This is a genomic window from Paraburkholderia ginsengiterrae (genome assembly GCF_001645125.1).
GTDB lineage: Bacteria > Pseudomonadota > Gammaproteobacteria > Burkholderiales > Burkholderiaceae > Paraburkholderia > Paraburkholderia ginsengiterrae.
In genome coordinates, this window is sequence record NZ_LXKA01000393.1 from 170,438 (window position 1) to 221,171 (window position 50,734).

A 50,734-nucleotide genomic window follows, 5' to 3' on the forward strand; every position below is an offset into this window, starting at 1 on the left:
AGCAAGGGGGCGTCCTGGCACAACACCGCGGCCAGCGCCACGCGCTGACGCTCGCCGCCCGAGAGCGAGAGCACATCGCGTGCGGCGAATGCGGCAAGACCCAGCAGGTTCAGCGCGGCCATGGCCGCCTCGCGGTCAGCCTCGCGCTCCCAGCCCCAGCCGGTCAGGTGTGGGAAGCGGTTCAGCAGCACGATATCGAGCACACTCGCGCTGAACGCGTCAGGCGCGCTTTGCGGCATCAGCGCGCGCCGTTGCGCGAGAGGCAGCGGCGGCCAGTCGGCCACGCGCACGCCGTCGAGTTCGACATGGCCCGCCGCGGGCCGCAGCAGACCCGCGAGCGTGGACAGCAGCGTGGTCTTGCCCGCGCCGTTCGGACCGGCAACGCACCAGATCTCGCCGCTATAGAACGTATGCGTGAATGCCTCGAGCAAAGTGCGCGTACCGGCCCGCAAGGTCAGATCTTGCGCGCTGAGCACGGATGGGGAGGCGTCGTGAGCTTGCATCATCTGCGGCGGCGCAACAGCATCCACAGAAACACTGGCACGCCGATGATCGAGGTGATCACGCCAACCGGCAACTGGCCCGGCGCGATCACGGTGCGCGCGATCAGGTCCGCGCCCATCACCGCGACGCCACCGCCGAGCGCGGCGCCCGGCAGCAGCATGCGCTGATCGTTGCCGAACGCGAGCCGCAGCATATGCGGCACGACCAGCCCGACAAAGCCGATGGTGCCCGCCGTCGTCACCGCCGCGGCCGCCGCCAGCGAGGCCGCCAGATACACCCGCAAGCGCAGCGGCATCACCGCGACGCCCAACGCCTGCGCGGCCGCGTCGCCACGCAGCAGCACATTCAGACGCGGCGCGGCGGGCACGATCGCCACCAGCACGATGACGAGCGTGGCGAGCGCCACCCATGGCATCGCGCCGCCGTTGAGGTCACCGGTCAGCCAGAACAGCATGCCGCGCAGACGATTGTCAGGCGCGAGGTTGAGCAGCAAGGTAATCAATGCCCCCCAACCCGCGGCGATCACCGCGCCGGTCAGCAGCAAACGGGGCGACGTGTCCTGCGGTTCGCCGCGCCACAACTCCCGGCGCGCGAGGCCGAGCACCAGCAGGATCGAAACGAATGCGCCGGCAAACGCGCTGGCGTCGACGATCCACCATGCGCAGCCGGCGATCATCGCGACGAGCGCGAAGGTCGCCGCCCCGCCTGATACGCCCAAAACATAGGGCTCGGCTAACGGATTGCGCAACAGCACTTGCAGCAGCGCGCCCGCCAACGCGAGCAATGCGCCGCATGCGAAACCGGCCAACGCACGCGGCAAACGCAGCGTGCGGACGATCTCGCCGGCCAGATCGGCGGAGCCGACAGGCGAACCATGCGACGGCATCAGCGCGGCCAGCACATGCATGGGTGCGAGCGCAACGCTGCCGAGCGCGAGCGATGCCATCAGCACCGCCAGCGCAATCACAGCGAGCGCGCACCAGATCGCGGCCGCACGCTTCGCGCTCATCACGCGCAGCGTTGCGGCAGGCATCGGACCCGAATGGCGATTCATCCGTGCGCTCTCAACGCAGCGTATCCGTCACTGCTGCTGCCAGCCGAGCGTGAGATACGCACCGCGCCGCGGCGAGTTATACGAGTAGGCCGTTTCATAGTCCTTGTTCAACAGATTCTGGATTTGCGCCGCCACGTACCATGCCTTCGTGAAGTTGTAGCGCGCCGACAGATTCACGACGCCGTAGCCGCCCAGCTTGCCGCTGCTATCGTTACTCGGGCCGCTCACGATCCACTCGCCGCCCACGCGCCACCCCGCGATACTACGATTCACCGTCAGCGAGCCGAAGCGCCGCGCACGCCGCACGAGGTCGACATCGTTGTCGAGGTCGACGGGGTTTTGCAGCGTGACGGACGCACGCACGTCCGTCTTGCCGACATGGCCGCTCCACGATCCTTCGAGCCCCTGCACTTTCGCACGGCCCACGTTCTCAGCCAGGTAGATGCCGGGCGACACCTGCGGATAGTCGATCAGATCCGAATAGCGCGTCTGGAATGCGGTGACACGCATCACGCCGAGCGCAGTCGATGCGTACTGCAGCGCCGCTTCAATCGAGTGGCTGCGCTCCGGCTGGATCGATGGATTGCCGCTGATTGGATAGTACAGATCGTCGAAGCTCGGTGCGCGAAACGAATCCGAATAGCTTGCGGTCACCTTCCAATTCCCGGTGATATCGAAACCGTAGCCGAGATAGTAACTGTTTGCTCCGCCAAAATCGGAATACTGGTCGCGCCGCACGTTGGCCTGAATCTGGTTGCGCCCAAAGCGCCCCGTATAGCCGATAAAGCCCGAATCCACATGCCGGTCCGGCGCCGCGAACGTATCCGAGTCGAGGCTCTGATCGAGATGCTCGTAGCCTGCCTGCAGCTTCTGCTGCGCGGCCAGCGCGAAATCGTTCTGCCACGTGTACTGGCGATTGTCGGTGTCGAAGCGGCCGTTATACACGCCGTTGGTATTCGACACGCTGCGGTCATCGCCCTCGGCGACGACGAAGTGGGTCGTCCACCAGTCGGTCAGCTTGCCGTTCGCGAACGCGGAGACCTGTCGCACTTTGCTGTACAGATTGTTCAAATCGGTCGGCGCGCCATAGGCGTTGTCGTAGCTGTCGTTGCCGTTCGACTGGAAATAGCTGACGCCGGCGTCCCACTTGTCGTTGAACTTGTGGCGCAACGAGGCCGTGATGCTCTCGTTCAGATAGCCGTTTGCATTCGGATTGGCGTTGGGCGCCTCGAGGGGATTGAGCGACGAGAAGCCGTCGTCCTTCGAACGCGCGAGCGAAATGCTGAAGGTCGTGTTGCCGTCTTTATCCAGTGCACCGTTCACGCCCGCCTGCTGCGTCTGCGTGTGATAGCTGCCGTAGCCCACCGAAAAATTGAAACGCGGCGGATGGTCGCCGCCGTCTTTCGTGAACACCTGCACCACGCCACCGATCGCACCCGACCCGTATAACGCGGACACGTTGCCGTTCACCACCTCGACGTGATCGATCTGGTCGAGCGGAATCTGCGCGAGTTGCGACGAACCCAGGCTCACCGAATCGACGCGCACGCCGTCGATCAGCACCAGCGATTGCGTCGACGACGCCCCCCGCAAGAACAGGCTCGTGGTTGAACCCGGGCCACCGGTGCGCGAAATCTGCGCGCCTGGCGCGAGTTGCAGCAGGCCGGGCAAGTCGGTCGCGGTGGTGTCGGCGATATCCTGCTGATCGAACAGCGAAGTCTGCGGGATCGTATCGGCAAGTGCTTGCGGCCCGCGATCCGCGGTAACGACAACGGGCGACAATACCGTGGGCGATGGACTCGCGGTCGAGGCGTTCGCCGCCGGCGTAGATGGCGATGAAGACGAAGCGGCCTGCGCATGCGCGACGCTCGGCAGGCTCGCGAAGGCGAGTAACGCCGCGCGAGCGATAGGGGACAACATGGGATGAGATTCCTGTGGATAGCGTGCGCAGCCCGCTTCCCCGCAGGCCGATGCGTAACGAGGCGCCCGCGTATTTAACATTGTCGCGCGGGACAGTCCTCTCCCTCTGGCCGGTATCCGGGCTGGCGATGCATCGATCCCGCCTTCCCACGCGTAACGCGCAGTGGCACACTCGCGTGTTGAACCTCGAACACACGATCAGGATCGACCTGCATGATGAATGCGGTCGCTTACCGTTGCGGGGGCAGCACAGGTTGGCGCGTTCAGGTGAACGGCGCGCCCTGCTTCCCGTTTAACTGCGTGCGCCGTTGAAAAACGCACGCGAGCACCAGAGTGCGGCCAGTTTAGGAGCGGCCTCGGGGTCCGTCAAGAATGCCGGGGCCATAGGCAATATGTTCTGTTGCACGCGGCTTATCGTCCGACGCATGAGTACTTTTTCATCAAAGGTTCGATAAAAGGCGGCATAAAGCGATGTTGTTACGTCTCGAAACGAGACAATTATCGGAACCTGCAGCAATCCGCGCTAAAATGCGATGTCTTTAGAGGACGCAGCACATGCTCACCGAACTCGAAACACTTTCACAGAATATCGGCAAGCTGATCGCGATCAGCCAGCGCCACAATGACGCGCGTCTCGCGCTCGAAGAGCAACTCGCCCAGGCGCGCGCCGAAGCCGAAGCCACGCGCACGGAACTTGCAATGCTGCGCGAGGAGCGTGATGCGCTGCAAGCGGAACGCGACGCACTGTCCGCGAAAATCGACGACGCACAGGTGCGCCTGAATGCGATTATCGAAAAGCTGCCGCGTGCCCGCGCGCACAGCGAGCCGGATAACCAGCTCGATCTGCTCGAACCGGCTCAGCACGAAGCCGAAGCCGAGAGCGACGCGACCCGCCACGGAGAAAATGCATGACCACCAAGCAGATCGAAGTATCGATTCTCGGCGTGCCCTATCGCCTCGCCTGCTCGCCTGAAACCGAAGGTGCGCTGCTCGAAGCGGTTGCACGTGTCGACGCCGAGATGTCGAAGATCCGCAACAACAGCAACGTGCGCGGCACGGATCGCATTGCCGTCATGGCTGCGCTGTCGCTGGCATCGGAACTGCTTAAGCTGCAAACGAGCGTGCGACACGGAGAAGCATTTCCCGCTGAGGAAATCCGGCGTACAATGCACCAAATGAACGAGCAACTGGGTACTGTGATTCAGCAGTACAGCATGCAGTAAAGTAGCCAGTAGCGGCATTGCAGTGTCTCAAGCAGCCGGTCCTGAGATCGGTTGCGGATTCAAACGGAATGTGTGAGCATTGGCTGGCAAACGTTTGAGTCCAATAGGTTTAGCATCATCGGTTTAGCTTCCCTGCCTGGTTCGCCAAGGTCATATATTCCTTGAACCAATGCCATGTGCACGGTTGCGGAAATTTGTAGCACGGGTGTGCGCGTCACTCTGTCTGATGTACCCGAAGTGTTGCTAACTGCGACCAATTCTGAACCCCCGGTTCAGGATGCCGGCCTAGCGGCTAAGGCGGGGACCTTATCTAGAACGGCATCGGACTTCGGTTCGGTGCCGTTTTTCTTTGGGCGCTTGTTGAGCACCTGTTCAACGCCTGTTTGACGCATGTTGAGCGCCTCGATACGTTTCGATCCAACCATCCGCATCGTCAACCTCTTAACGTTCAATTCGATTCATGCGCTACTGGCTAATGAAGTCCGAACCGGACGAAGCAAGCATCGACCATCTCGCTAACGCACCGCAACGCACGTTGCCGTGGACCGGCGTGCGCAACTATCAGGCGCGCAATTTCATGCGCGACATGATGCAGGTCGGCGACGGCGTGCTGTTCTATCACTCGAGTTGTCCTGAGCCCGGCATCGCGGGAATCGCGGAGGTATCGTCCACCGCTTATCCCGACCCCACGCAGTTCGACAAAAAGAGTCCTTACTACGACGAGAAGTCGTCGCAAGAAACACCGCGTTGGCTGCTGGTCGACGTGGTGTTCAAAAAGAAGATTCCGTTGATTCCGCTTGCCGCGCTGCGCGAGCACGACGAACTCAAGGACATGCGCGTGCTCGCCAAAGGCAACCGCCTGTCGATTACGCCGGTGACCGAAGCCGAATGGCGCTTCATCACCAAACGGCTCGCCTGAAAGCACGCGATTGATCGGCCCGCAAGAGAATGTCCATCGGGCGTGTGCCATACGTGGCAGCGCAAACGTTAAAGCAACGTTAAACCTGGGAACCAAGCCCGGGTTACAAGCGCCTAACGGACTCACAAAAGGGACGCGCAAACGCCATGCCATTGCGCGGCGTTCACCCCAATCGTGCACAACCCTGTTCTAGCAAGGAGTCCAACAATGACGAAAAACACCGCACGTGCACTCGCTCTCGCCCTCGCCTGCGTGGCACCGGCCGCGCTCGCGCTGACGCCGGCCATGGCCCGCGCACAAGCCGCCGCGCCGTATCAGCCCGCGGGCGTGTTGTCGCTGAACGCACAAGCCAGCGCGGAAGTGCCGCAAGACGTCGTCGATATCACGCTGTTCTACGAGCAGGAAGCGAGCGATCCGTCGGCGCTCACGTCAACGCTGAATCAGCGCGCCGATTCGGCGCTGCAAAAAGCCAAGGGCGTGAGCGGCGTGACCGCCCGCACGGGCTCGTTCTCGATCTTCCCGTCCACCGACCGTGACGGGCGCATTTCCGCATGGCGCGGCCGCACGGAGATCGTGCTCGAATCGCACGATTTCGCGGCGGCGTCGAAGCTCGCGGGTCAAATGGCATCGATCATGCAAGTCGGCAATGTCCAGTTCTCGCTCTCGCCTGAGGCACAGCGCGCCGCCGAGCAGAAGCTCACCGGCGAAGCGATCAAATCGTTCCGCGAGCAGGCCGCTTCATCCGCGCAGGCGTTCGGCTACAACAGCTATTCGATTCGCGAGGTCAACGTCGGCCACAACGGCGTGATGCCCCGTCCGATGATGATGAGCGCCCGCGCCATGAGCGCCGACGCGAAGGCCTCGGCGCCCGTGCCGATTGAAGGCGGCACGTCGACCGTGACCGTCAACGTGTCGGGCTCGGTGCAGATGAAGTAACACTGCGCGCGCGATGCGCGGCTCGCCAAAGAAAACGCCACGGCATGCCGTGGCGTTTTTTATTGACCACTCGCTACGATAAAGCGTAGCGCTCAGCTCGCGTTGACGGCCTGCGCCGGTTCGCGGCGCGCGCGGCGATACGACCACACGAGCATGGCGATACCGCCGAGGATCATTGGCAGCGACAGCCATTGCCCCATGGAAAGCCCCATGGCCAGCAGCCCGAGGAAATCGTCCGGCTCGCGCGCGAATTCGACCGTGAAGCGCGCGAGGCCATAGCCGATCAGGAACACCGCGGAAATCGCGCCCATCGGCTTCGGTTTGCGCGAGAAGAAGAACAGCACGAAAAAGAGCGCCACACCTTCCAGCGCAATTTCATACAGCTCGGACGGATGACGCGGCAGCATGTGATATTGCGCGAACACTTCGTTCAGATGCCATTGCGCGGCCAGTTGCGGATGCGCGGAAAGCCATGCGGCGTCGTCGGGCGCGGCGCCTGGAAACAGCATCGCCCAGGGCGCAGCCGGGTCCGTCACACGGCCCCACAACTCACCGTTGATAAAGTTGCCGAGACGGCCCGCCGCGAGCCCGGTCGGCACCATCGGCGCGACGAAGTCGGTGACCTGCAGCCACGAGCGCTTGCGCTGATACGCGAACAGCACCATGGCGAAGGTCACGCCAAGGAAGCCGCCGTGAAACGACATGCCGCCCTCCCACACCTTGAAGATGTCGAGCGGATGCGCGAAATAGAAGCTCGCTTTATAGAACAGCACGTAGCCGAGCCGGCCGCCGAGAATCGTGCCTAACACGCCGTAGAACAGCATGTCGTCGATATCTTTCGCGGTCCAGCCTTGCGCGGCGACGTACGGCAAGCGCAGACGCAGCCGGCCGACGACGATTGCCGCGATGAACGCGACGAGGTACATCAGTCCATACCAGCGCACTGCGAGCGGCCCCAGATGAATGGCAACGGGGTCGAAATTCGGGTGAATGAGCATCGTGTTGTTATGGGCAGTTCAGGTTCAGAAGCGGGTTTTGCAGGCATGGGCGGCGGTCCCCGCACCATGCGGCGCATGCATTGGACGGTCCAGCCCGCCATGCGTTCGCTGCGGCGCCGCTAAACATGCGGCGCGGCGGCTGACTGGGCCTCGACGGTCGCGGCGTGCGCCCGCACGATCTCGATGAAACCGGCCAGCACCGGACTCACCTCCGCCGTGCGCCAGACCAGGCCTGTCTCGATCGCGGGCACCGACTCGGCGAGCGGCCGGTACACCACGCCGGTGCGGCGCAGATTACGCAACGATTGCGGCACCAGTGCGACACCCATGCCGGCAGACACGAGGCTCACGATCGTCTGCATCTGGATCGCTTCCTGGCCGATCCGGGGCGCGAGGCCCGCTACGCCGTAGCAATCCATAATGATGTCATAAAAGCCTGGCGCCAGCCGTCTTGGGAAGATCACGAGCGGCGCGTCGGCCACGTCGCGCAGGCTGATCGGCGTGTCCAGCCACTCGGCGCGCGGGTCGGCATGAGCGGCGGCCGCGCCGGACACCCGCGCCGCCATCTCCGTCGACATGGCGATCACCAGCGGCTCGCGCGCGATCGGCAGCCACGACAGTTGCGTGGCGTGGCGCGACGGCAGCGGCGCGATCACGAGGCCCGCGTCGATGCGCCCGGCCATCAGTTCCTCCACCTGCACGTCGCTGGTGGCTTCGGTCAATTCGAGCCGCACGCGCGGGTGGCGCGCGCCGAAGTCGCGCAGCAACAGCGGCAGCAAGCCGTAATCCGCGGTGGAAACGAACGCCAGCGACAGCACGCCGGCTTCGCCGCGCGCCAGGCTCTGCGCGAGCGGCCGCAACGCCTCGGCGCTCGCCAGCAGGCGCTGCACTTCGGGCAGCAGATCGGCGCCCACCGGCGTCAGTTCGACCGAACGCTTGGTGCGCGCGAACAGTTCGACGCCGAGCGTCTCCTCGAGCGCCCGGATCGCCTGCGACAGGGGCGGCTGCGTCATGGACAGGCGCACGGCCGCCCGCCCGAAGTGCTTTTCTTCGGCGACGGTGACGAAATAGCGTAACTGGCGCAGGTCGGGAATGGCAGGCAGCATGATTAATACATTTTACGACCTAATGAGCCACGAATAATATATTGGATGCGCGCCTGGCAAAACTGCATCCTTGTGCGACGCCCCGGCACTAAACTGAACTGACGCGTCGGCACGGCCGGCGTCCGCACCGCCGCAGTCAGGATCAGGCACCGATCAAAACAAAACAGACTGGAGTTCCCCATGGCATACAACCGTCGTTCCAGGAATATCACGCAAGGCGTGGCGCGCTCGCCGAACCGCTCGATGTACTACGCGCTCGGCTATCAGAAGGAAGACTTCGACAAGCCGATGATCGGCATCGCCAACGGCCACTCGACCATCACCCCCTGCAACGCCGGCCTGCAGCGGCTCGCGGACGCGGCTGTCGCCGCAATCAAGGCGTCGGACGCGAATCCGCAGATCTTCGGCACGCCGACGATCTCGGACGGCATGTCGATGGGCACCGAAGGCATGAAGTACTCGCTCGTGTCGCGCGAAGTCATCGCCGACTGTGTCGAGACCTGCGTGCAAGGCCAATGGATGGACGGCGTGGTCGTGATCGGCGGCTGCGACAAGAACATGCCGGGCGGGATGATCGGCATGCTGCGCACGAACGTGCCGAGCATTTACGTGTACGGCGGCACGATCCGTCCGGGCAACTGGAAGGGCACCGATCTGACCATCGTGTCGTCGTTCGAAGCCGTGGGCGAATTCACAGCGGGCCGGATGTCGCAGGAAGACTTCGAAGGGGTCGAACGCAACGCCTGCCCGACCACGGGTTCGTGCGGCGGCATGTACACCGCGAATACGATGAGCTCGTCGTTCGAGGCACTGGGCATGTCGCTGCTGTATTCGTCGACCATGGCCAATCCCGATCAGGAGAAGGTCGATTCGGCCGCCGAATCGGCACGCGTGCTGGTCGAAGCGGTCCGGAAGGATCTGAAGCCGCGCGACATCGTCACGAAGAAGTCGATTGAAAACGCCGTGGCGCTGATCATGGCGACCGGCGGCTCGACCAATGCCGTGCTGCACTATCTGGCGATCGCGCATGCGGCGGAAGTGGAATGGAGCATCGAAGACTTCGAGCGCATGCGCAAGAAAGTGCCGGTGCTCTGCAACCTGAAGCCGTCGGGCCAGTACGTGGCGACCGATCTGCACAAGGCAGGCGGCATTCCGCAAGTCCTGAAGATCCTGCTCGACGCGGGCCTTCTGCACGGCGATTGCATGACCATCACCGGCAAGACCCTCGCCGAAGAACTGAAGGACGTGCCGGCCAAGCCGCGCGCCGATCAGCAGGTGATTTTTCCGGTGGATAAGGCACTCTACAAGGAGGGCCACCTCGCGATCCTGAAGGGCAACCTGGCCGTTGACGGCGCGGTCGCCAAGATCACCGGCCTGAAGAACCCGGTGATTACCGGCCCGGCTCGCGTGTTCGACGACGAGCAAAGCGCGCTGGAAGCGATTCTGGCCGACAAGATCGTGGCCGGCGACGTGGTGGTGCTGCGCTACCTCGGCCCGAAGGGCGGCCCCGGCATGCCGGAAATGCTCGCGCCGACGTCGGCGATCATCGGCAAGGGTCTCGGCGAAACCGTGGGTTTGATCACCGACGGCCGCTTCTCTGGCGGCACCTGGGGCATGGTGGTCGGCCACGTCGCGCCGGAGGCTTTCGTGGGCGGCGCGATTGCGTTCGTGCAGGAAGGCGACTCGATCACGATCGACGCGCACCAGTTGCTGCTGCAACTGAACGTCGACGACGCCGAACTCCAGCGCCGCCGCACCGCCTGGCAACAGCCGAAGCCGCGTTATACGAGTGGCGTGATGGCGAAATACTTCGCGCTGGCGCTGCCGGCCAACAAGGGCGCTATTACGGGCTAAGGCTCGGGCTAAAGCGCGGGCTAAGCTACGTAAAAGCGAAAGGGGCGCACGAAAAACCGTGCGCCCCTTTCCTTTTATAATGCCAGCACCACTAGTCGGGCACCTGCACCGGCGGAGACCAGAATGAAATCCATGTCGTATGCAGCGCTTGCCGTAGCGGGCATGCTGGGCGTTACTTTAGGCGCCGGCAGTCCGGCGGCGCATGCCGAAGCCGCCGGACTCTCGCTGGCCCAGCAACAGAACTGCATGAGTTGCCACGCGGTGACGCGTCCCTTCATGGGTCCGGCGCTGCATGACATCGCGGCGAAATATGCCGACCGCGACGACGCCGCCACGTACCTGAAGCACAAAATTCTGGACGGCAGCACAGGGGTATGGGGGGTTGTGCCGATGCCCGCCAACACGCAACTCACGCCCGACCAGGCCGCCACGCTGGCGAGCTGGGTGCTGACGCTCAAATAACGATCTCCAGACGAAAGCGCCGCGCTCGAGGCGCAACGCGCCGGCGCCGCTCACAACGCCAGCGTTTCACCCAATCAGGCGTGGCCCGAACGCCGCGCGATCTCTGCCTCGACCGCTTCCCGCACCCAGCCAGTCATTTCGCTCTCCAGCGTCAGCGCCACTTCACGCGTGATCTGGTTGACGAGCCACGTGGTGTGTTCCTGCAACGCCGCGCGGCTGTGCGCCTCGATGATGGCGCGCCCTTCGCCCGTCAGAAAGCCCGCGAAGCGCCCGCGTAGGTTCTCGGCGATGACCTCGGCATCAAGACCCGGGTGCGCCAGCGCGGCGCTCTAGTGAACGTCGTGAACGATATCCGGCGGCACGGTGGCGCCCGCCTCGAAGGGCGTGGCCGGCTCAAGCCGGTCGAACACGCCCGCTGAGGGCGCATCCACACCCCCGTGCGGATGCCGCGCTGCCGCGCCATGATGCGCGCGCGAGCGCTTTTTCGGGTGATGAGGGTCGGCCGGCTGCGACGCATGCGCCGCTTCTTCCGCGGCATGCGCGGCGTCGTCAGGGCCATGCTCGGGTTCCGGCGCCACGGCGGCGGGTTCAGGCGCCACGGCGGGCTCCTGCTGCGGCGTCAGCACCGGCTCCGTGCGGAACTCCGGCTCGCGCGGCGCGTCGGGCTGCGCTGTGCCGCTCGACGCTGGCTGCGACGGCACAGCATGGCCCGGCACGAGAACCTCGTGCAGAACTGGGATGGAATCGTCATTGGGATCGGACACGCACACTCTCCGTGTTTGAGTCGGAACGGAAGCAGGCGGCGGCGCCGAGTGCCGAATCCTCAGGACCCGGCGCCATGCGGCGCGGGCGCAACGGGATCTAGCCGCCTTGCTTGTAGTTGTTCAAAGCATAGCCGCGATCGCGATAGAAGCGATACCGTTCGCGGCCCGCGGCGAGTTCGTCTGGTGCGTTACCGACCACTTCCAGCAATCTCTCGAAGCGCGCGAATTGCGCCGGCACCGTGGCACCGAGATTGAGCAGCACCTGATGGTGCGGAACGTCGTCGAGGCTCGAGGTCAGCACGATTGGGGTTTGTGCCGCAAGCGGCGTGCCCGCCATGCAGTGCGGCACGAAGTCGAGCGGCGAGAAGGTCCACAGCAGTTCGTCGAAGGCCCGCAGGCGCGCGGGCTCGGCCAGCACGATGGTCGGCTGGTCCGCCTGATACGCCTTGCGGATCAGGCGGCACGCATACAGCAGCGAATCGCCGACGTTCGAGTGAAAGTCGATTCTCGTCATCGGCGGCTCCGCTTTGCGACTACGGCCTGCCTTGTTGCTGGGCTTGCTGCCGGATTTGCTGCCGCGTATGCAACGCTACTGCATTGCATCATTGTGCAGCGCGACCGTCCGCGGCCCGACCGTCAGCGGCCCGGTCGATCAGGAACTGCGCGAGCAACGGCACCGGACGGCCGGTGGCGCCCTTCGCCGCGCCGCCCTTCCAGGCCGTACCCGCGATATCCAGGTGCGCCCACGGATACGCTTCGGTGAAGCGCGACAGGAAGCACGCCGCCGTCACGCTGCCGGCCGGACGGCCGCCGATGTTAGCCATGTCCGCGAAGTTCGACTTGAGCTGGTCCTGATACTCGTCGTCGAGCGGCATGCGCCAGGCCGGATCGGATGCTTCACGCGATGCGTCGAGCAGCTCGCCCGCCAGCGCATCGTCTTTCGAGTACAGGGCGCTGTTGTGGTGGCCCAGCGCGATGATGCAGGCGCCCGTGAGCGTGGCCACGTCGATTACCGCGGCCGGCTTGAAGCGCTCCGCGTAGGTCAGCGCGTCGCACAGGATCAGGCGGCCTTCGGCGTCGGTGTTCAGCACTTCGATCGTCAGGCCCTTCATGCTGGTGACGATGTCGCCCGGCTTGGTGGCCGTGGACGACGGCATGTTCTCGACCGCCGGAATGATGGCCACAACGTTGATTTTCAAGCCCATTTCGGCGACGGCGCGCATCGTGCCCAGCACCGAGCCGGCGCCGCACATGTCGTACTTCATCTCGTCCATGCCTTCGCCCGGCTTGAGCGAGATGCCGCCCGTGTCGAACGTCACGCCCTTGCCGACCAGCACGACCGGCGCGGCCTTCACGGCGCCGCCCTGGTACTGCAGCACGATGAATTGCGCCGGCTCGGTCGAACCCGCCGTGACCGACAGGTACGAACCCATCTTGAGCGCTTCAGCCTGCTTCTCGCCGAGCACTTCGACCTTCATCTTCCAGTCTTTGGCGAGCTTCTTCGCGGTGTTGGCGAGGTAGGTCGGCGTGCAGACGTTGCTCGGCAGGTTGCCGAGGTCGCGCGTCAGGTCCATGCCGTTGGCGAGTGCGGCGCCCTGCTTCGCGGCCACCTTGGCGGCCTTCTCGTCGCCGGTGTTGACGCTGAAGACGATGCGCTTCAAAGCGCGAGCCGAGTTCTCCGGCTTGCTCTTCATCTGCGTGAACTTGTAGGTCAGTTCGCGCAGGGCCAGGATCGCGGCGCGCACGCCCCAATCCGACGAACGCTCGAGGATCGGCAGTTGGGCAAGCGTGAAGGTCACCTGGACGATCTTGGTGGCGAGCAGCGCGCGCCAGGCGGCCCGGACGGCTTCGACGTAGGCTTTCTGACTGAAAGCGTCCTGTTTGCCGAGGCCGACCAGCAGCACGCGCGAGGCACCGATGCCCGACACTTCGTGCAGGAACAGCGTGGTGCCCGCCTTGCCTTCCATGTCGCCGGCCTTGATGATGCGGGTCAGCAGGCCGCGGGTGGCCTCGTCGATCTCAAGAGCCGCGCCCGAGAGCGTTTGCGACTCGAACACACCGATTACGATGCAATCGGATTTCCCCGTCAGGAAACCGTTTGACGAGCCTTTGGTCCAATCACAGGCTTTTATGCTAAAGTCCATCGCGCTTGTCCTCGGATAAAATCTGGGCTTAGGATGAAAGCCGCAATTATCCGCTATTTTTCCCGCGGCGGCTGCACCAGGGGTGTGACGGGGAGTAACCCGCGCGCCACTGAGAGCGCCCCCTCTCGTCATCAATAATGATCTTCGAACGCTCCCTCCAGCGCGAGCTCGCGTATACGGCTGGTGCCGTGTTCATGGTTCTCCTCACGCTCGTGCTGACCACGATGATGATCCGCATCGTCGGCTTCGCAGCCTCGGGCGAGATCGACCCGCGCGACGTGCTGGTCCTGATCGGCCTGACCGTGATCGGCTACCTGGCAATCATGCTCGTCGCGACCCTGTTCGTGTCGATCCTGTTCGTCCTGACACGCTGGTACAAAGACTCCGAGATGGTCGTGTGGCTGTCCTCGGGCGTAAGCCTCACGCAGTTCATCAAGCCGATCGGCATCTTTGCCACGCCGATCATCATCCTCATCATGTTCTTCGTGTTCGTCGGCTGGCCGTGGTCGAACCAGCAGAGCAAGCTGATCCGCGCGCGCTTCCAGCAGCGTGACGAGGTCTCGCTGCTCGCGCCGGGCCAGTTCCGCGAGTCGGCCACAAGCCACCGCGTGTTCTTCATAGAGAAGATGTCGCCCGACCAGGGGCACGTGGAGAACGTGTTCGTGACCAGCACCGAAAACGGCAAGGTCAATGTGGTGGTGTCGAAGAACGGCCATACCGAGACGCATAAGAACGGTGACCGCTTCGTCGTGCTGGAAAACGGCCGCCGCTACGACGGCGAACCGGGCCACCCGGATTTCCGGATCATGGAGTTCGAGCGCTATGGCGTGAAGATTCAGAGCCAGCCGGTCGTCAGCACGCCCACTACCACCGGCCTGCCCACGCTCACGCTGCTGCGCAATCCGACCAACGAGAACCTGGCCGAATTTGCCTGGCGCGCGGGGCTGCCGCTCATCGCGATCAACCTGATGCTGCTGGCGATTCCGCTCGCGCACCAGAACCCGCGGCGCAGCCGCACCATCAATCTGGTGATGGCCGTTCTCATCTATTTGACGTATTCGAACCTGTTGAACGTGGTGCAGTCGTGGATCGAGCAGGGCAAGATGTCATTCAGCGTGGGGCTGGTGGTCCTGCATGTGATCGTTGCGGCGATCGTCGCGTTCATTTTCTGGCTGCGTGTGCGCAACCGGCCGCTATTCACGCGGGCGTCGTTCAGCCGTTCGCAGGGGGCCTGACCGATGCGCATTTATGAAAGGTACTTCGCGCGTCAGGTCTACCTCACGTTCGTCTTCATTCTGTTTGCGTTTTCGGGTCTATTCTTCTTCTTCGACCTGATCAACGAACTGAACTCGGTTGGCCACGGCAACTACAAGTTCCAGTACGCGGTGCTGCGGGTTGCGTTGCAAACGCCGTCGCGCTTCTATGAAATCATTCCGGTCGCCGCTTTGATTAGTGCGATCTATGTCTTCGCACAAATGGCGGCGAACTCCGAGTACACGATTTTCCGCGTGTCCGGGCTTGCCACCAATCAGGCGCTGCGTTCGCTGCTGAAGATCGGCATTCCGCTGGTGCTGCTCACGTATCTGATCGGCGAAGTGGTCGGCCCTTACACGGACCAGTTGTCCGAACGTGTGCGGCTCGAGGCGCTCGGATCATCCGTGTCGACTAATTTCGAGTCTGGTGTGTGGGTGAAAGATACGCTCACCGCGCGCGCGGACGGCGAACAGGTCACACGCTTCGTGAACGTGGGCGAGCTGAAGCCTGACGCGACGATCAGCAATGTGCGCATCTATGAATTCGATTCGCAATTCCGTCTCTCGAACGTGCGGACTGCGCAGAGCGGCAAGTATCAGCCCCCGGGCCATTGGCAGTTGACTGGCGTGACCGATACGCAACTGATCGACGTGCCTCCTCCGTCGGGCACGCCGGCCGACGCGCTGAATCCTGTATATCGGGCACAGCAGGTGTCAGTGCCAGAATATTCGCTGCGCTCGGAGTTGACGCCGCAGATTCTGTCGGTGCTGCTGGTGTCGCCGGATCGTATGTCGATGTTCAATCTGTTTCGCTACATTCAGCATTTGACCGAGAATCATCAGGACACCCAGCGGTATGAAATTGCGTTGTGGCGCAAGCTGCTTTATCCGTTTGCGGTGTTCGTGATGCTCGTGCTGTCGTTGCCGTTTGCATATCTGCATACGCGCGCTGGCGTGGTGGGGATGAAAGTCTTTGGCGGGATTATGCTGGGGATGAGTTTTCAGCTCTTCAACACGTTGTTCTCGCATATCGGTACGTTGAATACCTGGCCTGCGCCTTTGACTGCGGCGACGCCTGGGCTCGTCTATCTCGTGCTTGGGTTGGTTGGGTTGAAGTGGGTTGATCGTCATTAGGAGTTGGCGTCATGGCTATGCACGGGATTGTTCTGTTTGGGCATGGCGCGCGGGATGTGCGGTGGCGGGAGCCGTTTGAAAGGCTTGCTGGGAAGTTGCGGGCTGCTCGCGGTTCGGAGCCTGTGGTGTTGGCGTTTCTTGAGTTGATGGAGCCGGATCTTTCTACTGCTGTGAGCGGACTCGTCGCCGGCGGGTGTGATGTGGTTACCGTTGTGCCGGTTTTTTTTGGGCAAGGTGGGCATGTCAGGAAGGATTTGCCTCTTTTGGTCGAGCAGTGTCAGGCTGCGTATCCTTCTGTTCTGATTCGGTGCGCTGGCGCTGTCGGCGAAGATGAGGCGGTGTTGGATGCCGTTGCACTTTATTGCCTTCGGCAGGTTTGAGGTTTTTTTGGTTTTTTGGTTTTTTTGCTGCGGGTTTGGTGGTCTGCTTGCCGTGGCTTCATTTCTAGTTTTTTTCTGCCTCAATTGGCGCTTTGGCTGTGCTCGTCGGGTGTTGGCCTTTCCTTGATTTCACGACGGTCTATTAGCGTTGCCCCTGTGCGGGGCGGCACCTACTTTCTTTGCGGCGGCAAAGAAAGTAGGCAAAGAAAGCCGCTTCACACCGCTAATTCTTAAGCGGAGCCCCTGGCTTGGAGGGGGTAGTGGTGCATCTGGAATCTGTCATCTCGCGCACTCCGCGTGAGTGACAAGGCAGTCATTCTTCCGACAGCGCTGCGCGCGCCGCCGCGGTACTTCACTTCGGGCAACTGGGTGGGCCTGCGGGCTGAGCCTCGATTAAAGAGCCCCGCGTACGTGGACCTTTCTCTTTCGGTACGTTGACTATCTCGTCCTGGTACCGCGAGCGAGCAAAATCCACACGACGCGCATGGCAAGTGCGACCACTACGCAGCATGTAACAAGCAAGCACGTAAGGGCAGTTGTTTCGATAAAGTCTTCGTCGAATAAGTCCTCCCGCCCGCTTGCCTCGATAACGGCGGCAATCACGTTCCACAGCCAGATCGGTATCCAGAACGAAGACCTCGAAATTAGCGCACCGAGAGTCCATACGCCGACGCACCATGTAGCGAATACACCAAGCACTCGCGGAACACGGATAAGAATGGCTTTCATCGCACTTCGACCGTACCGTATGCGCGCAACGTTGAGCCTGGGACGGGCAAGTCTGCCTGGTGCGAACGAATGTACCGCCGAAGGCTATCGAAGGCGAACGGACTAACGACAGTAATACACCCTTGACTCAACCTCATCGGCCCTTCGGGATGCAGCCTGAAATGTCCTCGCCTGATGCCGTTAATCATCGTCGTGTCTCCGCCGTGAGCGTTCCAGAGCATGAACCATTTCGTATGGTCACCAAACCCAAACATTACGACGTTGAAGTCATTTTGTTTCTTAAAAAGAATGTGCACCTTACCGGCATAGGATCCCCCTTTAGAAGTAATCCCAGGCGCCCTGGAACGCGGGGAAATAGGACCAACTGAAAGTCTGGCGGCGCTAAGCGCGCCGTTGCGACACCTCGGCAACCTTCGCCACATTACTCGCTGAATATTCTTTAGCGCTGTAGTCCCTTATTCCTTGATGCCCGAGAAAATTCAGAAAATATCCTGCGGCTCACCCTTTAGCTCGCTTAGGCGATCACTCGTGAATCAATACGATTTAAACTCGATTCACCGTCAAAACAGTGACGGTCGGGTTTGACAGCCTGCCACCCAAACCTGCACACCTGCCCAAGCAGAGTGTGCGACTATATCTGCACGTCCTATTGTTATGGGCGGGCCGTGATAGGGAGACCCTAGGGTCTGCTGGTTTGGTTTGGGCCAGTCTGTCAACCGTATCACTGAGCCCGCTCACCACCGTGCAAACGAGTGTTGAGCGATCTACATCAGCTTCAGGGAGATCGCAAATGAGTAAATCCGCCAAGAATTCTCGCCCCGCTTCGCGCCCACCTGTTGATGCGCTTCAATACGAAAAACTCGCGCTATCTGCTTTTGACCTCATCGAACGGCAGAAGGGGCAACTGGATAAGCTGATCACATTTGTAGCCTCAATATATAGGAGTCCTGCTGTGACACACGACGAGAGGCAACACCAGCGAACACTACTGGGTTTATTGATTGATACGGTGGAGGATTATCAGCGAGAAGTGGAGGTCGACCGCGAGTTGTATCGGGTCATTGCGCTTGATGCGAAGGGAATTTCTCAAACCCGCCTCACCGCGCGTCACGCGACGAAGCTTCTGACGAAGGCGAGCAAGAAAGCATCAAATGGCCGCGAGCGCATTGGCGCGGCCGGGGTGATGCAGTGCAAGCACATTCGCTTCAAAACCACTCAGCGCCGTACAGCGACAGCACACTGACACGGACTCGCACGACATAGCGTAGCAAGACAGCCCCACACCGCACAAAACGAACCAAACGGTTTATGAACTACCGCGACGGCGCGCGAAGCGCCGCCGGAAGAACAACTCCTTTGTCAGCGCAAACGGAGCCACATGTTTTGAGCGGGCCGTTCCGGCGAGCGCGTAGCGCGAGGCGGGAAGAATGACTGCCTTGTCACCAAGGTGGAGTGTGCGAGAACACAGATTCCAGATGCACCACTACCCCCTCCAAGCCAGGGGACCCGCTTAAGAATTTGCGGTGTGAAGCGGCTTTCTTTGCCTACTTTCTTTGCCGCCGCAAAGAAAGTAGGTGCCGCCCCGCACAGGGGCAACGCTAATAGACCACCGTGAATTCAAGGAAAGGCCAACAACACCCGGGGAAAACAGACAGACAAACAAATCAAGCTGCCACCAACAACCCACCCGCGGAGCGCCCAACCTCAACCTGCCGGGCAGCAAACGCTTCCCCGATCATCAACAAACTGGGCTGCGAAGCATCGACCCACTTGACAGCCTCGCCAGCAGCAAGCTCTTCAAGCGTAAAAGTAACCGTCCTCTCACGCGAGGTACTACAAGCCTCAACAATGGCGACAGGCGTAGAAGCAGACCTCCCAGCATCAATCAACTGCTGAGCAATCTCAACCCCACTATCCCGGCCCATATAAAACACGAGCGAATCTGCATTCACGTGCTCGCGAATCTCCTCAGACCCAGGCGCCCGACTAAAAGTAGCCAGCGCAACACTGCGCGAAACACCCCGCAGAGTGAGAGACCGTTTCAGAGAAGCCGCACTGGCGAGAGCCGCCGTAATCCCAGGCACAACCTCATACTCGATACCAGCAGCCTCGAGCGCCCGCATCTCTTCATCGGCACGCCCGAACAACATAGGATCACCGCCCTTGAGCCGCACGACAACATCGTGCTCCAAAGCAGCATCCACAATCTGCTTGTTGATGAACTGCTGCGCCGTCGACAACTGCCCGCACCGCTTACCTACAGCAATCCGCCGCGCATGCGAAGGCGCATAGTCCAACATGGCAGGTTCGACGAGCGCATCGTGCAACACGACATCGGCGGTGCCGAGAAGCCGCGCGCCGCGCACCGTGATCAGGTCCGCAGCACCCGGCCCCGCGCCGATCAGATAAACCTTACCCATTCGCGTCAACCTGTCCATTAACCCATCAGCGATACGCGGCAAAACCTGGCACTTACGCCGAAAACGCCCGAATCATCCCGGCAGCAACAGTATGATGCGTCGCTTCGTCGATCAGCACGAACGCCCCCGTCCCCTGATGCGTGTCATACACATCGCACACCAGCGGCTTCTGCAACGTCAGCGCCACGCGGCCAATATCGTTCATCGCCAGTTCCTTGCGATCGGTCGCCTGCGACAGCGTATGCACGTCGAGCACTTCCTTGATCGCACCGATGCGCGCGAACACCGTATTGGTGGTCTGCTTCAACAGATACTTGCGGTGCGTCGACAGCGGCGTGTCGTCGAACCAGCACAGGTCCGCTTCCAGCTTCTTCGCCGGCTCCGGCGCCGCCTCGCTCAGCACGAACGTATCGCCGCGCGACACGTCCACATCTTCAGCCAGACGAATCGTCACCGTTTGACCCGCAAATGCGCGGTCCACCTGCGCCGTGCCGCCCACCACCGGAGCGATGATCTCGGCAACCGTCGCTTCGCGATTCGCCGGCAACACGACAATCGTGTCGCCCACCTTCACTTCGCCAGCTTCGACACGGCCCATGTAGCCGCGGAAATCGTCAGCCTGGCTGCCGTCCTGGCGCGCCACCCATTGCACCGGGAAACGCAGCGCCTGGCCCGTCGGTACTTCGACCGGCAACGCTTCGAGCAAGTCGAGCAGCGGCTCGCCCGCGTACCAGGGCATGCTTTCGCTCGCGGTCACGATGTTGTCGCCCTTGAGCGCCGACACCGGCACGAAGCGCACATCGCTCAAACCGAGATGGCGCGCAAGCTCAACATACGCATCGCGGATCTCGTTGAAACGCTGCTCGCTGTAGTCGACCAGATCCATCTTGTTGATCGCGACGATTGCATGCTGCAGGCCGAGCAGCTTCACGATCGCGCTATGGCGCTTGGTCTGCGGCAGCAGTTGCGCCACACCGTCCACAAAGGTCACGCGCGTCGCGTCGACCAGGATGATTGCGGCGTGCGCCGTCGACGCACCCGTCACCATGTTGCGCGTGTACTGCTCGTGGCCCGGCGTGTCGGCGATGATGAACTTGCGCTTGGCGGTCGCGAAGTAACGGTACGCCACGTCGATCGTAATGCCCTGCTCGCGTTCGGCTTCGAGGCCGTCGGTCAACAGCGACAGGTCGATTTCGTCGCCCACGGTACGCTTGTTCTTCGCGCGCGACAGGGCCGAAAGCTGGTCGGAGAGCACCGCCTTGCTGTCGTACAGCAGGCGGCCGATCAACGTGCTCTTGCCGTCGTCCACGCTGCCCGCGGTAATGAAACGCAGCACGCCGAGGTCTTCAGGTTGATGAATACTACTCATGATTGCATTGCCCTCGTTCGTGTGCTTAGAAATAACCTTGCTTCTTGCGCTGTTCCATCGCGGCTTCGGAAACCTGATCGTCCATCCGCGTCGCGCCACGTTCCGTGATTTCAGTCACGGCCGTTTCGGCGATGATCTTCTCGAGATTGTCCGCATCGCTTTCCACCGGGCACGTGCAGCTGATGTCGCCCACGGTGCGGAAACGCACCAGCGCGGTTTCGCTGGTCTCGCCTTCACGCATCGGCGTGAGCGGCGTAACCGGCACGAGCAGGCCGTTGCGGCGCACGATCTCGCGCTGGTGCGCGTAGTAGATCGACGGCAGTTCGAGATTTTCGCGAGCGATGTACTGCCACACGTCGAGTTCGGTCCAGTTCGAAATCGGGAACACGCGCAGGTGTTCGCCGTTATGCAGACGCGCGTTGTACAGGCTCCACAGTTCCGGGCGCTGCGCCTTCGGATCCCATTGGCCGAACTCGTCGCGGAACGAGAAAATCCGCTCTTTCGCACGGGCCTTTTCTTCATCGCGGCGCGCGCCGCCGATCAACGCGGTATAGCCGTGGTGTTCGATGGTTTCGAGCAGCGTGACGGCCTGCGCGGCATTGCGCGAATCTGTCTCGCGGCGCAGACGCACGGTGCCGCGCTTGATCGAATCTTCCACATGGCCCACCACCAGTTCGGCGCCAATCTCTTTCGCACGACGATCGCGGAAGTCGATCACTTCGTCGTAGTTGTGGCCGGTGTCGATGTGCACGAGCGGGAACGGCAGAACGGTCTTGCGATTCGCACCGATGCCGAACGCCTTCAGCGCGAGCGCCAGCACCACGACCGAATCCTTGCCACCGGAAAACAGTAGCGCAGGCTTGCTGCATTCCGCGACCAGTTCGCGCAGGATGTGAATCGGCTCGGCTTCGAGCCAGTCGAGGTGGTCCATCCGGTTTGCGGTGTTGGCGAGCGGTGCGTTCACAATGGGATCGAGCGTGGTGCTCATGTTTGGGTCCTTCTTCAATTCGCCTGGCGGACGGTTGCCCGCCACGCGGAAGTATTCAAATCGGTATATTCGGCATCCAAACTGGAAATCAAGGCCTGGACGCTTCGAAATTCAGGCCGAGGCATTCGCGCCGCTGTCGACCGCAATCGGGGTAATCGTCGTGATGTGCAGTCCGCATTCCTTCGTATCGCGCGACTCCCACCACCAACGCCCCGCCCGGCTATCTTCACCGGGGCGGATCGCCCGCGTACACGGTTCACAGCCGATGCTCGGATAACCGCGCGCATGCAGTGGATTGACCGGCACGTCGAACGCCTTCAGGTAGTCCCACACTTCGGCTTCGGTCCAGTCCGTCAGCGGATTGAACTTGGCGATGTTGCGCGCGCCGTCGTGCTCTTCCTCGTGCAGTTCGGCACGCGTCACCGATTGCTCACGGCGCTGGCCCGTCACCCAGGCGCTGACGTCCGACAGCGCGCGGTTCAACGGTTCGACCTTGCGGATTTCGCAGCAGCGCTTACGCAGATCGACGCTTTCATAAAACGCGTTCAGACCATGCGAGCCGACATATTCCTCAACCGCGGCAGCTTGCGGATGAAACTGTTCGATCTCATAGCCGTAGCGCTCTCTCACACGATCGAGCATGCCGAGCGTCTCGGCGTGCAGGCGGCCCGTGTTCAGCGAGAAGATGCCGATCTTCACGCCACGCGACAGAATGGCATGCGTAAGCAGCATGTCTTCCGCGGCGAGGCTGCTGGCGAGCTTCACGTTCGCGTGACGCGCGGCGATCGAGTCGAGCAGCGCATCGAGGCGCTCGACCTTCGCGGCGAGTTCCGGCGTGAGCGATTGAACGTCGCTCATGCTGAAGCCTTTGCCAGTTCGCCCGCTTCACGGCGGCGGAACAGCGGCGACGAGTTCACCGCGCCCTGATAGTTGAAGCTGAATTCATCGAACGCTTTGAGCGCATCGTTGAAGTCCTTGTCCGCGCGCAACGCGTACGAGTCGAAGCCGCAACGGAACATGAACGTGATCTGGTCGCGCAGCACGTCGCCGATGGCGCGCAGCTCGCCCTTGTAGCCATAGCGCTCGCGCAACAGGCGGCCAATGCTATAGCCGCGGCCGTCGCGGAACACCGGGAAGTCCACGCCGATCAGCGCGAGCTTGTCGAAGTCGCCGACGATATCCGCCGGCTCGCTGTCCGGTGCGAGCCACACGCCGATCTCGGCCGCACTGCGCGAGGCAGCGAGCGAATCGCGCTCAGCCTGCCACAACGCGAGCGGCACCAGCACCTTGCCGGCCGGCAGTTCGTTCACCGCCGGCAACGAGCCGTCTTCCGCCGGGCGCACGACCGTCCAGTCATCGTTGACGATTGCGCGGTTCTTGATGATAGAAGCCATCTGTTCAGTATCCTTGTCGCGGTTACGCGTGAGCCGGTTGACGCGAGGCGTACACACGTTCCTTGAACGGGGTGATGCCGATGCGGTTGTACGTTTCGACGAAGCGCTCGCCTTCCTGACGGTTCTCAACGAACGTGTCGATCACTTTGCTGATCACGTCCGGCATTTCTTCCGCCGAGAACGACGGGCCGATCACGCGGCCAAGGTGCGCGCCAGTGGCGCCCGAACCCTGCTCGCCGCCGAGCGTCACCTGATACCACTCCGAGCCGTCCTTATCGACACCCAGAATGCCGATGTTGCCGACGTGGTGGTGGCCGCAGGCGTTGATGCAGCCCGAGATGTTCAGCGACACGTCGCCGAGGTCGTACACGTAGTCCAGATCGTCGAAACGCTGCTGGATGGCGAGCGCGATCGGAATCGACTTGGCATTCGCGAGCGAGCAGAAATCGCCGCCCGGGCACGCGATGATGTCGGTCAGCAAGCCGATGTTCGGCGTCGCGAAACCTTGTGCCTTGGCCTTTTCCCACAGCGCAAACAGATCGCGCTTCTTGACGTTGGCGAGAATCAGGTTCTGTTCGTGCGACACGCGAATCTGGCCGAACGAATACTCGTCGGCCCAATCGGCGACCGCTTCCATCTGCGCATCGGTTGCATCGCCCGGCGCGACTGTGGCCGGCTTGAGCGACAGCGTCACCGCCGCATAGCCCGCCACCTTGTGCGGACGCACGTTACGCTCGACCCAGCGCGCAAACGCGCGGCTCTCCAGCAGATGCTTTTCGAACGATGCGTCGGTGTCGGCCAGCTTTTCATACACCGGCGGCTGGAAGTACTGCGCCACGCGGTCGACTTCGGCCTGCGTGAGCGTTGACGGGCCGTCCTTCAGGTGCTGCCATTCTTCTTCGACTTGCGCCGAGAATTTCTCCGGGCTCAACGCCTTCACGAGAATCTTGATACGCGCCTTGTACATGTTGTCGCGGCGGCCGTAGCGGTTGTACACACGCAGCACGGCCTCGCAGTACGTCAGCAGATGTTGCCACGGCAGATCGCGGCGGATGATCGCGCCCACGATCGGCGTGCGGCCCAGACCGCCACCGGCCAGAATATCGGCCACCAGCTCGCCCTGCTCGTTCTTGCGCAGATACACGCCCATGTCGTGAATCTGCACGGCAGCGCGGTCTTCTTTCGAGCCCGACACGGCGATCTTGAACTTGCGCGGCAGCCACGCGAATTCCGGGTGGAACGTCGACCATTGACGCAGGATTTCCGCCCACGGACGCGGATCGACCACTTCATCCGGCGCGACGCCGGCGAACTGGTCGGCGGTGATGTTGCGGATGCAGTTGCCCGAGGTCTGAATGCCGTGCATTTGCACCGCGGCGAGCTTGCGCAGGATTTCCGGCGTTTCTTCGAGCTTGATCCAGTTGTACTGGATGTTCGAGCGCGTCGAGAAATGGCCGTAGCCACGGTCGTGTTCGCGCGCGATCTGCGCGAGCACGCGCATCTGGTCGCTGCGCAGGTTGCCGTACGGAATCGCGATGCGGTGCATGTACGCGTGACGCTGCAGGTACAGGCCGTTCTGCAGGCGCAGCGGACGAAACTCCTCTTCGCTCAATTCGTCCGACAAACGGCGGCGAACCTGATCGGCGTATTGCGCGACCCGTTCATCGACGATGGTCTGGTCGTACTGATCGTATTGGTACATTCGGGGACCCCAATTTTTTGCAGTGACACGCGGCAATCCGGTTTTGCCGCGCGATGGACACCTGCTCTTAGTCGGCAACCGCAAACGAGGGTTTAGACCCATCGCTCATTTGCTTATGCCAAATACAGATATCCATATTGAAAAAGATGGACAGATCGTAATAAACTCGCCTTATATTTCAAACGACTAAAAAATTCTTTTGATATGCGAAGAGGTTATATATGAACCTGCACCAGTTCCGCTTCGTGCGCGAGGCTGTGCGGCAGAATTTCAACCTGACCGAAGCGGCGAAGGCGCTGTATACGAGCCAGCCGGGCGTCTCCAAGGCGATCATCGAGCTGGAGGACGAGCTGGGCGTGGAAATCTTCACGCGGCATGGCAAGCGCGTGCGCTCGCTGACCGAGCCGGGGCGCATCATTTTGCAGTCGGTCGAGCGGATTCTGCAGGAGGTGGAGAGCCTCAAGCGCGTCGGTAAAGATTACGCGGCGCAGGATCAGGGCAATCTGGTGATCGCCGCCACCCACACGCAGGCACGCTACTCGCTGCCGGCCGCGATCGCCGAATTCAAGAAGCGCTTCCCCAAAGTCCACCTTTCAATTCTGCAAGGCAGCCCGACCCAGGTGGCCGAGATGGTGCTGCACGACCAGGCCGATCTCGCCATCGCCACCGAAGCGATCGCCAACTATAAGGAACTGGTCTCGCTGCCCTGCTTCCAGTGGCACCACGTTGCGGTGATGCAGCCGGATCATCCGCTGCTCGACCGCAAACTGCTGTCGCTGGACGATCTGACCCAATATCCGCTGATCACTTACGACAACGCATTCGCCGGGCGCACCAAGATCAACGAGGCATTCCGCCTGCGCGGGCTGCATCCGGACATCGTGCTGGAGGCGATCGACGCCGACGTGATCAAGACCTATGTCGAGCTGGGCCTGGGCGTCGGCATCATGGCGGATATCGCGTTCAACGCCGAGCGCGACCGTCATTTGCGCGCCATGCCGGTCGGGCATCTGTTCGGCAGCAATGTGACGCGGGTCGCGCTGAAGCAGGGCGCGTATCTGCGCAGCTATGTGTATACGCTCGTCGAGCTGCTGTCGCCGTCCATGAACCGCAAGCTGATCGAACAGGCGCTCAAGGGCGAACACGAAACCTACGAACTCTGACATCACCACCGCTTCCCGCTATTTCCGCTACGGAGACCTTTCGATGACGTCGCATAAGAATAAATTTCGCGGCCTCGCCGCCGCTTTTGGCTTTGGCGCGCTCCTGCTCGCCACTTCGGCCCACGCCGACATCAAGGTCGGGATCGACCTGTCGAGCACCGGCCCGGCGGCCGTGATCGGCATCACCAGCAAGAACGCGATGCTGATGTGGCCCGCCACCATCGCCGGCCAGAAGGCCGACTACATCTTCCTCGACGACGCCTCCGACCCGGGCGCCGCCGTGCGCAACATCCGCAAGCTGATCAACGAGGACCACGTCGACGTGATCGTCGGCCCGAACATCACGCCGGCGGCAATGGCCGCGCTCGATCCGGTCGCCGAGAGCCAGACGCCGATGATCACGCTGATCGGCTCGGCAAGCGTGGTCGAACCGCAGGAAGGCAAGAAGGTCTGGGCCTACAAGATGGCGCAGACCGACAGCGCGATGGCCGACGTGATGACACGCTACATGTCGAACCACAACGTGAAAACGGTGGGCTTCATCGGTTTCGCGGACGGCTACGGCGAAAGCTGGCTGAACGAATTCAGCAAATTCGCGGCGCTGCGCCATATCCAGCTGGTCGCCACCGAGCGCTACAACCGTACTGATGCGAGCGTGACCGGCCAGATCCTGAAGCTGATGGCGGCCAAACCCGACGCGATCCTGATCGCCGGCGCCGGCACGCCCACGGTGCTGCCGCAGCGCACGCTGATCGAGCGCGGCTTCAAGGGCCCGATCTATCAGACGCACGGCATCGCCACGCCGGAATTCATCAAGCTCGGCGGCAAGGACGTGGAAGGTACGCTGTTCCCGACGCAGCCGGTGGTGGTGGCGCGCACGCTGCCCGCGGATCATCCGGCGAAGAAAGCGGCGCTCGCATTCGTCAATGCCTATGAGGCGAAGTACGGCCCGGACAGCGTGACGCAATTCGCGGGCGACGCGGCCGGCGTGTACCCGCGTTTGCAGGATGCCGTGGCCCGCGCGTTGAAGACGGCGCAGCCGGGCACGCCGGCGTTTCGCGTCGCGCTGCGCGATGAACTCGAGCACGCGCATGAACTGGTCGTGCCGAACGGCGTGGTCAATACGAGCGCGAAGGATCACGTCGGCCTGGATCAGCGCGCCAGCGTGATGGGCGTGATCAGGAACGGCAAGTTCGTTTACCTGAGCCAGTAAGCTGGCGCGTTCGGGCGGTGCGCGGCCACCGGGGAAATTGTTAAAGTAGCAGTCTCTCCCCGACTAGCAGTCCCACATCATGCGCACCACCCGAGCCATCCACGCCGTCGAACGGCTGAAAACGCGCAGCGGCAATCCGCAGTTTGCCGCGATCAGCCTGTCCGGCGGCCTGTTTTATCTGGTCGACAAATCGAGCGGCACGGACAAGAAAGTCTCCGATCCGCTCACGCTCGACGACTTCGTCAAATTCGTCGATGCCTTCGGCCCGCAGAAGCCGCGCAAGGCGAGCAAGCTCGACCTCGCGTTCGAAGAGCAGATTAAGAAGAGCAGGCAGTGAGCCGCGCGCGAACCTGGGATTGACTGCGCGTCGGAACATAGACTACGTGCGTTGTCCCGACGCGCCGGAGATGCGACATCTGAACCCAGGCTAGCTCAGCAATGCAAACGGAGCGATCTTGATACGCCGACGGAACAACGAATAGTCGGTCAGCTCGAAAACGGACACCGGCACGTCAACGCCTGTCGCGAACACGCGTAAGCCCCAACCGGTATCCAGGCCGTTCACTTCGGCCGGCAGCACAAACTCGGTCGGCGAATAACGATCTATCCCGGCGAGCGGCACGCTTGAGCGAGTCACGATTTCTTTCTCGGCCGACACGATTTCAATACCGATCGTGCCGGAGTCGGTTCGTAGCAAAGGGTGGACAGCAAGCGACACCGAACGCAGGCTCGGCGCCTTGAATGGCATCGTGTACTCAATGTACGGCACGCCACGCAGATCGCCACCAAGACTGAACTGCGTTTTCGACGAACGCCGGAAGAATTTCTCCGAGTACGCCTTCAGGTCCGCAAATGCGGGTCCGATGTGCCGCCACGACATATTCCCCGACGACAGAAAGTACGAAAGACGCGCCGATCGGGACGCTCTGCGCGCGGACAATTGGCGTCCGAGTTCTTCAGCCGTCTTACGAGCTTCGAGCAGGTCGGTGCTCGCAATCGACGTAATTTCAGTCGCCAAACGGGCCACTTCAGCGCTCAGACGCGCATTCTCGTTCGTCAGTAGTTCTTCCCTGCTTCGATGCCAGGCAGCAAGACCGTTGGATGCTTCAAGCTCAGCTCGCGCGAAAACCAGATCGGCCTGGACCTTCTTGGCGTTCTCGGCCAGATCGGTCAAATACTGATTTCTTTGCGTCAAAGTCGCCAGCAGCGTACGCGTCTGATCCGCGCTTGCCTCCGAAACCTGGATCGTTTCCTGTGCCGCGTGCAACCGGTCCGTTAGCACGCTGACGTGCTCGGTCAGGCCCTGTACCTTATTACGATGATGCTCAACCGACTCGGCAAGCGATGTCATTTCGGTTTGCGCTTGCAACAACGCGGTGCTTGCGCCCTGCGCCTCGCTGCGAAAACGCTCGGCGGTGTGCGATAACACGCGCGCCTCTTCCTGATGGCGAAGCGAGTCGTTTCTCGATGAAAGCAGTTGCGCGCCTAACTCGTCGATCCGCTGAAAGCGCTCGACTTCACGCAAACGCAGCGCATGGTTCTCCGCTCGCGTATCGCCAAGCAGTGCCTCAGTACGTTCAATCAGCGCATTCAGTTCGGCAATGCGTGCTCCGCTGCGAGACTGCTCGGCAATGGCCTGATCACTTTTCGACAAATCGGCATGCAAGGCTGCAACCGCTGCGAGCGCCTCATCTCGCTGTTGCGTCAGGCGCCGCACGGTGTGCTCGTACGAATGCGCCTTGCGCTGCATCACGTAGCGCGGCTCATACCGCTCAACGGTCGCGACGAATTCCTCGAACGGAACACCCGTGTCCGCCGTCTCTTTCCATACGATCAGGTGGTACATAACCTGATCGCACACGTCCATCCGTTGATGGCGTAGCTTGCGCTGCTCCTCGGGCGGAAGGTCTTCATACTCGGGAAAATAGAAGAACTCCATATTGATCAGACGCAGCTCGAGCCCCGGATTCGCGTGATCGGAACGCGACAAACCCCAGTCTCCCGCGTGGGGATGACGGTACTCGTCAGCGTCGAGCGGGGTCTTGGGGTAGTCGGACCAGAACCGCGGTGTGTGCTCGTTGAATACCCAACGGTGATACGGGTTGGCGAGGTTGAGCTTCTGCTCGTTGTAGGGCGCGACGATGCAAACCTGCGCGCCATGCCGGCAGACGCGATAAATTTCCCGCATTGTGTTCATCAGGTCGCCGACGTGTTCAAGCGAATGCGATGCATACACCAACTCAACCGAGTCGTCGTCAAACGGCAGCCGCTTATCCAGATCGGCTACGACATCCACACCTGGCAGGGAGAACCGGTCAACACCGACAAAACCGTTTTGCTTACTTGGCCCACATCCCAAATCTATCTTCAACATCAGTTGATCCTGTATTCTTCGATTCTGTCGGCGATGCCGTTCAGCTCATTCAGTTGGGTTCTCACGCGCTCGAGCGTCTGGAAAAGTATGTGTTCATGCACGATCGGCGCCTGCGGCGTCCTGGCAACCGCCGCAACGCTCGGCTGGATTGCGCGCGAACGAGCCGCGCAGCGCTGCATCGCGTTCTGATACAGCTTGAACAGTGACTTCGCCACTGCATCGCGCGAGCATTCGCCTTCGGCGACCTGCAGAGCCAGCGACAGGCGCGCATTCAGATCGGCGGGATCCATCTGGCTTGCTTCCAGAAGACCGTGCGCGATGGCGCTTGCACTGTTGTCGCGAATCACTACGCCGTTGCGATTCGAAATGACTTCGCCAACACCGCCCACCAAAGGTGTGACCACTAGCCGCCGCGCGGCCATCCCTTCAAGAATCACCTGCGGCAAGGATTCCCAATCGCTGGCGCACAAAACGATATCGATCTCTTTCAGCGTAGACGCGGTATCCGAGACGAAACCCTCGAACGAAATTTGCCGCTCGACGCCGTAGCGCTTCGCCGTCCTCCAGCATTCGTCCACATACTCCGGAAAGAACTGGTCGTAGCCGTAGATTTTCAGCCGTGCGCAGACGCCGAACTCCTTCTGGAGCATCCCGATCGCCTCAACAGCCTGCAGCTGCCCCTTTCTTGCCTGAACCGTGCCGAACAGGCCGATGGTCAGCGACTCCTTCGTTGTCGCAGGCATCCGCTCGTTCTGGCCGATTTCGAAATAAGCGTTCGGCGTGTGAGACAGGATACGTTGTGCCGGCGCGCCCAGACATCTCCCCCACTGATTCGCGTAGAGCAGAGAATCCGAGTGGACCACATCGCAATGGAAAATACCGGCAGGCTCCGTGGAATTTGACGCGTAAAGCGACGTCACGTGCGGAATTACGTTACGTCTGCAAGCTTCGCCGACTTCGCGCATCAACGTGACTGAGTGGACGAGGCCGATCTTTTGCGTACGCAGCCACCACGAGATCTCGTCGATCATGTCCTCGTTCAGGTCGCGAAGCTTGTCGACCTCGGTCTCCACTGCCAGCGGCAAATAGGCAACACGAACCCCGGCACGGTCGGCGCGACGTTGGACTTCTTCATGAGCGGTATGAGCAATGTACGGCAGCACGAAGAGCGCTTCAAAGCCGAACTGCTGCGCAAGCAACGCGTGCCGCAGCAGATGATTTTCCGCACCGCCAAGGTATTGGCTGTGGCAGAAATACGCAATGCGCGGTTTGTCGGCCTTGCTAGGGCGATTCAACCTCGCGTGGCACATTGCGGCCTCGAAGGTCGCGCCAACCCAGTTTGCTTGAGCTTCGCTGGTGAAGCGCCTTTCGACCTGCTTCAGCGCGGCTTTAACGATGGACTGCCGTTCGGACACGTCAAGATTGATCGCCTTGAGCAGCGCATCGATCCACGACTCGATCGTATTGGCGCACTTCAGGCCCGATACGCCATCGACCACGGCAGCATAGGGCTGCACGTCGGAGTAGACCCCGAGAGCGCCGGCGGCCGTAATCTCGAGAAATTTGATCGGACACTTCGCACGCTTTGCTCTCTTGTCCGTGAAAAGCGGCGCGATCATGACGTCGAAATCGGCTTGCGTGAGGCGGCTCAGATACTCGTCGTAGCTGAACGTATACTGCTCACACGAGTAAGGCGACTCAAGCCGGCCGAGGTCGTTCGGTTCGAAGCCCCAGAAATGAAATTCGACCTGATCCTTCATTCGCCGGCTGACTTCGACGATCGCCGGCCACAATACCTGGAACTCTTCGCGCCGCGCGCCGCCGCCAGCGAAGGCCACTTTGACAGGTTGCGCCGTACTCGCGGCCGCTGACGGTGCGCCAGCAAGCTTCGCATTGGCAGTCGCGAGCCACGCTTTGGGGATATTGGTCTCGAGCAACACATTGCGCGGATTGATCTGCGCAACGGAAGCCTGCATCACGGGCGAATACGTCACAACCAGGTCGGCCTGGCGAATCAATTCTGTGAGCGCATTGTGACAAGGCTCACCCGGTGCGAGATAGCCGAATTCAGGCGATACCTCATGCAGTGACAACAAATCGTCGTCCATCATGTAGACGACGCCCTTGCCATGCTTGCGCGCGAGGCTCAGCAGTTCAAGCGAATGGTAGTCGATCGTACGGTGCAGCAGCAGGATGTCGGCACATTCAATGCTCGCTTCATCTACCTGCATCTGCGGCACATACGTGAAGTTAAAGTCGTCGGACAGCGACGCGCGGAAATTGTTGATCGTGATATCGACGGTTGTGTCGAAATGCGCTTTCGTCACGAGAACCTGCAACGGCTTGCCGCACTTCGGCCTCACCACCGGCCAAACGTCGCGATGGCGCGACTGGAAAGGCGCGACCTGCAAACTCCAGACGTCCTCGAGGCGCCTGTCGCCAAGCGAGGACAGATGCGTCAGATCGTCGATTTCGTATTGCGCGAGCGATGACGGCGTAAGTCGCGGGTTGCGGTCATGCGCCATATGGGCGCGCGCCGAAAACGCGTCGAGGGGAGCGGTAGTGCCCAACGAATGCTCGAGTGCCACGGACACAATGCTGACGACTTCGTCGACAAACTGGAAGCGCACGACACGCCCCCAGCGCTGCCACAAATCCCAGTCGCAAAGCCGCCGCATGACGATATGCATGTCATATCCGCCATACTGCTCAAACACGGACCGCCGATGTAGCACGCTGTTATTGGCAATAAAATTGCCTTCTACCAGCTTTGAATAGTTGAAGGGTTGGCCGACGTACATGTCGTCGGCATCGGCCAGTTTCAGTTGCGCCTTGCCGTACGCCAATCCGCAATCGCGATCCGCCTCAAGCGCCGCCGTGAGTACGCGCAGCGCGTCCGGGGTCCACTGGTCATCGTCGAACTGATACGCGCAGTACGTACCGCGCGCCATCAGCAAACCTTCGTTGACGCGAAGTGCGGGGAAGCCACTATTCTGGTCGTGGCGGAGATGGATCACACGGTCGTCATGCTCGATGAAATCCGCGAGAACGTCGCTTGTTCCGTCGGTCGATCCATCGTCCACGACAATCAATTCGAGCGATCCGAACGACTGCGACAAAACACTCTCGATTGCGCGCGCCAGCAGTCCGTTCGAGCCCCGGCAGTACGTCGGGAGCACAACCGAGACCTTCGGCGCAGCAATCAGGTTAGACGAGTGGCGAATCTGTGCGTCGCGAAGAAATTGACTGGCGCGGACCATCTGTACACCTCTAAGTTGCAAATCGAACCAGGAACTGAACCGGGTGCTTTACTGAACGTCCAGCGTACGTCCCGTGTCGCAGCGCAACAAATCAGAGTTGGATTGGATAAGGAACAGCACCCGATACTGACCAGCCGGGATTTCCATGGCGGTCTTCTCGAGGTTCAAGCCAGCGCCGTCGAGTGCTGCGTTGCCCAGTGCAGCGCCCAAGCCTTCGCGTCGTTCCGTCTTGGCTTCCGCGAAATAATCCTTGTCGCCATGAAGCTGCACGGCAACGGCGGAACCCAGCTTGCCCGCCTTCACGCGCGCCGCGGCCCAGCCCGAGAGCGACAGATCACCGCCTGCCTTGGCAACAACGTGAGCACTGGTCACGCCGGCACCATTGGCGCCGTCGAGGAAACAGCCGCCTGCATCCTTGAGTGTCAGCGTGTTCAGACTGATCGGTAGTGCCGGCGCAAAAGCGGCAGGAGGCGCGGCTTGCGCGACCGGGGTTGCTGAAGCCGCAACCGGCGCCGACACAGAAACCGCTGCCGAAGCGGAATCCGTATTCGCCGTCGTTGCCGGTGCGTGGTTATCACAGCCGCCAATAAGCAAAGCCAAACCAATTACACCAAGGCTTTTAAGCATTCCATGTTTCACTTTCAATTCCTCAATATGCAATACCCGGCTTGCGCCAGACGGCCAAGCCAGTTTTTTCGTTCGATTTGCCGATAGACCCGGATAATGACCGATCAAGCTGCGCCGGACGGGACAATCAGCCTCGCCAACGCGCCCCGGACACCAGGCCGAATTTTGAAAAACCGAATACTATCACGTGCACTTACAATGTGTTACTGCATGTAACGAGGAAATTTCCGAAATAACGGCGCACACGTTTGCGCGACAAAGAACATGCCAGGCCGCAGTGGGCGGAGGTGCGCCGTATTGAAACACAGCGCGCCCGGTCGGTCCGAGTCGGATACGGATCTGCACGGAACAGCAAAACCACCGAACGGGGAAAATAGGCAACCCAGTCCGCGCTGATGTATGCTTTATGATTCTTAAATTTCAAGCAGTCAGGCCCCGGACAATGGCGAGCCAAACAGAATCTTCTGAATAAATCGCCACGATGCAATGGCGCCACGAGATTTACGCTGTCAAATACAATAGCGAATTGAGTGATTTAATTTCCGGTCCGGATTAAATCACACTTCGCGTGCCCAGTAGATTCAGGGCGATGGCAGGACATATTCCGGAAGGCTTTTTCCAGAATGACAAGGCGGAACAGTTACTATCAAAGGATTGCTTACGTTTGGCAGTCCGATCCCCGCTCACGCATCGCCGCTAATCGTTGATAATCGCCCGCCACTGCCCATCCGCCGCGCTGCTCGCGAGCACGGCATCGATAAACCGCAACCCCGCCACACCGTCGTCCACCGTCGTGAGCAACAGGCTTTCGGCGGGTAACGCGCGGCCCGCGTCCAACGCTTCGATCTGCAGCGCGGCGTCCTTGTAGAGCTGCGCGAACGCTTCCAGATAGCCCTCGGGATGCCCCGGCGGCACGCGCGTCGCGTGCGCCGCGACCGCGCCTGTCACACGCCCTCGTGTCAAACGCTCGGCCGAGCCGCCGAGTGGGGTAAACCACAATTCGTTGGGATGCTCCTGATCGAACGCGAGGCCCGCTTTCGTTCCATACACCCGCAGGCGCAACGCGTTTTCCGCGCCGCTTGCCACCTGGCTCGCCCACAGCATGCCGCGCGCGCCGTTCGGATAGCGCAGCATCGCCTGCACGTGATCGTCGATGCGCCGCCCCGCCACGAAGGTATGCACTTCCGCCGAAAGCGCGTGCGGCATCATCCCCGTGACGAAGGCCGCAAGCTGATACGCATGCGTGCCGATATCGCCGAGACATCCCGCCGGTCCCGCTAACGAAGGGTCCGTGCGCCAACCTGCCTGCTTGTTAGTGCCGGCCGTTTCGATCGGTTCCGCAAGCCAATCCTGCGCGTATTCGACCTGCACCACGCGTATCTCGCCCAACTCGCCTTCGTTGATCAGTTCGCGAGCGTGACGCACGAGCGGATAGCCGGAGTAGGTATGCGTCAACGCAAACAGCCTGTTCTTCTCGCGCGCGAGTTTCGCGAGCGCCTCGCCTTCCGCCAGCGAGACCGCCAATGGTTTGTCGCACACCACATGAATGCCGGCTTCGAGAAACGCCGTGGCCACCGGCGCGTGCAGATAATTCGGCGTGACGATCGCCACCGCGTCGATACCGTCGTCGCGAGCGGTTTCGGCAAGCGCCATCTCGCGCCAGTCCGCATAGCTGCGCGCGATACCCGCTTCGGCGGCGCTCGCTTGCGCGCGCTGCGGATCGGACGACAACGCACCCGCCACCAGTTCGAAACGATCGTCGAGCCGCGCCGCAATCCGATGCACCGCGCCGATGAACGCGCCCTGCCCGCCGCCGACCATGCCCAGCCTGAGCCTTCTGTGCGTGCCTTGCTGCATTGCTCCTCGCTCCTTTGCGCTTGCCCGCCTTCAGATGCCGAGCAGGTGCTTCAACTGCACCGCGTCCACGCCACTGCCGGCGAAGTCGTCGAAAGCATGCTCCGCCACGCGGATGATGTGCCGGCGAATGAACTCCGCCCCTTCGCGCGCGCCGTCGTGCGGATGCTTCAGCGCGCATTCCCATTCCAGCACGGCCCAGCCGGGAAAATCGTATTGCGCCATTTTCGAAAAGACCGCACCGAAATCGATCTGTCCGTCGCCCAGCGACCTGAATCGCCCCGCGCGCTCGACCCACCCGCTGTAGCCGCCGTACACGCCCTGCTTGCCGTTCGGGCGAAACTCCGCATCCTTCACGTGGAACGCCTTGATGCGCTCGTGATAGATGTCGATGAACGCAAGGTAGTCGAGTTGCTGCAAGACGAAATGACTCGGATCGTAGAGGATGTTGGCGCGCGGATGCTGCTTCACCGCGTCGAGAAAACGCTCGAAAGTCACGCCGTCGTGCAGGTCTTCACCCGGATGCAGCTCGTAGCACACGTCGACACCGGCCGCGTCGAACGCATCGAGAATCGGCGTCCAGCGGCGTGCGAGTTCGTCGAACGCGGCGTCGATCAAACCGGCCGGACGCTGCGGCCACGGGTAGAGATACGGCCAGGCGAGCGCGCCGGAAAACGACACATGCGTATTCAAACCCAAACGCTGTGACGCCTGGGCCGCGAGCTTCATCTGTTCGACCGCCCATTGCGTGCGCGCCGCGGGGTTGCCTCGCACGTGCTGGGCGGCAAAGCCGTCGAACAATGCGTCATAAGCCGGATGCACGGCGACCAGCTGCCCTTGCAGATGCGTCGACAGTTCGGTGATCGCCACGCCGGCATCGTCCACGATCTCGCGCAATTCGTCGCAGTACGTCTGGCTCGCCGCCGCCAGTCCTAGATCGATCAGGCGCGGATCGCACGGCACCTGAATGCCTTTGAAGCCGAGACCCGCTGCCCAGCCCGCGAGATGCGCGAGGTTGTCGAACGGCACGTCGTCGCCCATGAACTGAGCGAGAAAAATCGCCGGCCCTTTGATGGTTTTCATCGTACGGTTCCTCGAACGATGGCGCGCTCGCTCTGCCTGTGCGGCAAGAGCAACGCAAGCCGCAAGCGCGCCCGGATGCTCATGGTCAGAACGGCGAGTCCGGAAAGTAGAACTGCTGCGCGTTCTCCTTCGTGATCAGCACCGACGGAATGATTGTGGTGGGCGGCAGCTTGTCGCCCTTCAGGCGCGCTTCGGCGGTGAGCTTGATCGCGTCGTAGATGAACTTCGGCGAGTACGACACGTCGGCCTTGATAAGCGGAGCACCGTCCATCACGTTTTTCACCATGCCCTTCGAACCCGCGCCGCCGAACACGATCTTGATGTCGCTGCGTTTCGCCTGGTCGATGGCCTTGAGCACGCCGACCGCCATGTCGTCGTCCGCGGCCCAGACGGCGTCGATATGCTTGAAGCGCGTCAGGTAGTCCTGCATCACCTTGAACGCGTCGTCGCGATTCCAGTTGGCGTACTTCGCATCGAGAATCTTGATGTTCGGATAGTTCTTCAGCACGCCGGTGAACGCGCTCCAACGCTCGTTATCGAGTGTCGTCGGAATGCCGCGCAGCGCGACGATGTCGCCCTTGCCGTCGAGCGCCTTGGCCAGATACTCAGCGGGGATCTTGCCGAACGCGGTGTTGTCGCCCGCCACGTAGGCATCCTGCGCGCTCGTATCGGTCAGGCCGCGATCCACCACCGTCACATACACACCTTTCTTCTTCACCTGCGCAACCGGCTGCGTGAGAGACGCCGATTCGAACGGAAAGATCACCAGCGCGTTGATCTTGTTCACCGTCACGAGGTCCTGCAACTGGTTCGCCTGCTCGGGCGCGCCAGCCGCGGTTTTCACGATTACTTTCAGATCGGGGTGTTCTTTCTCCAGATCGGCCTTCGCCTTGTTCGCCCACCAGACGATGCCACCGGTAAATCCGTGGTCAGCCGTTGGAATCGCGACGCCCAATGTGACCTTGTCGTCGGCGCGCGCCATGCCCGCCGTGCCCAGTATCCCCAACGCCAGCATGCCGGCGCCGACCGCTCGAATGACCTGCTTCATGGTTGTGTCTCCAATGGTGAGGCGTTCAAGCGCCCCGGTTTTCAACCCGCCGTTGTTGCTATGTGAAGCGCCACCTCTACCTCCGCCCGCGTTGCACGAACGCCACGAAGATAATCACCACGCCCTGCACCGCCCCGTTCAGATACACGCTGATGATGCTGGTCAGATTCAGAATGTTGGCGATCACCGAGAGCAGGATCGCCCCGATCACCGTGCCGATCACCCGCCCCTCGCCGCCCTTGAGCGCGGTGCCGCCCACCACGACCGAGGCAATCGCTTCGAGCTCCCACAGCAGGCCGGTGGTCGGCGTGGCCGAACCGAGCCGAGGCACGTACAGCACCGTCGCGACGCCCACGCAGATGCCGAGCAGCACATACGTGATGATCTTCACCGTATCGACGCGAATCGCCGCGTAGCGCGCGACCTGTTCGTTCGAGCCGATGGCCTGTACGTGCCGGCCGAACGCGGTGCGATTGAGGATCAGCGCGCCGCCCGCCGCCACGATGAGGAACACCCAGATCGGCACCGGCACGCCGAACAGGCTCGCGTAATAGACCGGGCCATATAGATCGGATAGCGAATTATCGAGCGTGAGCGCGCCGCCGTCGGCGAGCCACGTGAGCACCGCGCGAAAGATCCCGAGCGTGCCTAGCGTGACGATGAACGGCTCGATCCTGCCCTTCGTGATCAGCAAGCCGTGCGCGCAGCCGAACAGCCCGCCGAGCACGAGCGCGAACACGATGCCGAGCGTCACGATCAGAAGCGGCGCGAGCGTGTGGCCGCCGACGCCCGCCGCGAGTCCGTTCATCAGCCAGATCATGCTGCCCGCGATCAGTGCGGCCATCGAGCCGACCGAGAGATCGATGCCGCCCGAGATGATCACGAAGGTCATGCCGACCGCAATGATGCCGATGAACGACGTGCGTGTGAGCACGTTCATCAGGTTGTCGAGCGTGGCGAAATCGCGGTTGAGCAGCGTGCCGACAATGCACAGCACGATCAGCCCGGCGAGCGGCCCGAGCGCATACAGCCGGTGCGCGAAGCGCAAAGCGCGGCCGTGTTGCACGGTCTCAGTGTGTGCCGGTCGCATGGGCGATCAACTCCTCTTCGGTCAGATGGTCGAGCGACAGCGTGGCTTGCAGGCGCCCCGCGCGCATCACGGCGACGCGGTGGCACAAGCCGATCAGCTCGATCAGTTCGGATGAAATGACGATCACCGCGCGGCCTTGGGCGGCGAGGCGCTGAATCAGAAAATAGATGTCGCGTTTCGCGCCGACGTCGACGCCGCGCGTCGGCTCGTCGAGCACGATCACGTTCGGCTCCGGCTGCAGAAACTTGGCGAGCGCGAGCTTTTGCTGATTGCCGCCGGACAGCATGCGCGCGCGGCTCGACAGGTCACCGGTGCGGATGCCGAATTCGCTCACGGCCTTCGTCAGCGCCGCGCGCCCCGCCTTCAGATCGAGCAGCGGATGCGCGTAGCGTTCGAGCGTCATGAGCGTGACGTTGTCCTGCAGGCTCAGGTTCACATGCAAGCCCTTGCCCTTGCGATCCTCGCTCAGATACGTGAGACCGTGGCGCATCGCGTCGCGTGGGCTTTTCAGATGCACTGGTTGGCCGGCGATTTCGATCCGCCCCGCCGTGCGCTTGCGCAAGCCCAGAATCGCTTCGAACGCTTCCGTGCGGCCCGCGCCCACCAGGCCCGCGAAACCGAGCACTTCGCCCGCGCGCACCTCGAAGCTCAGGTCGTCCACCCATTGCGGCACGGTGAGGCCTTCCACCTTCAACGCCTGGGGCGCGGCGGCGAACACCGTGACTTTCTCGGGGAACATGTCTGACACGTCGCGCCCGACCATCAGGTTCGCCATCTGCTGCCGCGCGAGTCCGGAGGTTGCGCCGCGGGCGACGAAGCGCCCGTCGCGCATCACGATTACTTCGTCGGTGATGCGCTCCACTTCGTCGAGCTTGTGCGAGATATACACGAGGGTCACGCCGTCGGCCTTGAGCTTCGCCATCAGCGTGAAGAGGCGTTCGGTTTCAGCGGGCGTGAGCGTGGCGGTCGGCTCGTCCATGATGAGCAGGCGCGCGCGGCGCGACAGCGCCTTGGCGATTTCCACCATCTGCTTTTCCGCCACGATCAGGTCACGCACCTTCGTGTCCGGCGCTTTGTCGAGGCCGACCTGCGCGAGATAGCGGGCGGCATCGGCGCGCACCGCCGCGTCGTCGACGAACCAGCCGCGGCGCTTCTCGTGGCCGAGATACATGTTCTGCGCAATCGTCAGATGCTCGGCGAGATTGAACTCCTGGTGGATCAGCACGATGCCTTGAGCTTCCGCGTCGCGCGAACCGGCGAACTGCCGCATGTGTCCGTCGACGAGCAAGGTGCCCGAGGTTGCCGTCTCATAGCCGGCGAGGATTTTCATCAGCGTGGATTTGCCGGCGCCGTTCTCGCCGAGCAGACCGTAGATGCGCCCCGGCGCCAGCTCGAAGCTCACGCCGTGCAAGACGCGCACCGGGCCGAAGTCTTTGCGGATGTCGTCGAAACGGATCGCGAGGCTCATGAATCAGGCGCTCCCGCGAATCACGAGCCGGTGCGGCAGCAGCACGCCCGGCACGTTGGTCAAAGGATTGGCGAGCCGCTGCAACAATAGACGCGCGGCGGTTTCGCCCAGTTCGCGCATGGGCTGCGCGATGGTGGTGAGCGGCGGATCGATTTGCGCGGCCAGCGAGATATCGTCGAAGCCGACCACCGCGACATCGTCCGGCACACGCTTGCCGACACTGCGCAAGCCATGGATCACGCCGATCGCGAGCGTATCGGACACCGCGAATATCGCGTCCGGCGCGTGGGACTGATTCATCAGCGTGGCCGCCGCCGATGCGCCGGCTTCGTAGTCGAGGCTATTCAGGTTCATGCGCCAGCGCGGGTCCGGTTCGATGCCCGCTTCGTTCAACGCGTCCAGATAGCCCTGCTGACGCTGCCGCGCGTACAGATAGCCGACATCGGAATTGATGAGCCCGATGCGGCGATGGCCGCGCGCGAGCAGATGCCGCACCGCGTCCCCCGCCGCCCGGTAGTTGTCGATGCCCACATAGGGCACGCCCATCGCCGGGTCGAACTCGCAGCACGCGACCCACGGCAGCGCACCGGAGGCCTCGCCGAGCGCCTGCTGGATGGTGTCGGGATCGAGACAGATGGCGCCGTCCGCGCGACGGCGCCGCAGCAGGTCGAAGTAGCTGCGCTCGCGGCCCGGATCCGCGCCCGTGTCGCACAGCAGCATGAAATAGCCGTGCTGGCGCGCCACGCTGTCGATGCCGCGCACGATCTCCGCATAAAAGGGATTGCCCACGTCCGGCACCATGGTGAGCAGCAGACGGCTCTCGGCCGTGCGCAGATTGCGCGCGAGTTCGTTGACGCGATAGCCGCTCGCGTCGATGGCGGCCAGCACCTTGTCGCGCGTGGCGGGCCGCACGTTCTCGTGGCCGTTCAGCACGCGCGACACCGTGGCCACCGACACGCCCGCCTGCTCGGCCACGCCGGCAATCGAGATGCCTTCGGCCGCGTCGCGCGAGGGCCGGCCGCCGGCTTGCGCAGATGGCTGGGACAGCACGCTGGACGACCCCGCGGGGCCCGCCTTGGACGACGATCTGGACACGTAAGCCCGCCTCAAAATGTAATCGATTACATTTTTGGACGATCGAGGCGGGAATCGCAAGGACGGATCCCTAGGGATTAACACGGAGTTGGGAGCGCCGCAGCCCGGGGTGCTTCTGCCAGGTACGGCCAGGTGCGGCCGGCGCCACGCGACGGGCTGCCCGCGAGGGCGCGGATTGGCACAGTCATTTGGTACAATCCCGCAGTTACCCTGACAGGCCTCGTGCGCCCAGCCTTCCGCCAGAGGCCGCCGGTCAGTGGCAAATCAAATCAAATCGCAAGACTCGCAAACCATACTGCCGACCCCACCATGAACATCGAGCAAGCGCGTTTCAACATGATCGAACAGCAGATCCGCCCCTGGGAAGTGCTCGACCAGGACGTGCTGAATCTGCTCTCGATCGTCAAGCGTGAAAACTTCGTCCCCGCCGCCTATCGCGATCTGGCCTTCGCCGACTTCGAAGTGCCGCTGCCGGCCGGCCAGCATATGCTGGCGCCGCGCGTTGAAGCGCGCGTGCTGCAGGAACTGGCGGTGAAGAAGCACGAAAGCGTGCTCGAAATCGGCGCGGGTTCGGGGTACATGGCAGCCTTGCTCGCGCACCGCGCGCAGCACGTGCTGACGGTCGACATCGAACCGGAACTGGCGGAACTGGCCCGCAACAACCTGATCGCCAACGGCGTCCTGAACGCCGAAGTCACCACCGGCGACGCCTCGCGTGGCTGGGCCGGCGCCGCGCCGTACGACGTGATCTGCGTGTCCGGTGGCCTGCCGGTGCTGCCGCAGGAACTGCTCGATCACCTGAAGATCGGCGGCCGTCTGGCGGCGTTCGTCGGCGCCGCGCCCGTCATGAAGGCGCAGATCATCACGCGCATCGACGAGAAGCAGTACCGCGTTGCCGACGTGTTCGAAACGTATATCGAACCGCTCGTCAACGCCGTGCAGCCGTCGCGTTTCAAGTTCTAATTCGCCTGCTCATGCAAAATCTGACCGCTCCGGCGCTCGCCGAATGGCTCGCCGACACTTCGCGTCCCGCGCCCGTACTGCTCGACGTGCGCGAGCCGTGGGAAATCCAGACGGCGTCGATCGCCGGCGCCGTATTGATTCCCATGCGTGAGATTCCCGCACGCAGCGAAGAACTCGACGACGACGCGCAAATCGTCTGCGTCTGCCACCATGGCGCGCGCAGCGCCCAGGTCGCGATGTTCCTCGAATCGCGCGGCCATACCAACGTCTTCAATCTGCAAGGCGGCATCGACGCGTGGTCGCGTCAGGTCGATCCGTCTGTGCCGACCTACTGATCTCCCAGGCCTGCTGAAACCTCAGCAGCGATCGCCATACAACATGACGGCCGGCGCCAACCACGCCGGCCGTTTTGCAATCTGAACGAGATATCGTCAGGAAGCGACGGCCTACTCCACTTCCGTTAGCACCTCCGCCACCGTCCCACAGATCGCTTCGATCCGCGCCGCCTCGACAATCAACAACGGCTGCAACGCCAGCATGTCGCCGGTATAGCGCGTCAACACACCCTTCTCGAAGCAGGCCATGCACAAAGGGGCGGCGGCCATGCACCGCCGGCGCCCGCTGGCGGACAGACACGCTTCGTTGCGGCGCGGCACGCACCCGAACAAGGCGCGCCGCCCGATCCTGCACCACTTTTGCGCCCTGCCCCCATCGCCCGGGTCGGCAGCCGGCCGCGCCACAGCATGCCGTTCCCGCCGCTCAGCTCGAATCAGCCACATGGCATGTCGCTTGCAGTACTCGTGCGGCAAGTTATGCGGGATAAGGCCTGCTGTCTGAAATCGACGCCCATAAACAGTCACCATCAATGGCAAGGGGATATACATGAAACGTCGCAGTCTGTTGAAGTTCGGTTCCATGTCGGGCGCCTTGGCGCTTGCGGGTCAAGTGCCGTTTGCTCAGGCACAGTCCGGCAGCGGTCCGATCAAGGTGGGTATTCTGCATTCCCTGTCGGGCACGATGGCAATCTCGGAGACATCGCTGAAGGACACCGCGTTGATGACCATCGCGGACATCAACAAGAATGGCGGCGTCATGGGCCGTCAGCTGGAACCGGTCGTGGTCGACCCTGCATCGAACTGGCCGCTGTTCGCGGAGAAAGCACGCCAGCTGATCACGCAGGACAAGTGCGCCGTGGTGTTCGGCTGCTGGACCTCGGTGTCGCGCAAGTCGGTGCTGCCGGTGTTCGAGGAACTGAACGGCCTGCTGTTCTATCCGGTGCAGTACGAAGGCGAGGAAATGTCGCGCAACGTCTTCTATACGGGCGCGGCGCCGAACCAGCAAGCCATTCCAGCCACCGAATACCTGATGAGCGCGGAAGGCGGCGGCCCCAAGCGCTTCTTCCTGCTGGGCACCGATTACGTGTACCCCCGCACGACCAACAAGATTCTGCGCGCCTTCCTCAAATCCAAGGGGGTGCAGGAAGCCGACATTCAGGAGGTCTACACACCGTTCGGCCATAGCGACTACCAGACCATCGTCGCGAACATCAAGACCTTCTCGCAAGGCGGCAAGACCGCGGTCATCTCCACGGTGAACGGCGACTCGAACGTGCCGTTCTACAAGGAACTCGGCAACCAGGGGCTGAAGGCGTCGGACGTGCCGGTCGTCGCGTTCTCGGTGGGCGAGGAAGAACTGCGCGGCATCGATACGAAGCCGCTGGTCGGCAACCTCGCAGCATGGAATTACTTCATGTCGCTGCGCAACCCGGCCAACGAGAAGTTCAAGAAACAGTGGGCCGCGTGGGTCGCGCAGAACAATCTGCCGGGCGGCGCCAAGCGCGTGACCAACGACCCGATGGAAGCGACGTTCGTCGGCATCCACATGTGGAAGCAGGCCGTCGAAAAAGCCAAGAGCACGGACGTGGACAAGGTGCGCGTGGCGATGGTCGGCCAGACGTTCGCGGCGCCGTCGGGTTTCACGCTGGAGATGGACGGCAATCACCATCTGCACAAGCCGGTGATGATCGGCGAAGTGCGCGCCGACGGCCAGTTCAACGTGGTGTGGCGGACCAAGACCGCGGTGCGCGCGCAACCGTGGAGCCCGTTCATCGCCGGCAATGCGGGCAAGCCGGACGTGGTCAGCTCGATCCCGGCGTTCCTGAAGCGCTCGCGAGTGGCCTGACAGGGCGGCGCGTCATGGCGGCGATGTCAGCCGCCGTAACACGTCGATTGCAATCCCGCGACGGATGCGCCCACCGGGCTCGTGTTCGTGCCGGGACCCGGCATCCAGCCCCCTGTGGCACGACTTTCGCGCGCAGCAACCCGACGGTGCGGCAACGGCGCTTGCCTCGATGCCGCGCCGCGCCGCCGGTTTTTCTTCAAAGGCCATCATGGCGTTTTCAATCCTCAACTCCGCACGAACACTCGCACGGTCACTCGCACGAGGGGCCGCGCGGCGCGGCATCGCCGGTGTCGCGCTGGTGATGCTCGCGGCTGCACCGCTGGCCGCCTTCGCGCTGACCCCGGCCGATCTCGCGCCGCTCGCGGGCGACGACTTCGACGCCAAATCCGCGGCCATCGACAAGCTGATCGCCCTTCATGACCCGGCATCGCTCGCGGTGCTCAAGGCTCTATCGGATGACAGCGCGCTCGCCACCGACTCGGGCGCCGTGCTGCTGCAAGACGGCGACACCGCGCGCGATGCACTCACCGGCAAGACCGTCGCCGCGGGCGACGCGCAGCCGGTCACGCTGAACAATCTGCTGCGCTCGAAAGTGGCCGGCGCGTTGTCCGGCCTGCAACTCGACTCGCCGGACAAGGCCACGCGCGAAGCCGCAATTGCGGCGCTGCTGCAAAACCCCGATCCGTCGATCAAGCCGCTCGTCGACGCGGCACGCGCGAAGGAAACCGATCCGGCGCTGAAGAAGCGCCTCGACACGCTCTGGGCGATGACCGCCTTGCACGACACCGACCCGGCCAAACGTCTCGAAGCCGTGCAACTGGTCGCCGCGCGGCACGATCTCGATATGAACGAACTGCTGCGGCCGCTCGTCGCGAAGAAGCCGGACGGTAGCTTCGCGGAAGCGGACGACCGCGTGCGCGCCGCCGCGCAAGGCGGCATCGACGAACTGGATGCGATCCAGCGGCGCAGCCAGATCGCCGGCACGCTATTCGCGGGCCTGTCGCTCGGCAGCGTGCTGCTGCTCGCCGCTTTAGGTCTTGCGATTACGTATGGGCTAATCGGCGTCATCAACATGGCGCACGGCGAATTCCTGATGATCGGCGCGTACGCCACCTATGTCGTTCAGAACCTCGTTCAGCGCTTCGCGCCCGGCGCGTTCGACTGGTATCCGCTGCTCGCGGTGCCGGCATCGTTCGCGGCGGCGGGACTGGTCGGCATCGTGCTCGACCGGCTGGTGTTGAAGCATCTGTATGGGCGTCCGCTCGAAACGCTGCTGACCACCTTCGGCGTCAGCCTGATCCTGATTCAGGCCACCCGCATGCTGTTCGGCGCGCAGAACGTGCAGGTGGCCAACCCTTCATGGATGAGCGGCGGCGTCACCGTCCTGCCCAATCTGATCCTGCCGTACAACCGGCTCGCGATCCTGGCGTTCTCGCTAATCGTGGTCGGCATCGCATGGGCCGTGCTGACGAAGACGCGTCTCGGCCTGTTCGTGCGCGCCGTCACGCAAAACCGGCGCATGGCGGCCTGCGTCGGCGTGAAGACGGCGCGAGTCGATTCGTATGCGTTCGCATTCGGCGCGGGCATCGCCGGGTTGGGCGGCTGCGCGCTGTCGCAGATCGGCAATGTCGGACCGGACCTCGGCCAGAGCTACATCATCGATTCGTTCATGGCGGTCGTGCTCGGCGGTGTAGGTCAGCTGGCCGGCACGGTGATCGGCGGCTTCGGGCTCGGGCTCGTCAGCAAGGCGATCGAACCGTTCTGGGGCGCGGTGCTCGCGAAGATCGCGGTGCTGGTGCTGATCGTGCTGTTCATCCAGAAGCGTCCGCAGGGCATGTTCGCCCTCAAGGGCCGTAGCGCGGAGGCATGAGATGACTTCTGCCACTTCACCGGCGAATTCGTCGCCAAGCTCATCGACTCTCGTCGGCGCAAGCGGCGGCGGCTCGATTTCCGGACGCCACGCGCAAGCGGGCTTCGCGCTCGGCCTGCCGCCACGCCCGGCGCTGCTGTCGCGGCGCGCGTGGCTTGCACTGATCGCGCTGATCATCGCGGTCGGTCTCGGCGTGCCGTTCGCCACGCTGGTGGTGCCGGAAACGAGCGCGCTGCATCTGTCCGCGTACGCAATGACGATCGCCGGCAAGTTCATGTGCTACGCGATAGCCGCGCTGGCGCTCGACCTCGTGTGGGGCTACTGCGGCATTCTGAGCCTCGGCCACGCATTGTTCTTCGCGCTGGGCGGCTACGCGATCGGCATGTATCTGATGCGCGCCATCGGCCACGACGGCAAGTACGGCAGCGACCTGCCCGACTTCATGGTGTTTCTGGATTGGCATCAATTGCCGTGGTACTGGGAAGGCACGCAGCATCTCGGCTACGCGCTGCTGCTGGTGGTACTCGTGCCGGCTGTGGTCGCGTGGGTGTTCGGCTTCTTCACATTCCGCTCGCGGGTGAAGGGCGTGTACCTCTCGATCATCACGCAGGCCATGACGTTCGCCGCGATGCTGCTGTTCTATCGCAACGAAACGGGCTTCGGCGGCAATAACGGCTTCACCGACTTCAAGCGCATAGGCGGGTTTCCGATCACGCATCCGGGCACGCGCACCGCCCTTCTGCTGATCACGTTCGCGGTGCTGATCCTCGCGTTCATCGGCGCGCGCGCAATCGTCGCCTCGAAGCTCGGCCGCGTGGTCACCGCCGTGCGCGACGGCGAAACGCGCCTGATGTTCCTCGGCTACAGCCCGCTGGCGTACAAGCTCTTCGTGTGGACAGTGTCCGCCGTGTTGTGCGGGATCGCCGGTGCGTTGTACGTGCCGCAGGTCGGCATCATCAATCCGGGGGAAATGTCGCCGGGCAACTCGATCGAAATGGCGATCTGGGTCGCGGTGGGCGGACGCGGCACGTTGATCGGACCGATCATCGGCGCTTTCGCGGTGAACGGCGCGAAGAGCTTTTTCACGGCGAATTTCCCTGAATACTGGCTGTTCTTTCTGGGTCTGATTTTCGTGCTGGTCCCGCTGTTCCTGCCGAACGGCATCATGGGGCTGATCGAAGTCGTGACGCGCAAGAGGAACGCTCATGAATGAAAACCCGATGGTTCCTGATCTGGCTTTACCGGAAGACCTCGCCGAGACCTCGTTGAGCGGCGTCGCGAGCATGGGGCACGCGGTCGTGCCCGGCGAGATCGACATCTCGCACGGCACGATCCTGTATCTCGACGACGTGACGGTGAGCTTCGACGGCTTTCGCGCGTTGAACGCGCTGACGCTTTCCATCGACGCCGGCGAGCTGCGCTGCATCATTGGTCCGAACGGCGCGGGAAAGACGACGATGATGGATGTCATCACTGGCAAGACGGCACCGGATTCAGGCAAGGTGTTCCTCGGACAATCGATTGATCTGACGCGGATGAATGAGCCTTCCATCGCGCGCGCGGGGATTGGGCGCAAGTTTCAAAAGCCCACAGTGTTCGAGCAGCATCCCGTGTGGGAAAACCTCGAACTGGCGATGAAGGCAAACAAGAGCTGGTGGGCCTCGTTACGCGCGCATCTGGATCGCGAGGCGCAGGCGCGCATCGAGGAGACGCTGGCGCTGATCGGTCTGGAGGACGAAGCATTGCGTCTCGCCGGAGAACTCTCGCATGGCCAGAAGCAGCGGCTTGAAATCGGCATGCTGCTGATGCAGCAGCCGGCGTTGCTGTTGCTCGACGAACCGGCCGCCGGCATGACTGACGACGAAACCATGCAATTGGCCGAGTTGCTCAATCGCCTGCGCGGCACGTGCTCGATGATGGTCGTCGAGCACGATATGGAGTTCGTGGCCGCGCTGTCGGGCGAGACGGGCAAGGTGACCGTGATGGCCGAAGGGCGAGTGCTCGCCCACGGCACACTCGACGAAGTGAAGCGCGACGAGACGGTTATCGAATCGTATCTGGGTCGATGAGTGAATCGATGAAGAGCCGCTGAAACAAAGGGTCGAACAGACATGCTAGAAGTAGAAAACCTGAACCAGTACTACGGCGGCAGCCACATTCTGCGCGACGTGAAGCTCACCGTGCCCGACGGCAAGCTCACCGTCCTGCTCGGCCGCAACGGGGTCGGCAAAACCACCCTGCTGCGCTGCCTGATGGGTGTCGTGCCGACGAAGAGTGGTTCGATCGCCTGGCGAGGCACGCCACTCACCAAACTGCCGACTTACTCGCGTGTGGAGAAGGGCCTCGCTTATGTGCCGCAGGGCCGCGATATTTTTCCACGGCTGACCGTGGAAGAAAATCTGCTGGTGGGCGCCGCGAGCAGGAAAGCGCCCAGGGCGATCCCCGAGCGCATCTACGAACTGTTCCCGGTGCTCAGGGACATGCGCAGCCGCCGGGGCGGTGATCTGTCGGGTGGTCAGCAGCAACAGCTTGCGATTGGACGCGCGTTGATGAGCGAGCCGCAATTGCTGATACTCGACGAGCCCACTGAGGGTATTCAGCCGTCGATCATTCAGGACATCGGCCGCACGCTGCGGCAACTGGTCGAGGAAATGGGCATGACGGTGTTGCTCGTAGAGCAGTATTACGACTTCGCCAAAGATATCGCCGATCGGTATTGGGTGATGAGCCGCGGTGAGATCGTCGCCGGTGGCGAAGGCGCGAATATGGATGCGGATGGAGTACGCGCGCTGATCGCCGTGTGATCAGTACCCACCGCCAGGCGGCGTGCTATTCTCGGCGCAACCTGTGGCAACGCGCTTGAACGTTGCCTCACGTGCGCAGGCACGCTTTGCCTTTCTCCGTTTGGTCGCATTTCAATCGCATGTCGGTTCACGAAAATCATGTCACGTTAGCCGCCGCTCAGGCTGGTGCGCATTCGCCATGGCGCGCGCGTCTCGAACTCGGGTTCGTCAAGGATGGCGAGCGCACTGCGCTCAAACATCGGCTGCACGACGGACCGTTGCGCGTGCAACGACCGCTATATCCTGAAGGCCACGCGATCTGCCACGCGGTGATCGTGCATCCACCCGGTGGAATCGCGGGCGGCGATCAGTTGGGTATCACAGTCGATGTCGGCGCTGGTGCTCATGCGGTGATCACTACGCCAGGTGCGACCAAGTGGTACAAGTCCAATGGACGAACCGCGCAGCAGCATATTGCCGTGCGCGTCGGCGAGCGGGCGAAGCTCGACTGGCTGCCGCAGAACAATATCGTTTTTGATCACGCCAATGCGAAGCTGGATTTTTCGTTGACGCTGAGTGAAGGTGCGACTGCGATTGGATGGGATGCTACGCAGCTTGGGCGGCAGGCAGCCGGTGAGCGGTGGTCGGACGGCAGCTTGCGCGCGGTGTCGCGGATCGTAGGCGCCGACGGGGAGTTGTTGTGGCTCGAACGCGCAAATCTTGCGGCGGGGGATGCGCTGCGCGATGTGGCGCAAGGGTTGGCTGGGTTTCCTGCTTATGGGACGCTTTGGGCCGTTGGGGAAGCTTGCGATGACGTGCTTGCTGAAATGCTCACCGCTCAGCTTCCCTTTGATGATTCGCTGCGGGCGGCAGCTTCTTGTGTCACTTCAGGGGTGCTGCTCGTGCGGGCGGTTTCGCGGTCGATGGAAACGCTGCAGCAGGCTTTGATTCGGTGCTGGTTGCAGATGCGGCCGGTTGTGCATGGGGTGGAGGCGGCGCCGTTGCGGATATGGGCGACTTGAGGGGCTTTTTGTTTTTCTAGCCGTGTGTTTGGTGGTGTTGGCCTTTCCTTGAATTCACGGTGGTCTATTAGCGTTGCCCCTGTGCGGGGCGGCAACCTACTTTCTTTGCCGCGGCAAAGAAAGTAGGCAAAGAAAGCCGCTTTACCACCGCTAATTCTTAAGCGGGTCCCCTGGCTTGGAGGGGGTAGTGGTGCATCTGGAATCGGTGCTGTCGCACACTCCACCCTGGTGACAAGGCAGTCATTCTTCCGGCGGCGCTTCGCGCGCCGGCGCGGTAGTTCATCAAACCAATCGGCAGTGCGTGCGGAAGCGGTAATCGTAGATACGCTGTGCTGCTTTGCCCCGCTTTTCGTCGCTTTGCTTCTAATGCGAGGATCGCACCAAGAT

At 62.2% G+C, this 50,734-nt stretch carries 47 protein-coding genes, 1 other RNA gene and 1 riboswitch (1 of these 49 only partly in view); of the genes, 22 read left to right on the plus strand and 26 right to left on the minus strand.

What is annotated here, in order from left to right:
- The 3 genes in view from A6V37_RS38340 to A6V37_RS38350 are tightly spaced (at most 27 nt apart) and all read right to left on the minus strand, a layout consistent with a single transcriptional unit that may run on beyond the window.
- Positions 1 to 506: the 5' portion of an ABC transporter ATP-binding protein gene (locus tag A6V37_RS38340; RefSeq protein WP_064269064.1), read on the minus strand. It extends 334 nt beyond the left edge of the window; the window shows 506 of its 840 coding nt (coding positions 1–506); its start codon is at positions 504 to 506; its stop codon lies beyond the left edge, outside the window.
- Entirely contained in the window at positions 503 to 1,558 is a 1,056-nt protein-coding gene (locus A6V37_RS38345; protein ID WP_064286946.1) for a FecCD family ABC transporter permease, read from the minus strand. The genes A6V37_RS38340 and A6V37_RS38345 overlap by 4 nt, the downstream gene beginning before the upstream one ends.
- A 27-nt stretch (positions 1,559 to 1,585) precedes the next feature.
- Complete coding sequence (locus A6V37_RS38350) at positions 1,586 to 3,478, minus strand: TonB-dependent receptor domain-containing protein (protein WP_064269039.1); 1,893 nt, start codon at positions 3,476 to 3,478, stop codon at positions 1,586 to 1,588.
- Between the two features lie 91 nt (positions 3,479 to 3,569).
- Positions 3,570 to 3,826: riboswitch (cobalamin riboswitch) on the minus strand.
- A 207-nt stretch (positions 3,827 to 4,033) separates the two neighbouring features.
- On the opposite strand from A6V37_RS38350, the gene A6V37_RS38355 reads away from it, so the two are divergent.
- The 5 genes from A6V37_RS38355 to A6V37_RS38375 all read left to right on the plus strand — a co-directional run bounded on the left by A6V37_RS38355 (position 4,034) and on the right by A6V37_RS38375 (position 6,556).
- Positions 4,034 to 4,390, plus strand: coding sequence for a hypothetical protein (locus tag A6V37_RS38355; protein ID WP_064269038.1), 357 nt, complete (start codon positions 4,034 to 4,036; stop codon positions 4,388 to 4,390).
- A complete protein-coding gene (locus A6V37_RS38360; protein ID WP_064269037.1) occupies positions 4,387 to 4,701 on the plus strand; it encodes a cell division protein ZapA in 315 nt (104 codons plus the stop codon). Before A6V37_RS38355 ends, A6V37_RS38360 begins: the two co-directional genes overlap by 4 nt.
- 126 nt (positions 4,702 to 4,827) lie before the next feature.
- Positions 4,828 to 5,009: non-coding RNA, 6S RNA (gene ssrS / locus A6V37_RS38365), on the plus strand.
- 152 nt (positions 5,010 to 5,161) lie between these two features.
- Positions 5,162 to 5,620, plus strand: coding sequence for an EVE domain-containing protein (locus tag A6V37_RS38370; protein ID WP_064269036.1), 459 nt, complete (start codon positions 5,162 to 5,164; stop codon positions 5,618 to 5,620).
- A gap of 207 nt (positions 5,621 to 5,827) precedes the next feature.
- Positions 5,828 to 6,556, plus strand: a complete 729-nt coding sequence (locus A6V37_RS38375) for an SIMPL domain-containing protein (protein WP_064269035.1) — start codon at positions 5,828 to 5,830, stop codon at positions 6,554 to 6,556.
- Positions 6,557 to 6,648: 92 nt separating this feature from the next.
- Here A6V37_RS38375 and lgt read toward each other — a convergent pair whose 3' ends face one another.
- Entirely contained in the window at positions 6,649 to 7,554 is a 906-nt protein-coding gene (gene lgt, locus A6V37_RS38380) for a prolipoprotein diacylglyceryl transferase (RefSeq protein ID WP_064269034.1), read from the minus strand.
- A gap of 119 nt (positions 7,555 to 7,673) precedes the next feature.
- Positions 7,674 to 8,660: a LysR family transcriptional regulator gene (locus A6V37_RS38385; RefSeq protein ID WP_064269033.1), complete on the minus strand. Its 987-nt coding sequence runs from the start codon at positions 8,658 to 8,660 to the stop codon at positions 7,674 to 7,676.
- Between the two features lie 180 nt (positions 8,661 to 8,840).
- Between A6V37_RS38385 and ilvD the strand changes: the two genes are divergently transcribed.
- Both ilvD and A6V37_RS38395 read left to right on the plus strand, forming a co-directional pair.
- Positions 8,841 to 10,514 (plus strand): dihydroxy-acid dehydratase, encoded by a 1,674-nt coding sequence (ilvD, locus tag A6V37_RS38390; RefSeq protein ID WP_064286947.1) that lies wholly within the window; start codon positions 8,841 to 8,843, stop codon positions 10,512 to 10,514.
- A 123-nt stretch (positions 10,515 to 10,637) separates the two neighbouring features.
- The gene (locus A6V37_RS38395; RefSeq protein ID WP_064269031.1) at positions 10,638 to 10,976 is read left to right on the plus strand and encodes a c-type cytochrome; all 339 of its coding nucleotides are present in this window, start codon (positions 10,638 to 10,640) and stop codon (positions 10,974 to 10,976) included.
- 74 nt (positions 10,977 to 11,050) lie between these two features.
- Here the strand turns inward: A6V37_RS38395 and A6V37_RS43310 are convergent, their stop codons facing one another.
- From A6V37_RS43310 to A6V37_RS38410, 4 genes are all read right to left on the minus strand, one after another.
- On the minus strand, positions 11,051 to 11,296 hold the full coding sequence (locus A6V37_RS43310) for a DUF2486 family protein (RefSeq protein WP_425262298.1): 246 nt from the start codon (positions 11,294 to 11,296) through the stop codon (positions 11,051 to 11,053).
- 9 nt (positions 11,297 to 11,305) lie between these two features.
- A complete protein-coding gene (locus A6V37_RS43315) occupies positions 11,306 to 11,740 on the minus strand; it encodes a hypothetical protein (RefSeq protein ID WP_425262297.1) in 435 nt (144 codons plus the stop codon).
- Between the two features lie 97 nt (positions 11,741 to 11,837).
- Positions 11,838 to 12,254, minus strand: a complete 417-nt coding sequence (locus tag A6V37_RS38405) for a DNA polymerase III subunit chi (protein ID WP_064269029.1) — start codon at positions 12,252 to 12,254, stop codon at positions 11,838 to 11,840.
- Positions 12,255 to 12,342: 88 nt separating this feature from the next.
- The gene (locus A6V37_RS38410; RefSeq protein WP_064286948.1) at positions 12,343 to 13,884 is read right to left on the minus strand and encodes a leucyl aminopeptidase; all 1,542 of its coding nucleotides are present in this window, start codon (positions 13,882 to 13,884) and stop codon (positions 12,343 to 12,345) included.
- 137 nt (positions 13,885 to 14,021) lie between these two features.
- On the opposite strand from A6V37_RS38410, the gene lptF reads away from it, so the two are divergent.
- From lptF to A6V37_RS38425, 3 genes are read left to right on the plus strand one after another with little or no spacing between them, the layout of a single operon-like run.
- Entirely contained in the window at positions 14,022 to 15,119 is a 1,098-nt protein-coding gene (gene lptF / locus A6V37_RS38415) for an LPS export ABC transporter permease LptF (protein ID WP_064286949.1), read from the plus strand.
- Between the two features lie 3 nt (positions 15,120 to 15,122).
- Complete coding sequence (gene lptG / locus A6V37_RS38420; RefSeq protein ID WP_064269026.1) at positions 15,123 to 16,271, plus strand: LPS export ABC transporter permease LptG; 1,149 nt, start codon at positions 15,123 to 15,125, stop codon at positions 16,269 to 16,271.
- 11 nt (positions 16,272 to 16,282) lie between these two features.
- Positions 16,283 to 16,651 carry a sirohydrochlorin chelatase gene (locus tag A6V37_RS38425; protein ID WP_064269025.1) on the plus strand — a complete coding sequence of 123 codons (369 nt, stop codon included), beginning with the start codon at positions 16,283 to 16,285 and terminating at the stop codon, positions 16,649 to 16,651.
- 725 nt (positions 16,652 to 17,376) lie between these two features.
- Here the strand turns inward: A6V37_RS38425 and A6V37_RS42970 are convergent.
- Positions 17,377 to 17,802 (minus strand): tlde1 domain-containing protein, encoded by a 426-nt coding sequence (locus A6V37_RS42970; RefSeq protein WP_082902748.1) that lies wholly within the window; start codon positions 17,800 to 17,802, stop codon positions 17,377 to 17,379.
- A gap of 368 nt (positions 17,803 to 18,170) precedes the next feature.
- Between A6V37_RS42970 and A6V37_RS38435 the strand changes: the two genes are divergently transcribed.
- Positions 18,171 to 18,623, plus strand: a complete 453-nt coding sequence (locus tag A6V37_RS38435; RefSeq protein ID WP_064269023.1) for a hypothetical protein — start codon at positions 18,171 to 18,173, stop codon at positions 18,621 to 18,623.
- 421 nt (positions 18,624 to 19,044) lie between these two features.
- Here A6V37_RS38435 and cobA read toward each other — a convergent pair whose 3' ends face one another.
- From cobA to A6V37_RS38465, 6 genes are all read right to left on the minus strand, one after another.
- A complete protein-coding gene (gene cobA / locus A6V37_RS38440; protein ID WP_064269063.1) occupies positions 19,045 to 19,800 on the minus strand; it encodes a uroporphyrinogen-III C-methyltransferase in 756 nt (251 codons plus the stop codon).
- Between the two features lie 52 nt (positions 19,801 to 19,852).
- Positions 19,853 to 21,169 (minus strand): sulfate adenylyltransferase subunit 1, encoded by a 1,317-nt coding sequence (locus A6V37_RS38445; RefSeq protein WP_064269022.1) that lies wholly within the window; start codon positions 21,167 to 21,169, stop codon positions 19,853 to 19,855.
- A 25-nt stretch (positions 21,170 to 21,194) separates the two neighbouring features.
- On the minus strand, positions 21,195 to 22,157 hold the full coding sequence (gene cysD, locus A6V37_RS38450) for a sulfate adenylyltransferase subunit CysD (protein ID WP_064286950.1): 963 nt from the start codon (positions 22,155 to 22,157) through the stop codon (positions 21,195 to 21,197).
- 111 nt (positions 22,158 to 22,268) lie between these two features.
- Complete coding sequence (locus A6V37_RS38455; RefSeq protein ID WP_064269020.1) at positions 22,269 to 23,015, minus strand: phosphoadenylyl-sulfate reductase; 747 nt, start codon at positions 23,013 to 23,015, stop codon at positions 22,269 to 22,271.
- The gene (locus A6V37_RS38460; RefSeq protein ID WP_064269019.1) at positions 23,012 to 23,551 is read right to left on the minus strand and encodes a DUF934 domain-containing protein; all 540 of its coding nucleotides are present in this window, start codon (positions 23,549 to 23,551) and stop codon (positions 23,012 to 23,014) included. The genes A6V37_RS38455 and A6V37_RS38460 overlap by 4 nt, the downstream gene beginning before the upstream one ends.
- Positions 23,552 to 23,573: 22 nt before the next feature.
- Positions 23,574 to 25,253: a nitrite/sulfite reductase gene (locus tag A6V37_RS38465; protein ID WP_064269018.1), complete on the minus strand. Its 1,680-nt coding sequence runs from the start codon at positions 25,251 to 25,253 to the stop codon at positions 23,574 to 23,576.
- A gap of 221 nt (positions 25,254 to 25,474) precedes the next feature.
- Here A6V37_RS38465 and A6V37_RS38470 point away from each other — a divergent pair, with 221 nt between their 5' ends.
- From A6V37_RS38470 to A6V37_RS38480, 3 genes are all read left to right on the plus strand, one after another.
- Positions 25,475 to 26,416, plus strand: coding sequence for a CysB family HTH-type transcriptional regulator (locus A6V37_RS38470; protein ID WP_020065144.1), 942 nt, complete (start codon positions 25,475 to 25,477; stop codon positions 26,414 to 26,416).
- A gap of 43 nt (positions 26,417 to 26,459) precedes the next feature.
- Complete coding sequence (locus tag A6V37_RS38475; RefSeq protein ID WP_064286951.1) at positions 26,460 to 27,629, plus strand: ABC transporter substrate-binding protein; 1,170 nt, start codon at positions 26,460 to 26,462, stop codon at positions 27,627 to 27,629.
- 79 nt (positions 27,630 to 27,708) lie between these two features.
- On the plus strand, positions 27,709 to 27,966 hold the full coding sequence (locus A6V37_RS38480) for a hypothetical protein (protein ID WP_064269016.1): 258 nt from the start codon (positions 27,709 to 27,711) through the stop codon (positions 27,964 to 27,966).
- 90 nt (positions 27,967 to 28,056) lie between these two features.
- Here A6V37_RS38480 and A6V37_RS38485 read toward each other — a convergent pair whose 3' ends face one another.
- The 9 genes from A6V37_RS38485 to A6V37_RS38525 all read right to left on the minus strand — a co-directional run bounded on the left by A6V37_RS38485 (position 28,057) and on the right by A6V37_RS38525 (position 41,528).
- Complete coding sequence (locus tag A6V37_RS38485) at positions 28,057 to 30,003, minus strand: methyltransferase domain-containing protein (protein ID WP_082902747.1); 1,947 nt, start codon at positions 30,001 to 30,003, stop codon at positions 28,057 to 28,059.
- Complete coding sequence (locus tag A6V37_RS42975; protein ID WP_064269014.1) at positions 30,003 to 33,263, minus strand: glycosyltransferase; 3,261 nt, start codon at positions 33,261 to 33,263, stop codon at positions 30,003 to 30,005. The genes A6V37_RS38485 and A6V37_RS42975 overlap by 1 nt, the downstream gene beginning before the upstream one ends.
- Before the next feature lie 48 nt (positions 33,264 to 33,311).
- The gene (locus A6V37_RS38495; protein WP_157447940.1) at positions 33,312 to 33,998 is read right to left on the minus strand and encodes a hypothetical protein; all 687 of its coding nucleotides are present in this window, start codon (positions 33,996 to 33,998) and stop codon (positions 33,312 to 33,314) included.
- Between the two features lie 588 nt (positions 33,999 to 34,586).
- Positions 34,587 to 35,747, minus strand: coding sequence for a Gfo/Idh/MocA family protein (locus tag A6V37_RS38500; protein WP_064269012.1), 1,161 nt, complete (start codon positions 35,745 to 35,747; stop codon positions 34,587 to 34,589).
- 30 nt (positions 35,748 to 35,777) lie between these two features.
- The gene (locus tag A6V37_RS38505; RefSeq protein ID WP_064269011.1) at positions 35,778 to 36,827 is read right to left on the minus strand and encodes a sugar phosphate isomerase/epimerase family protein; all 1,050 of its coding nucleotides are present in this window, start codon (positions 36,825 to 36,827) and stop codon (positions 35,778 to 35,780) included.
- A gap of 85 nt (positions 36,828 to 36,912) precedes the next feature.
- On the minus strand, positions 36,913 to 37,875 hold the full coding sequence (locus A6V37_RS38510) for a substrate-binding domain-containing protein (RefSeq protein WP_064269010.1): 963 nt from the start codon (positions 37,873 to 37,875) through the stop codon (positions 36,913 to 36,915).
- Positions 37,876 to 37,951: 76 nt separating this feature from the next.
- On the minus strand, positions 37,952 to 38,965 hold the full coding sequence (locus tag A6V37_RS38515; protein ID WP_064286953.1) for an ABC transporter permease: 1,014 nt from the start codon (positions 38,963 to 38,965) through the stop codon (positions 37,952 to 37,954).
- Positions 38,946 to 40,433: a sugar ABC transporter ATP-binding protein gene (locus A6V37_RS38520; protein ID WP_064286954.1), complete on the minus strand. Its 1,488-nt coding sequence runs from the start codon at positions 40,431 to 40,433 to the stop codon at positions 38,946 to 38,948. Before A6V37_RS38520 ends, A6V37_RS38515 begins: the two co-directional genes overlap by 20 nt.
- A 3-nt stretch (positions 40,434 to 40,436) precedes the next feature.
- On the minus strand, positions 40,437 to 41,528 hold the full coding sequence (locus A6V37_RS38525; RefSeq protein ID WP_064269007.1) for a LacI family DNA-binding transcriptional regulator: 1,092 nt from the start codon (positions 41,526 to 41,528) through the stop codon (positions 40,437 to 40,439).
- A 309-nt stretch (positions 41,529 to 41,837) separates the two neighbouring features.
- Between A6V37_RS38525 and A6V37_RS38530 the strand changes: the two genes are divergently transcribed.
- Both A6V37_RS38530 and A6V37_RS38535 read left to right on the plus strand, forming a co-directional pair.
- Entirely contained in the window at positions 41,838 to 42,491 is a 654-nt protein-coding gene (locus A6V37_RS38530) for a protein-L-isoaspartate O-methyltransferase family protein (protein WP_064269006.1), read from the plus strand.
- Between the two features lie 11 nt (positions 42,492 to 42,502).
- Positions 42,503 to 42,826, plus strand: a complete 324-nt coding sequence (locus A6V37_RS38535) for a rhodanese-like domain-containing protein (protein WP_064269005.1) — start codon at positions 42,503 to 42,505, stop codon at positions 42,824 to 42,826.
- 111 nt (positions 42,827 to 42,937) lie between these two features.
- On the opposite strand, the gene A6V37_RS38540 is transcribed toward A6V37_RS38535, so the two are convergent.
- Positions 42,938 to 43,408 (minus strand): hypothetical protein, encoded by a 471-nt coding sequence (locus A6V37_RS38540; protein WP_131799890.1) that lies wholly within the window; start codon positions 43,406 to 43,408, stop codon positions 42,938 to 42,940.
- Between A6V37_RS38540 and urtA the strand changes: the two genes are divergently transcribed.
- From urtA to A6V37_RS38570, 6 genes are all read left to right on the plus strand, one after another.
- Positions 43,374 to 44,672: an urea ABC transporter substrate-binding protein gene (urtA, locus tag A6V37_RS38545; protein ID WP_064286955.1), complete on the plus strand. Its 1,299-nt coding sequence runs from the start codon at positions 43,374 to 43,376 to the stop codon at positions 44,670 to 44,672. The two genes, A6V37_RS38540 and urtA, sit on opposite strands and share 35 nt — an antisense overlap.
- A 208-nt stretch (positions 44,673 to 44,880) precedes the next feature.
- Positions 44,881 to 46,542, plus strand: a complete 1,662-nt coding sequence (gene urtB / locus A6V37_RS38550; protein WP_064286959.1) for an urea ABC transporter permease subunit UrtB — start codon at positions 44,881 to 44,883, stop codon at positions 46,540 to 46,542.
- A gap of 1 nt (position 46,543) precedes the next feature.
- Positions 46,544 to 47,755, plus strand: a complete 1,212-nt coding sequence (gene urtC / locus A6V37_RS38555) for an urea ABC transporter permease subunit UrtC (protein ID WP_064269002.1) — start codon at positions 46,544 to 46,546, stop codon at positions 47,753 to 47,755.
- Positions 47,748 to 48,611 carry an urea ABC transporter ATP-binding protein UrtD gene (gene urtD, locus A6V37_RS38560; protein WP_064269001.1) on the plus strand — a complete coding sequence of 288 codons (864 nt, stop codon included), beginning with the start codon at positions 47,748 to 47,750 and terminating at the stop codon, positions 48,609 to 48,611. Before urtC ends, urtD begins: the two co-directional genes overlap by 8 nt.
- Before the next feature lie 42 nt (positions 48,612 to 48,653).
- A complete protein-coding gene (urtE, locus tag A6V37_RS38565) occupies positions 48,654 to 49,346 on the plus strand; it encodes an urea ABC transporter ATP-binding subunit UrtE (RefSeq protein ID WP_064269000.1) in 693 nt (230 codons plus the stop codon).
- A 119-nt stretch (positions 49,347 to 49,465) separates the two neighbouring features.
- Positions 49,466 to 50,347, plus strand: coding sequence for an urease accessory protein UreD (locus A6V37_RS38570; protein WP_064268999.1), 882 nt, complete (start codon positions 49,466 to 49,468; stop codon positions 50,345 to 50,347).
- Positions 50,348 to 50,734: the final 387 nt, after the last annotated feature.

Bases quoted from the DNA above. Each gene is read 5' to 3' on its own strand.
- A6V37_RS38350 (WP_064269039.1), bottom strand. From the start codon at position 3,478: ATGTTGTCCCCTATCGCTCGCGCGGCGTTACTCGCCTTCGCGAGCCTG.
- A6V37_RS38570 (WP_064268999.1), top strand. From the start codon at position 49,466: ATGTCGGTTCACGAAAATCATGTCACGTTAGCCGCCGCTCAGGCTGGT.
- A6V37_RS42970 (WP_082902748.1), bottom strand. From the start codon at position 17,802: ATGTGGCGAAGGTTGCCGAGGTGTCGCAACGGCGCGCTTAGCGCCGCC.
- A6V37_RS38360 (WP_064269037.1), top strand. From the start codon at position 4,387: ATGACCACCAAGCAGATCGAAGTATCGATTCTCGGCGTGCCCTATCGC.
- A6V37_RS38515 (WP_064286953.1), bottom strand. From the start codon at position 38,965: ATGCGACCGGCACACACTGAGACCGTGCAACACGGCCGCGCTTTGCGC.
- A6V37_RS38435 (WP_064269023.1), top strand. From the start codon at position 18,171: ATGAGTAAATCCGCCAAGAATTCTCGCCCCGCTTCGCGCCCACCTGTT.
- A6V37_RS38410 (WP_064286948.1), bottom strand. From the start codon at position 13,884: ATGGACTTTAGCATAAAAGCCTGTGATTGGACCAAAGGCTCGTCAAAC.
- lptF (WP_064286949.1), top strand. From the start codon at position 14,022: ATGATCTTCGAACGCTCCCTCCAGCGCGAGCTCGCGTATACGGCTGGT.
- A6V37_RS38510 (WP_064269010.1), bottom strand. From the start codon at position 37,875: ATGAAGCAGGTCATTCGAGCGGTCGGCGCCGGCATGCTGGCGTTGGGG.
- urtE (WP_064269000.1), top strand. From the start codon at position 48,654: ATGCTAGAAGTAGAAAACCTGAACCAGTACTACGGCGGCAGCCACATT.
- A6V37_RS38530 (WP_064269006.1), top strand. From the start codon at position 41,838: ATGAACATCGAGCAAGCGCGTTTCAACATGATCGAACAGCAGATCCGC.
- A6V37_RS38535 (WP_064269005.1), top strand. From the start codon at position 42,503: ATGCAAAATCTGACCGCTCCGGCGCTCGCCGAATGGCTCGCCGACACT.
- A6V37_RS38485 (WP_082902747.1), bottom strand. From the start codon at position 30,003: ATGTTGAAGATAGATTTGGGATGTGGGCCAAGTAAGCAAAACGGTTTT.
- A6V37_RS38385 (WP_064269033.1), bottom strand. From the start codon at position 8,660: ATGCTGCCTGCCATTCCCGACCTGCGCCAGTTACGCTATTTCGTCACC.
- A6V37_RS38405 (WP_064269029.1), bottom strand. From the start codon at position 12,254: ATGACGAGAATCGACTTTCACTCGAACGTCGGCGATTCGCTGCTGTAT.
- A6V37_RS38470 (WP_020065144.1), top strand. From the start codon at position 25,475: ATGAACCTGCACCAGTTCCGCTTCGTGCGCGAGGCTGTGCGGCAGAAT.
- A6V37_RS38375 (WP_064269035.1), top strand. From the start codon at position 5,828: ATGACGAAAAACACCGCACGTGCACTCGCTCTCGCCCTCGCCTGCGTG.
- A6V37_RS38455 (WP_064269020.1), bottom strand. From the start codon at position 23,015: ATGAGCGACGTTCAATCGCTCACGCCGGAACTCGCCGCGAAGGTCGAG.
- A6V37_RS38500 (WP_064269012.1), bottom strand. From the start codon at position 35,747: ATGCAGCAAGGCACGCACAGAAGGCTCAGGCTGGGCATGGTCGGCGGC.
- A6V37_RS38540 (WP_131799890.1), bottom strand. From the start codon at position 43,408: ATGGAACCGAACTTCAACAGACTGCGACGTTTCATGTATATCCCCTTG.
- A6V37_RS38445 (WP_064269022.1), bottom strand. From the start codon at position 21,169: ATGAGTAGTATTCATCAACCTGAAGACCTCGGCGTGCTGCGTTTCATT.
- urtA (WP_064286955.1), top strand. From the start codon at position 43,374: ATGAAACGTCGCAGTCTGTTGAAGTTCGGTTCCATGTCGGGCGCCTTG.
- A6V37_RS42975 (WP_064269014.1), bottom strand. From the start codon at position 33,263: ATGGTCCGCGCCAGTCAATTTCTTCGCGACGCACAGATTCGCCACTCG.
- A6V37_RS38345 (WP_064286946.1), bottom strand. From the start codon at position 1,558: ATGAATCGCCATTCGGGTCCGATGCCTGCCGCAACGCTGCGCGTGATG.
- A6V37_RS38370 (WP_064269036.1), top strand. From the start codon at position 5,162: ATGCGCTACTGGCTAATGAAGTCCGAACCGGACGAAGCAAGCATCGAC.
- cobA (WP_064269063.1), bottom strand. From the start codon at position 19,800: ATGGGTAAGGTTTATCTGATCGGCGCGGGGCCGGGTGCTGCGGACCTG.
- A6V37_RS38395 (WP_064269031.1), top strand. From the start codon at position 10,638: ATGAAATCCATGTCGTATGCAGCGCTTGCCGTAGCGGGCATGCTGGGC.
- A6V37_RS38520 (WP_064286954.1), bottom strand. From the start codon at position 40,433: ATGAGCCTCGCGATCCGTTTCGACGACATCCGCAAAGACTTCGGCCCG.
- A6V37_RS38425 (WP_064269025.1), top strand. From the start codon at position 16,283: ATGGCTATGCACGGGATTGTTCTGTTTGGGCATGGCGCGCGGGATGTG.
- A6V37_RS38355 (WP_064269038.1), top strand. From the start codon at position 4,034: ATGCTCACCGAACTCGAAACACTTTCACAGAATATCGGCAAGCTGATC.
- urtB (WP_064286959.1), top strand. From the start codon at position 44,881: ATGGCGTTTTCAATCCTCAACTCCGCACGAACACTCGCACGGTCACTC.
- ilvD (WP_064286947.1), top strand. From the start codon at position 8,841: ATGGCATACAACCGTCGTTCCAGGAATATCACGCAAGGCGTGGCGCGC.
- A6V37_RS38505 (WP_064269011.1), bottom strand. From the start codon at position 36,827: ATGAAAACCATCAAAGGGCCGGCGATTTTTCTCGCTCAGTTCATGGGC.
- cysD (WP_064286950.1), bottom strand. From the start codon at position 22,157: ATGAGCACCACGCTCGATCCCATTGTGAACGCACCGCTCGCCAACACC.
- A6V37_RS38465 (WP_064269018.1), bottom strand. From the start codon at position 25,253: ATGTACCAATACGATCAGTACGACCAGACCATCGTCGATGAACGGGTC.
- A6V37_RS38460 (WP_064269019.1), bottom strand. From the start codon at position 23,551: ATGGCTTCTATCATCAAGAACCGCGCAATCGTCAACGATGACTGGACG.
- urtD (WP_064269001.1), top strand. From the start codon at position 47,748: ATGAATGAAAACCCGATGGTTCCTGATCTGGCTTTACCGGAAGACCTC.
- urtC (WP_064269002.1), top strand. From the start codon at position 46,544: ATGACTTCTGCCACTTCACCGGCGAATTCGTCGCCAAGCTCATCGACT.
- lgt (WP_064269034.1), bottom strand. From the start codon at position 7,554: ATGCTCATTCACCCGAATTTCGACCCCGTTGCCATTCATCTGGGGCCG.
- A6V37_RS38480 (WP_064269016.1), top strand. From the start codon at position 27,709: ATGCGCACCACCCGAGCCATCCACGCCGTCGAACGGCTGAAAACGCGC.
- lptG (WP_064269026.1), top strand. From the start codon at position 15,123: ATGCGCATTTATGAAAGGTACTTCGCGCGTCAGGTCTACCTCACGTTC.
- A6V37_RS38475 (WP_064286951.1), top strand. From the start codon at position 26,460: ATGACGTCGCATAAGAATAAATTTCGCGGCCTCGCCGCCGCTTTTGGC.